40 protein-coding genes, 3 tRNA genes and 1 pseudogene are annotated in these 41,547 nt (G+C 70.7%); 20 read left to right on the top strand and 24 right to left on the bottom strand.

Features of this window, described 5'->3' with window-relative positions; genetic code table 11:
* Positions 1 to 285: 285 nt before the first annotated feature.
* The 5 genes from AC2CHE_RS18995 to amcA form a co-directional block, all read right to left on the bottom strand.
* Positions 286 to 738, bottom strand: a complete 453-nt coding sequence (locus AC2CHE_RS18995; RefSeq protein WP_484506238.1) for a SitI3 family protein — start codon at positions 736 to 738, stop codon at positions 286 to 288.
* A 10-nt stretch (positions 739 to 748) separates the two neighbouring features.
* Positions 749 to 1,147, bottom strand: coding sequence for a CdiA C-terminal domain-containing protein (locus tag AC2CHE_RS18990; RefSeq protein ID WP_484506237.1), 399 nt, complete (start codon positions 1,145 to 1,147; stop codon positions 749 to 751).
* A 158-nt stretch (positions 1,148 to 1,305) separates the two neighbouring features.
* Complete coding sequence (locus AC2CHE_RS18985; protein WP_484506236.1) at positions 1,306 to 1,824, bottom strand: DUF6244 family protein; 519 nt, start codon at positions 1,822 to 1,824, stop codon at positions 1,306 to 1,308.
* A gap of 158 nt (positions 1,825 to 1,982) precedes the next feature.
* Positions 1,983 to 2,294 carry a hypothetical protein gene (locus AC2CHE_RS18980; RefSeq protein WP_484506235.1) on the bottom strand — a complete coding sequence of 104 codons (312 nt, stop codon included), beginning with the start codon at positions 2,292 to 2,294 and terminating at the stop codon, positions 1,983 to 1,985.
* A complete protein-coding gene (gene amcA, locus AC2CHE_RS18975) occupies positions 2,291 to 2,455 on the bottom strand; it encodes a multiple cyclophane-containing RiPP AmcA (protein WP_484506234.1) in 165 nt (54 codons plus the stop codon). Before amcA ends, AC2CHE_RS18980 begins: the two co-directional genes overlap by 4 nt.
* A 426-nt stretch (positions 2,456 to 2,881) precedes the next feature.
* On the opposite strand from amcA, the gene AC2CHE_RS18970 reads away from it, so the two are divergent.
* The 3 genes from AC2CHE_RS18970 (at position 2,882) to AC2CHE_RS18960 (ending at position 5,036) form a co-directional block, all read left to right on the top strand.
* Complete coding sequence (locus tag AC2CHE_RS18970; RefSeq protein ID WP_484506233.1) at positions 2,882 to 4,219, top strand: hypothetical protein; 1,338 nt, start codon at positions 2,882 to 2,884, stop codon at positions 4,217 to 4,219.
* Positions 4,216 to 4,767 (top strand): flavoprotein, encoded by a 552-nt coding sequence (locus tag AC2CHE_RS18965; RefSeq protein WP_484506232.1) that lies wholly within the window; start codon positions 4,216 to 4,218, stop codon positions 4,765 to 4,767. Before AC2CHE_RS18970 ends, AC2CHE_RS18965 begins: the two co-directional genes overlap by 4 nt.
* An 89-nt stretch (positions 4,768 to 4,856) precedes the next feature.
* The gene (locus tag AC2CHE_RS18960) at positions 4,857 to 5,036 is read left to right on the top strand and encodes a hypothetical protein (RefSeq protein ID WP_484506231.1); all 180 of its coding nucleotides are present in this window, start codon (positions 4,857 to 4,859) and stop codon (positions 5,034 to 5,036) included.
* Positions 5,037 to 5,169: 133 nt separating this feature from the next.
* Here the strand turns inward: AC2CHE_RS18960 and AC2CHE_RS18955 are convergent.
* Positions 5,170 to 5,245, bottom strand: a tRNA-Lys gene (locus AC2CHE_RS18955).
* A 187-nt stretch (positions 5,246 to 5,432) separates the two neighbouring features.
* Here AC2CHE_RS18955 and AC2CHE_RS18950 point away from each other — a divergent pair.
* Both AC2CHE_RS18950 and AC2CHE_RS18945 read left to right on the top strand, forming a co-directional pair.
* A complete protein-coding gene (locus AC2CHE_RS18950; RefSeq protein ID WP_484506230.1) occupies positions 5,433 to 6,713 on the top strand; it encodes a L,D-transpeptidase in 1,281 nt (426 codons plus the stop codon).
* 125 nt (positions 6,714 to 6,838) lie between these two features.
* The gene (locus AC2CHE_RS18945) at positions 6,839 to 8,107 is read left to right on the top strand and encodes a L,D-transpeptidase (protein ID WP_484506229.1); all 1,269 of its coding nucleotides are present in this window, start codon (positions 6,839 to 6,841) and stop codon (positions 8,105 to 8,107) included.
* 106 nt (positions 8,108 to 8,213) lie between these two features.
* On the opposite strand, the gene AC2CHE_RS18940 is transcribed toward AC2CHE_RS18945, so the two are convergent.
* Both AC2CHE_RS18940 and orn read right to left on the bottom strand, forming a co-directional pair.
* A tRNA-His gene (locus AC2CHE_RS18940) sits at positions 8,214 to 8,289 on the bottom strand.
* Positions 8,290 to 8,426: 137 nt separating this feature from the next.
* On the bottom strand, positions 8,427 to 9,017 hold the full coding sequence (orn, locus tag AC2CHE_RS18935) for an oligoribonuclease (RefSeq protein ID WP_484506228.1): 591 nt from the start codon (positions 9,015 to 9,017) through the stop codon (positions 8,427 to 8,429).
* A 73-nt stretch (positions 9,018 to 9,090) separates the two neighbouring features.
* Here orn and AC2CHE_RS18930 point away from each other — a divergent pair, with 73 nt between their 5' ends.
* Positions 9,091 to 10,386, top strand: a complete 1,296-nt coding sequence (locus AC2CHE_RS18930) for a glycosyltransferase family 87 protein (RefSeq protein ID WP_484506227.1) — start codon at positions 9,091 to 9,093, stop codon at positions 10,384 to 10,386.
* 190 nt (positions 10,387 to 10,576) lie between these two features.
* Here AC2CHE_RS18930 and AC2CHE_RS18925 read toward each other — a convergent pair whose 3' ends face one another.
* The 3 genes from AC2CHE_RS18925 to AC2CHE_RS18915 form a co-directional block, all read right to left on the bottom strand.
* Positions 10,577 to 11,512, bottom strand: a complete 936-nt coding sequence (locus AC2CHE_RS18925) for a hypothetical protein (protein WP_484506226.1) — start codon at positions 11,510 to 11,512, stop codon at positions 10,577 to 10,579.
* 141 nt (positions 11,513 to 11,653) lie between these two features.
* Positions 11,654 to 12,424, bottom strand: a complete 771-nt coding sequence (locus tag AC2CHE_RS18920) for a YcnI family copper-binding membrane protein (RefSeq protein ID WP_484506225.1) — start codon at positions 12,422 to 12,424, stop codon at positions 11,654 to 11,656.
* 13 nt (positions 12,425 to 12,437) lie between these two features.
* Positions 12,438 to 14,102: a copper resistance CopC/CopD family protein gene (locus AC2CHE_RS18915; RefSeq protein ID WP_484506239.1), complete on the bottom strand. Its 1,665-nt coding sequence runs from the start codon at positions 14,100 to 14,102 to the stop codon at positions 12,438 to 12,440.
* 206 nt (positions 14,103 to 14,308) lie between these two features.
* Here AC2CHE_RS18915 and AC2CHE_RS18910 point away from each other — a divergent pair, with 206 nt between their 5' ends.
* From AC2CHE_RS18910 to AC2CHE_RS18895, 4 genes are read left to right on the top strand one after another with little or no spacing between them, the layout of a single operon-like run.
* Positions 14,309 to 14,950, top strand: a complete 642-nt coding sequence (locus AC2CHE_RS18910; protein WP_484506224.1) for a sigma-70 family RNA polymerase sigma factor — start codon at positions 14,309 to 14,311, stop codon at positions 14,948 to 14,950.
* The gene (locus AC2CHE_RS18905) at positions 14,947 to 15,444 is read left to right on the top strand and encodes a MauE/DoxX family redox-associated membrane protein (RefSeq protein ID WP_484506223.1); all 498 of its coding nucleotides are present in this window, start codon (positions 14,947 to 14,949) and stop codon (positions 15,442 to 15,444) included. Before AC2CHE_RS18910 ends, AC2CHE_RS18905 begins: the two co-directional genes overlap by 4 nt.
* Positions 15,437 to 16,153, top strand: a complete 717-nt coding sequence (locus AC2CHE_RS18900; protein ID WP_484506222.1) for a DsbA family protein — start codon at positions 15,437 to 15,439, stop codon at positions 16,151 to 16,153. The genes AC2CHE_RS18905 and AC2CHE_RS18900 overlap by 8 nt, the downstream gene beginning before the upstream one ends.
* On the top strand, positions 16,150 to 17,253 hold the full coding sequence (locus AC2CHE_RS18895) for a hypothetical protein (protein ID WP_484506221.1): 1,104 nt from the start codon (positions 16,150 to 16,152) through the stop codon (positions 17,251 to 17,253). The genes AC2CHE_RS18900 and AC2CHE_RS18895 overlap by 4 nt, the downstream gene beginning before the upstream one ends.
* On the opposite strand, the gene AC2CHE_RS18890 is transcribed toward AC2CHE_RS18895, so the two are convergent.
* From AC2CHE_RS18890 to AC2CHE_RS18875, 4 genes are read right to left on the bottom strand one after another with little or no spacing between them, the layout of a single operon-like run.
* On the bottom strand, positions 17,243 to 18,013 hold the full coding sequence (locus AC2CHE_RS18890; protein ID WP_484506220.1) for an energy-coupling factor ABC transporter ATP-binding protein: 771 nt from the start codon (positions 18,011 to 18,013) through the stop codon (positions 17,243 to 17,245). The genes AC2CHE_RS18895 and AC2CHE_RS18890 overlap by 11 nt on opposite strands.
* A 7-nt stretch (positions 18,014 to 18,020) precedes the next feature.
* Positions 18,021 to 18,791: a cobalt ECF transporter T component CbiQ gene (gene cbiQ, locus AC2CHE_RS18885; protein WP_484506219.1), complete on the bottom strand. Its 771-nt coding sequence runs from the start codon at positions 18,789 to 18,791 to the stop codon at positions 18,021 to 18,023.
* Positions 18,792 to 18,796: 5 nt separating this feature from the next.
* Entirely contained in the window at positions 18,797 to 19,183 is a 387-nt protein-coding gene (locus AC2CHE_RS18880; protein WP_484506218.1) for a PDGLE domain-containing protein, read from the bottom strand.
* Positions 19,180 to 19,896 (bottom strand): energy-coupling factor ABC transporter permease, encoded by a 717-nt coding sequence (locus AC2CHE_RS18875; protein ID WP_484506217.1) that lies wholly within the window; start codon positions 19,894 to 19,896, stop codon positions 19,180 to 19,182. Before AC2CHE_RS18875 ends, AC2CHE_RS18880 begins: the two co-directional genes overlap by 4 nt.
* A 152-nt stretch (positions 19,897 to 20,048) precedes the next feature.
* Here AC2CHE_RS18875 and bcp point away from each other — a divergent pair, with 152 nt between their 5' ends.
* Positions 20,049 to 20,525: a thioredoxin-dependent thiol peroxidase gene (gene bcp, locus AC2CHE_RS18870; protein ID WP_484506216.1), complete on the top strand. Its 477-nt coding sequence runs from the start codon at positions 20,049 to 20,051 to the stop codon at positions 20,523 to 20,525.
* A gap of 140 nt (positions 20,526 to 20,665) precedes the next feature.
* Positions 20,666 to 20,752 (top strand) — tRNA-Leu (locus AC2CHE_RS18865).
* Positions 20,753 to 21,011: 259 nt separating this feature from the next.
* Here the strand turns inward: AC2CHE_RS18865 and AC2CHE_RS18860 are convergent.
* Both AC2CHE_RS18860 and AC2CHE_RS18855 read right to left on the bottom strand, forming a co-directional pair.
* Positions 21,012 to 21,710: an expansin C-terminal domain-related protein gene (locus tag AC2CHE_RS18860; protein WP_484506215.1), complete on the bottom strand. Its 699-nt coding sequence runs from the start codon at positions 21,708 to 21,710 to the stop codon at positions 21,012 to 21,014.
* A gap of 127 nt (positions 21,711 to 21,837) precedes the next feature.
* Positions 21,838 to 22,656: an MOSC domain-containing protein gene (locus AC2CHE_RS18855; RefSeq protein ID WP_484506214.1), complete on the bottom strand. Its 819-nt coding sequence runs from the start codon at positions 22,654 to 22,656 to the stop codon at positions 21,838 to 21,840.
* Positions 22,657 to 22,736: 80 nt separating this feature from the next.
* On the opposite strand from AC2CHE_RS18855, the gene AC2CHE_RS18850 reads away from it, so the two are divergent.
* Entirely contained in the window at positions 22,737 to 23,810 is a 1,074-nt protein-coding gene (locus tag AC2CHE_RS18850; protein ID WP_484506213.1) for an LCP family protein, read from the top strand.
* 29 nt (positions 23,811 to 23,839) lie between these two features.
* Here AC2CHE_RS18850 and AC2CHE_RS18845 read toward each other — a convergent pair.
* The 6 genes and pseudogenes from AC2CHE_RS18845 to AC2CHE_RS18820 form a co-directional block, all read right to left on the bottom strand.
* Positions 23,840 to 24,341, bottom strand: a pseudogene (locus AC2CHE_RS18845) (sugar transferase); the annotation flags it as partial.
* The gene (locus AC2CHE_RS18840; protein ID WP_484506212.1) at positions 24,342 to 25,451 is read right to left on the bottom strand and encodes an endo-1,4-beta-xylanase; all 1,110 of its coding nucleotides are present in this window, start codon (positions 25,449 to 25,451) and stop codon (positions 24,342 to 24,344) included.
* A 104-nt stretch (positions 25,452 to 25,555) separates the two neighbouring features.
* Positions 25,556 to 26,722 (bottom strand): polysaccharide pyruvyl transferase family protein, encoded by a 1,167-nt coding sequence (locus AC2CHE_RS18835; RefSeq protein WP_484506211.1) that lies wholly within the window; start codon positions 26,720 to 26,722, stop codon positions 25,556 to 25,558.
* The gene (locus AC2CHE_RS18830; RefSeq protein ID WP_484506210.1) at positions 26,712 to 28,004 is read right to left on the bottom strand and encodes a lipopolysaccharide biosynthesis protein; all 1,293 of its coding nucleotides are present in this window, start codon (positions 28,002 to 28,004) and stop codon (positions 26,712 to 26,714) included. The genes AC2CHE_RS18835 and AC2CHE_RS18830 overlap by 11 nt, the downstream gene beginning before the upstream one ends.
* Before the next feature lie 73 nt (positions 28,005 to 28,077).
* Positions 28,078 to 28,974, bottom strand: coding sequence for a glycosyltransferase (locus AC2CHE_RS18825; protein ID WP_484506209.1), 897 nt, complete (start codon positions 28,972 to 28,974; stop codon positions 28,078 to 28,080).
* Positions 28,971 to 30,287: a hypothetical protein gene (locus AC2CHE_RS18820; protein ID WP_484506208.1), complete on the bottom strand. Its 1,317-nt coding sequence runs from the start codon at positions 30,285 to 30,287 to the stop codon at positions 28,971 to 28,973. Before AC2CHE_RS18820 ends, AC2CHE_RS18825 begins: the two co-directional genes overlap by 4 nt.
* A 507-nt stretch (positions 30,288 to 30,794) precedes the next feature.
* Between AC2CHE_RS18820 and AC2CHE_RS18815 the strand changes: the two genes are divergently transcribed.
* Entirely contained in the window at positions 30,795 to 31,616 is an 822-nt protein-coding gene (locus AC2CHE_RS18815; RefSeq protein WP_484506207.1) for a glycosyltransferase family 2 protein, read from the top strand.
* Between the two features lie 23 nt (positions 31,617 to 31,639).
* On the opposite strand, the gene AC2CHE_RS18810 is transcribed toward AC2CHE_RS18815, so the two are convergent.
* Complete coding sequence (locus AC2CHE_RS18810) at positions 31,640 to 33,040, bottom strand: trypsin-like peptidase domain-containing protein (RefSeq protein ID WP_484506206.1); 1,401 nt, start codon at positions 33,038 to 33,040, stop codon at positions 31,640 to 31,642.
* A gap of 771 nt (positions 33,041 to 33,811) precedes the next feature.
* Between AC2CHE_RS18810 and AC2CHE_RS18805 the strand changes: the two genes are divergently transcribed.
* The 6 genes from AC2CHE_RS18805 to hutH all read left to right on the top strand — a co-directional run.
* Positions 33,812 to 34,660, top strand: coding sequence for a MurR/RpiR family transcriptional regulator (locus AC2CHE_RS18805; protein WP_484506205.1), 849 nt, complete (start codon positions 33,812 to 33,814; stop codon positions 34,658 to 34,660).
* A gap of 13 nt (positions 34,661 to 34,673) precedes the next feature.
* Entirely contained in the window at positions 34,674 to 36,350 is a 1,677-nt protein-coding gene (gene hutU, locus AC2CHE_RS18800; protein ID WP_484506204.1) for a urocanate hydratase, read from the top strand.
* A gap of 9 nt (positions 36,351 to 36,359) precedes the next feature.
* On the top strand, positions 36,360 to 37,577 hold the full coding sequence (locus AC2CHE_RS18795; RefSeq protein ID WP_484506203.1) for an allantoate amidohydrolase: 1,218 nt from the start codon (positions 36,360 to 36,362) through the stop codon (positions 37,575 to 37,577).
* A complete protein-coding gene (locus AC2CHE_RS18790) occupies positions 37,574 to 38,935 on the top strand; it encodes a formimidoylglutamate deiminase (RefSeq protein WP_484506202.1) in 1,362 nt (453 codons plus the stop codon). The genes AC2CHE_RS18795 and AC2CHE_RS18790 overlap by 4 nt, the downstream gene beginning before the upstream one ends.
* Positions 38,928 to 40,133: an imidazolonepropionase gene (hutI, locus tag AC2CHE_RS18785; RefSeq protein ID WP_484506201.1), complete on the top strand. Its 1,206-nt coding sequence runs from the start codon at positions 38,928 to 38,930 to the stop codon at positions 40,131 to 40,133. Before AC2CHE_RS18790 ends, hutI begins: the two co-directional genes overlap by 8 nt.
* Positions 40,130 to 41,547, top strand: a 1,418-nt coding sequence (hutH, locus tag AC2CHE_RS18780) for a histidine ammonia-lyase (RefSeq protein WP_484506200.1), incomplete at its 3' end; no start/stop codon positions are given. The genes hutI and hutH, both read left to right, overlap by 4 nt.

The raw sequence follows: 41,547 nt of genomic DNA, 5'->3' as shown, positions 1-41,547 counted from the left end.
AACCCACCTCCATCGGGATACCTCATCACCCCGGCCTACAACGATCACCAACGAAGATCACGCCGACACGCCGACCCACAGTGGACGAACCTGGCCATTCAAGATCTGTATCGGCCGTGGCGGTGTCTACCTCGAGGATGGAGTCGCGACCTCGAACAGTTAGTCGTCAACACGGAGCCTCGGCCGCAGCCCGGTACCGGGACATAGAGGTCGCCCCCTGCACACGAAGCCGGTGAGGTGTCCTCACGCCAGCGGCGTCATCGCCGACGACCGGCTCCGAACCACTCACCGGTCGACAAGATCTTCCCCGCCGTGCACGCCCCACCAACTCGGTACGTGCCTGCGCAGCGTTCCCGAGAAGCGGGTCAGCAGCAGCCAGTCGGCGTCGAGGATCAGCGCGGCGTCCTCCGACCGCTCGCCCAGGACCCGGGCCACGGACGCCAGCATCTCCCGCGTCGCCCGCTCGGAGGACTCGTCCTTGCGCAGCCGGAAGCCGATGGTGACGTACCGCTCCGGTTCCCACTCCCACATCGAGCCGTCACCATCTTCGGCCTCGAAGTATCCGTGGGATCCGGCGTGGATGCTCACCGTGTAACCACATCGATCGCTGAGGTCCGCACTCAGCACCCGGGGCCTGCCATCTGCCGCCGACTCGTCAACACCGTCTGGGGCGACGACGCCGGCCAGCGCATCGAGAGGAATGTCGCCGGCCAGCGTCAAGCGGTACTCGGTCGCCATGGGTAGCCCCTCAGTCTCGTCGCAGGATCTGGATTATCTCGCCGCTGCGCGTCACCGCCACCAGTTCCTTCAACCCTGCGATCGGCCAGTCGTCGAACTGCCTCTGCAACGCCGGGAGATCGCCACGCCAGTCGTGGAGGTTGACCACCACCCGTTGGGTCTGCTCGCTGGTGATCTTGTCGGATACCCCGCTCCACACGCCTCGCACACTCTTGGCCGGCATCGGGGAGTAACAGTCGAAGACGTGTCCCTCGATCAGGTAGTCGGGATCCTTGCCCGGTTTCCCGGAATCACCGGTACCGAGACGGGCGTCAGCGACCTCCTGCCGGGTCGGGTTCTGGTGGAGCAGGTATCCCTCTGCAGCGACGGTATCGGCGCACTGGTTCTCCAGCTCCAGGGAGCGCCGCACGCGCGCGTCCTCCCTCGGAGGGATCCGGGTACGCCGGCCGGTGGGCGAGCCGCCGTGCTCTCCGGTCGGCTTGCGCGTCCACGGCGTCGTCACGCCCCTGCCGGGGGACGGTGTGGGAACCGAGGCAGGGCTGGTCGGTACGGCACCGCCAGCCCCGCTCAGTTTCCCAACTGGCGTGCCTCGCCGATCGCCGCGTCAACCGCCTGGCGGGTCGTGGCGGTGCGCTGAACCAGCAGGACAAGCACCTGCTTGACGCTCTCCAGAGCCTGCAGCAGCGGCCCCGGCTGCCCACCCTGCAAAACCCCGACGACAAGCTGCTGCGCCTCACCAACCTGGGTGATGGTCGCGGCCGTCTGGTCACGGATACCGTCAACCGCACTCTGCACCGGAGTCAGCCCGCTGATCGTCTCCCCCGGACTGGCCTGCTCCGGAACACCAGCGGCCACCTTCGCGGCATCACCGACAGCCCCGGCCAGACCACCCAGTCCACCCCGGATGGTGGCGACGGCTCCGCGCACCCGCGCCACACCGGCAGCAACCGCGGCGAACCCGGCACCCGCCGCGCGCAGCCCGATCTCCTGCGCCTGCTGATCAACAGCCGCAGCCAGACCCTGCGCGCGCTCGACCCCGGCGGACAGCGTACGTAGCTCCGTAGTGATCTTCTCGACGTGCGACACGCTGCCGGATCCCTCCACCTGGCCACGAGAGCTCTCAGGAGGGTTGAACCTACCGGCACGGCTCCAACGCCACCAGACGTCGCAGAGCAAGTACGCGGTCAGTGGTCGCGGTCGAGAAGGCGGTGGAAGGAGAGCGGTTAGACGGTGGGAGATCCCGGTCAGCGCGGCGATTCGGCCCCGCCGTGGCGGCGGGCGGGCCAGCCGAGGAACCGTTCGAACAGGTGCGTGACGTCGCCGCCGGTGCTCGGGGTGAGCTGGTGGAGATCGTCGATGGCCTCAGCGAGTAGGCCGGCTAGGTAGAGGAAGAGACCGACTGTGTTGTCGCGGTACTCGGCGACCAGTATGAGCCGCGCCCGTCCGCAGGGCCAGGGCTGCCCGCAGCGGCGACACAGCCAGAGCGGACGCAACGGCAGATGCTCCGCCGGCACGGGCCGGTGCTGCTCGGCCACACCGGTCCCGTCCGTACTCATCGGCGGCGGTGCTTCCGTGCCTGTTGCTCGAACAAGACCCACCAGACGTGCGTCAACAGCGGTGGGTCGGCCGAGCCCGGTCCCACCGCCGCCGGGACCACCGCTGCGCGGTCTGTCGCCAGCTCGCCGGTCACGGCGTACCGCGACACGTACACGGTCATAGCCGGCCCCCGGCCGATGCCGGCATCGGTTCGAGGTGGGGTTGGCCGCGTTCCCGCCACCCCACCACCGTCGGCCAGCGGTGGGGAGCAGACCGCCGGTCACCCGCCCACGCAGCCCTGCTGGCGGTACGCGGACGGGGAGTCACCCGTGCGCTCGACGGAGTGCCCGGCGCGAGCACTTGCCGGTGCGTCGGGTCGCGTTCCGACCTGTCGCCCATTGGCACGTCCATCTGGATCTCCTTGCCGTGAAGCTGCCGCTGGCCCACCGTCCCGCCGCTGGAGATCGGGCGCGCCGGCACATCCAGGCTCGCTTGGGCCGTGCACAGACGGAATGTCTCGCCGGTGCACCGGCGGTGCACCTGTGGTCACCGCGTGTGCGGCTACCATCACGTCCACCGGTGACTGTCCGTTCCGGAAGGACGTGCGATGGCTACGGTGACGACCTGGACCGGTCAGGACGCGAACGCGCTGCGCAAGGCGTTGCGGATGAGCGTGACCGCCTTCGCCGAGCACCTCGGCGCGGCGCGGCGGACCGTGGCCAAGTGGAGCAGCCAGGGCGACAAAGTGCTCCCCCGTGCGGACATGCAGGCCGCGCTGGACACCGTGCTGTCCCGCGCCACACCTGAGGTACGGGAACGCTTCGACGCGTTGCGCGTGGCCGGCACCGACGGTGCACTTGTGGGTGCGGGTCGGCCGGACACCGGCCGGGATGCGGATACTGGCGATAACGGAGACGGTGACTCAGGCTCGGATGGTGACGTGCGGCGCAGGCAGCTTCTACGCGGAGCGGCGATTGGTGTCGCCGCCGCGCCCAACGTGGCGTCGCTGCTCGACGCCCTCGTCGCGCCAGCGCACGCCGACGGTGGGGCACTGTCCTTACCGCAGCTGTCCCGGGCTGTCGCCGGTGCCAAAACCGACTATCAGGCATGCCGGTACGCGCACGTACTCGATCGGCTGGTGGCGTTACTGCCGTCCCTCGATGCGGTGCGGTCCGGCGTAGCGGGCGAACAGCGCTCGCAGGTCGAGGTGCTGGCCGCCGAGCTGCACCACGTCGCCGGCAGTGTCCTGCTCAAGGTTGGCGATCAGGGGATGGCCCTGGTAGCGGCCGAACGGAGCAACCGGGCCGCGGTCAAGAGCCAGGATCCGGTGGCGATCGCCGCGAGCGCCCGGATCATGACCCACGCGCTCATGGTCAACGGCCACGACGCCCAAGCGGTGACCCTCGCAGGCAACGCCGCCGACTCGCTCGACCGGGACACCCGCCTCGCGTCGTCCGATGCGGTGGCCGTCTACGGCGCCCTCGTCCTCCGAGGGGCCATTGCCGCCGCCCGCCGCGACGACCGGGGCACCGCGCACGCGATGCTCGATGAGGCAACCCGCGCCGCGACCCGACTCGGCTACGACGGCAACGATCGGTGGACCGGCTTCGGGGCCACCAATGTCCTACTGCACCGGGTCAACATCGCGCTGACCCTCGGCGACGCCGGAACGGCCATCGCGATCGCCCGCACCGTGCCGCTGGACAAGGTGACCCTGGCTGAGCGCCGGGCGTCTCTGTACGTCGACGTCGCACGCGCCTACACGCAGTGGGGACGCTACGAGCACGGCCTCAACGCGCTGCGCACCGCGTACGAGGTTGCACCCGAGGAGATCCGCTGCCGGCCGGCGGTCCAACGCATCGCTGGCGACCTCGCCATGCTCGCCACGGGGTCGGTCCGCACCGCCGCTGCCGGTTTCGCCCGCAACGCCGGGATCCGGCTATGACCGGCGGTCACCTGCAAATCGTCGTCTGCGGTGCCGGTCCGGCTGCCGATGTAGCCCAGCTCGTCAGGGCAGCACAGGACCGCTCCTGGACAGCGGCGGTCACGGCCACACCGAGTGGAATGGACTTCATCGACCCGCAGCCGCTCGAAAGCCTCACCGGTCATCCGGTGCGGTCGACCTACCAGTCGTCGCCCGGCGGCCGGAGGTCGCTTCCCGACACCGACGCCCTGGTCATCGCCCCCGCGACCTACAACTCGATCAACAAGATCGCCCTCGGCCTGGCAGACAACTACGCCATGACCTCGGTCGCCGAGCTGATCGGCAGGCAGGTGCCGATCGTCATCGTCCCGTTCGTCAACGGCGCCCTCGCCGCGCGAGCGCCCTTCCGGCGCGCCGTGGCCAGCCTCCGCGACGAAGGGGTACGCCTCCTGCTCGGCCCCGACGACCTATGGGAGCCGCACCCGCCCGGCAGCGGCAACGAGCGGCAGAAAGCCTTCCCCTGGACGGTGGCTCTCGAGACAGCGGCCCAGCTCGCCCACAAATCTTGACCGGCCGCTTCCGGCCACGGCTGACCGCAAACGAGCCAGCCACCGTGTCGCGCCAGGCCCGGCGCGTCTCGCCGCTAGCGTGGAAAGCCGTGGACCGAATCGCCATCATCGGCTGCGGTGGCAGCGGCAAATCCACCGTCGCCCGGCAACTCGCGCAGATCCTCGACGCGCCGCTCACCCACCTCGCACTCACCAGCCGGCGACACGCCAACCAGTTCATCGACCGAATCAGACGGGAGACAACTGGTGATCTGGCCGGGCGTCCATGAGGAGCCGACCGCGTCCAACCGACGCCGAGCAGATCCAACGGCCCCCGAGCACCCACCGAGCGACCAGCCACCACCCGCGTACGCGAAAAAGGCCCCGACTGGCAGAGTTCTACCAGGTCAGGGCCTTGCTCGTTGGTGCGCCGCCAGGGACTCGAACCCCGAACCCGCGGATTAAGAGTCCGCTGCTCTGCCAGTTGAGCTAGCGGCGCTCGCTGACAACGGGGGAAACATTAGCATGCACTCTGAACCGGGTTCCAATCAGATCCCTGGGTCCTCCCTTCGGTCGAGCTTTCCGGGCATTTGGCGAGAACCCCTTGCAAAGTGTGGGACCGGGGTGATGCCGGGCGGCAGCGATGCGGCACGATGTCCGCCAGGTGCGCAACGACAGGGGTGGGCATGGGCAGGTTCGCGCGGGCCGGGGCGTTGTTGAGCGCCCTGGGGCTGGTGGCGTCGCTGGCATTGTCGGGCTGCGGCGAGGATCGCGCACCGGCTGAGTTCGTGCCCGGTCAGACGCCAGGGGCATCCGGGACGGAGACGTCGGGGGCACCGGAGGCGCCGAAGGCGCCGGAGGTGCCGGAGGTGCCGAGTGGCCCGCCGCTGACGGTGAGCCCGGCCGACGGGGCGAAGAACCGACCGGTCAGCGTGGAGATTGGCGCGAAGCTGCCGGACGGCGGTGAGGTGTCGCAGGTCACCCTCAGGACCGAGGAAGGCAATACGGTCGAGGGCAAGCTGCGTACGGACGGGTCTTCGTGGGTTCCGTCGGCCCCGTTGAGGTGGTCGACCCGCTACACCGTCACGGTCGCCGCGAAGGGGCCGGACGGCGCGGTGAGCGAGGGCACCAGCACGTTCACCACGATGGCGAAGCCGGGCTCGATGATCACGTCTGGGCTGTACCTGTTCGACGACCGGACGTACGGGGTGGCGATGCCGGTGGTGGCGGAGTTCCATCCGGGCATCCCGGAGAAGGACCGGGCCAAGGTGCAGAAGCGGATGTTCGTACAGTCCGACCCGCCGCAGCCGGGCGCCTGGCACTGGGTGAGCAACGGTACGCAGGCGTACTACCGCGCGCCGGAGTACTGGAAGGCCGGCACCAAGCTGACCGTACGCATCGCCCTGGCCGGCATTCCGCTGAGCAACGGTCGGTTCGGTAACGTCGACCGCAACGCCACCGCGAAGATCGGCTCGGCCTTCGAGATGAAGGTGACCAACTCGGACAAGCGGATGCGGGTGTACGAGGACGGGCAGCTGATCAAGACGTTGCCGGTCAGCCTGGGCAAGAAGAAGACCCCCTCGTCCAGCGGCACCCTGGTGGTGATGGAGAAGAAGGAAGCGACAGTCTTCGACACGATGGACGACCCGGATCCGGAGAATCGGTACGTCACGGACATCGAGTTCGCCCAGCGACTCACCTGGGGCGGCGAGTACATCCATGCGGCACCCTGGTCGGAGCACGTCCAGGGGCGGCAGAATGTCTCCCACGGCTGCGTCAACGTCTCGATGGCGAACGCCCGCTGGCTCTTCCAACGTACGAAGATCGGCGATCCGATCACCATCACCGGCACCGAACGTAAGCTGGCGGCCGGCAATGGTTGGACCGCGTGGAACCTGAGCTGGTCGGAGTTCGTCAAGGGCAGTGCGCTGCCAGTTCCGGACGGTGGCGCCGGTCCGGCCGTCTGACCGGACTAAATATGTCACTATCCGGATATCCCGCTCCACGTGTTTCGGTTCACTTGTCGCAACGGGTACGTGAACTGGCGCGTCAGTGATGTGGACGGGAAGCGGACCACGACTGTGAGGACACCATGCGGATTCGCGACCAGCGCAACCGGAGGCGGGGGGTGCTCGTCGCGGGCCTGCTCGCCGTGACGTTGGCACTGACCTCCGCCTGCACCGGCGGTAAGGATGGCGGCAAGGGGCCGGGGTGGCAGGACGGGGCCGATCAGCCGGCCGCGAAGGCGTCGGTGAGCATCAGCGAGCCGGCCGCGGATGCCACGGACGTGCCGGCGTCGGCGGCGATCGCCTTCGCCGCCGAGCAGGCCGAGGACGTCACTGTCGAGTTGACCGACGCAGAGGGTGAGGCGATCGAGGGCGACCTCGCCACCGACGGCCGCAGTTGGCTGCCGTCGAAGGCGTTGACCTACGGCGCCTCGTACACCGCCACCGTCACCGCGACCGGCGACGACGACCTGCCGGCAACCGCGACCAGCGCCTTCACCGTGATGGAGGAGCCGGAGAAGCAGGTACGGATCAGTAGTTTCCTCGGCGACGACCAGACGGTCGGGGTGGCCATGCCACTGATCATGAAATTCGGTCGGGAGATTCCGGAGGAGTACCGCGCCGACCTGCAGCGCCGGATGACGGTGACCTCGGAGCCGGCCCAGGAGGGCAGCTGGCACTGGGTCAGCCCCACCGAGATCCGGTACCGGCCGAAGGAGTTCTGGCAGGCCGGCAGCAAGGTGTCGTACCGGGTGCAGGCCGGCGGGCTGCCGTTGGGCGACGGTTGGTACGGCCGGACCGACCTGACCGTCGACATCGCCATCGGCCCGAAGCTGCTGATGACGGTGGACAACCGCACCAAGCGGATGACCGTCACCAAGAACGGCAAGAAGATCAAGACGATCCCGGTGAGCCTGGGCAAGAAGAGCACCCCGTCCTCCAGCGGCACCATGGTGGTGATAGAGAAGCTGCGAAAGACGGTCTTCGACACGTACGACGAGCTGGGCCCCGATGAGGGGTACCGGACGAAGATCGACTACGCGCAGCGGCTCACCTGGGGTGGCGAGTTCATCCACGCGGCACCGTGGTCGGAGGGGCAGCAGGGGACGACGAACGTCTCGCACGGCTGCGTGAACGTCTCGATGGCCAACGGCGCGTGGCTGTTCAAGAACACCAAGGTCGGTGACCCGATCGTCGTCAAGGGCACGGAGCGCAAGCTCCAGCTCGGCAACGGCTGGACCGACTGGAACATGAGCTGGGAGGAGTACGTCAAGGGCAGCGCCCTGCCGTACGAGCCGACGGAGCCCGGAACGACCGACCCGGACGCCACGTCGAGCGAGGTCCCAACCGCCTGAGCACCCACGCGACGGCGGCCTCTGCGAGCTGGGTGGCCACTCCGCGGCTACCCCCAGCACTCCCCTACAAAGGATCGGGCCCCCTCCGTGGAGGGGGCCCGATCTATGGGGTGACTGATGGGAATTGAACCCACGACAACCGGGACCACAACCCGGTGCTCTGCCAACTGAGCTACAGCCACCATGCCGCCGCGCCCGGTCGATCGCCCGGGCGGGTGCGGTGAAATCATACCCCCACCCCGGCCGACCACGTCCAGCGGGTTGCCGCCGGGATGGGGCCAGTCCGCGACCGGCAAGCCGCAGGGCAGGCCGGGGGCGGTCAAAGTTCGCCAGCGATCGCCTTGGCGCTCTCCACGTCGGGTCCGGGCAGGGGTACGAAGATGGTGCGCCGGTAGTACTCCAGCTCGCGGATGCTCTCCCGGATGTCGGCCAGGGCCCGGTGCGCCAGGCCCTTCTGCGGCTGACCGAAGTACACCCGGGGGTACCAGCGGCGGCACAGCTCCTTGATCGAGGAGACGTCGATCATGCGGTAGTGCAGGTGGGCGTCGAGGCGGGGCATGTCCCGGGCGATGAAGCCCCGGTCGGTGGCGATCGAGTTGCCGCAGAGCGGGGCGGTACGCGGATCCTTGACGTGGCGGGTGACGTAGTCGAGCACCCGGTCCTCCGCCTCGGCCAGGGTGACGGTGGAGCGGCGTACCTCGTCGGTCAGGCCCGACTTGCCGTGCATCGTCCGGACGATCTCGGGCATAGCGTTCAGCGCGGCGTCGTCAGCGTGGATCACCACGTCGACGCCGTCACCGAGCACGTTGAGATCGGGATCGGTGACCAGCGCGGCGACTTCGATGAGTTTGTCACCGCCGAGGTCCAGCCCGGTCATCTCACAGTCGATCCAGACGAGAAGATCAGCCACCGGGACAGCCTACGCGCAGCCCAAGTCTCGTGGCTTCGCGCCGCCACAGTCACCGACCGCTAGGGTCTTCCCCGTGCCCGCCGAACCCGCCACACCACCCAGCGTCGATCTGGACGACCCGGGCAGCCGTACGGCCCGCCGGGTCGTGGGAGCGCTGGCGCTGGCGGCGGTGCTCCCGGCTCTCTACCTACCGGGACGCACCCACAACTTCTTCGACCTGAAGATCTACATGGCGGCCATGGACTGGTGGGCCGCCGGCAACCCACTCTACGACTACGTGCAGCCGGACCGGGTGCAGGGGGAGTTGTACTTCACCTATCCGCCCTTCGCCGCTCTGTTCCTGCTGCCGTTCTCCTGGTTGAAGCTGGGCGCCACGGTGGCGATCTTCACCGGGCTGACCCTGCTCGGCGTGGTGGTCACCACCAGGTGGCTGCTCGACCCGGTGATCCGTCGCCACCGCCTGCCCCACCTGTTCACCCTCGTGGTGGGCGTGCTGATCGTGCTCGGCGTGGAGAGCACCCGGGAGACGATCACCTTCGGGCAGATCAACATGCTGCTGGTGGTGCTGATCCTCGCCGACCTGCTGTTCGCCGTACCCCGCGACAGCCGCTGGGCCGGGGTGGGGGTCGGGTTGGCGGCGGCGCTCAAGCTGTTTCCGGCCATCTTCGTGATCTACCTGTTGGCCATCCGGCGATGGCGGGCGGCGGTGGTGGCCGGGGTGACCGCGTCCGGGGCGACCCTGCTCGCCGCGGCGGTCGCGCCCGGTGACTCGTGGCGGTTCTGGACGCACGAGCTGTGGGCGACCGACCGGGTCGGCCGCACCGACTACACCGGCAACCAGTCACTGTTCGGTGTGCTGAGCCGGCTCACCGCCCCGGAGGAGCCGAGCCGGCTGGTCTGGCTGCTTCTGGTCGCGGTGGTCTCCGGGTACGGGCTGTGGCGGGCGGTACGGGCGTCGCAGGCCGGAGACGCGCTGACCGGCCTGACGCTGACCGGCCTGGTGGCGGCGCTGGTCAGCCCGATCACCTGGACGCATCACATCTACTGGTTCATCCCGGCGATGGTGATCCTGGCCGACGCGGCGCTGGGCACCGATCCGCGCACCGTCGCCGGGGCACGCCGACGCCGCCGGCTGCTGAGTCTCGCCGTCGCCGTCACCGCGATCATCGTGTACGGGGTGGTGTCCTTCTACGACTGGGGTATCACGCCGTCGCCCACCGGCAGCCCGTGGGAGTTCCTGCTCCGCAACGGGTACGTGTGGCTCTGCCTCGTACTGCTGGTCGTCCTGCCGGTGCGTCCCGGTACCCGCGTCCCGGGCCGACAGCACGCAAAGTCGGACACTCTTCCCGAGGCACCCATTCATCGGTAATCTGGTCCCAGGGTTACCAAAACCCCACGGACACCGATATCCCCCGGTGAAGGGCGGCCCTCCGCGTCGGCAGCACGGAGGGCCGCCCACCCGCGTCTTCGCCGATCATGCAGTTAAGGTCGTTGATACGCCCTTTTCCTGCCCTCTTGTCCCTGCCACAACTGCATGATCCACGCGGCGGGTGGGTGGGTCAGGTGGGTGGGGTGGGTGGGGCGGGTGGGCGGAGGGGGCGGTGCGGGGTAGCCGGGTCGGGAAGTTCGGCGAGGGTGGCGGGGCGCGGGACGGGGCCGATCGCGGGACGGCTCGTGGTGGCGGGCACCGTGGCGGCGACCGGGACGAGTTGACGCTCGGGCAGCCTGCGGGGACCGGGCGGCACCGGAGCTCCCAGGCCGGCGAGCGAGCCGATCCCGAGTCGTCCGGCAAGCACCGGCACCTGGTCGGGCTCGACCACGATGACAACCTCGCGCGGGCGCACCGGCCGCAGCAGCACCAATCCGGCGAGGATCACCAGCAGCGTCCCACCGGTGAGTGAGCCCCAGGTGGCCGGGGCGATCCAGCCGGCCCGCAGTTCCGCACGCAGGTCGAGGGTCACCCCCGCCCCACCGTCGGGTCGCATCAGCACCAGACTCAGTCGCTGCCCGGCCAGGTCGTCGGGGTTCCATTCGAGCACGCCGTGGTCGGCGCGTACCCAGAAAGTCTGTGCGGCGGGTGCGGCCGGGACGGTGGGCGGCGTCCCCGCCGCCGGGGTCACCTGCGCCAGCCGGACCGGCAGCGGCCCCCGGGCCAGCGACATCCGGAGCACCGCGGCGTGCGGCGCGCCGGCCAGCCAACGCTGCGCCTCCTCGGCCGGGGCCAGACCGACGAACGCCGGCCCGTCGGGAGTACGCGCGTCCAGCCGCAGCCGGGCCTGCCCGCCCCGGGCGAACGGCACCTCCTGCCGGATGAGCGCGTCGAGATCGGTCACCACCACCGCGTGCCCCGGAGTCTGCACGGTCTCGAACCGGGCGGTGAATGCCCCGTCGGGGCCGGCGTGACCGGTCAGCAGACCAAGCGCGGCCGCGCCGAGCAGCGCGGCAGTGCCGACGGTCAGCAGCAGCATTCCGGTAAGCGTCCACACGAAACGCATGCGCCCTGTTCCCCTCTGTAGCCAGACACCCGGCCGACCTTACCTACGCCGACCCGCCAATCAGCGGATATCCACGGCACGGACGCCGAAAGCGCACAGGCCCGCCGGGATCACCCGGCGGGCCTGTGGCTGCGGTGACGCTCAGGAGGTCGGAGTGGCCGCCTCGTCGCCCGGCACCGCGCCGCTGGAACGCCGGGTACGGGCGAAGGCCAACCCGCCGAGCACCAGCCCACCGAGGCCGGCGAGCAGCCCGGCGACACCGAGGCCCACCGCCAGGCCGTTGCCGTCCTCGTCGTCGCTGCCGTCAGACGGTGCCGCAGCGGGCGCATCGGTCGGTGCGTCCGTCGGCGTGTCGGCGCCGGCAGCGGTGAGGGTGAGCACCGGCGCCGGGGCGGCCGGCTCCTCGCCACCGGGCTGCTGCGGCTCGTCGATCCAGCGCACCACCGCACCGTCGGAGTAGGTCTGCAACGCCTTGAACACCATCTGGTCGATCTCGGGCAGCGGGCCCATGGAGACCGGGAACTCCTGGAAGGTGCCCGGGGCGACGGCGGCTCCCTCGCCGGCCGTCCAGGTGATCTTCGACACCACCTCGGTGATCTCGCTGCCGTGCATCTGCACCGGCGGATCGACCTTCCGTTTCTCCACGGCCACCGTCCAGCCGGGCACCGGCATGGTCGACACCGAGCCGAGCGGCGCGTTCTCCGGCAGGAAGACCTCCAGCTTGGTGGTCGACGCGGTGTCGCTCTCGTTCGGTACCCGGAACGCCAGCCGGCCGTAGCCGCCCTGGGTTGCCTCGCGCGGGTCGACCGTGACATGCGCGGAGGCCGGGGCCACGAAACCGAACACGGCCGTGGCGACGGCGCCGAGCGTCAGGGTGGCAGCGGTGGCGGCGAAACGCCGGTGACGGAGCATCGATGGAACCTCTCTATCGGACGGGCACGGTGGCGGTCACCGTGGCCTGGTCGATCTCGGTGGTACGGGCGGTGACCAGCAGCTCCCACTCGCCTGCCGCCGGCAGGCTGATCTCGCCGGTGGCGTGGTTGTCGGTGAGCGGCAGCAGGGGCACCTGGATCGGCTCGATCCCGGCCGAAGGCAGGGCCACGGTGACCTGCCACTCGACGACCGGCAGGGGCTGGTTCTCCAGCGTGTACGCGTACAGGTGCACCGAGTTGTTGCCCCGGCGGGCCGGCGACACCTCGATCTGCATGGAGTAGAGCGAGCTGGTCGCCGTGGTGCTGAAGTATCCGCTGTCGGCGGCGGACACGTCCGTCGCCACGCTGCGGGCGGGGGTCGTCTGGACCAGGGTCGCCGACACCCCCAGCACGACCGCGGTGATCGTCAGCTCGGCCCAGATCGCCCGGCGTACCGGGGCCGGTCGGCTGGCCGCGACCCGGGTGCGCACCAGGTGCCGGGAGTAGGCGGCCACCGCGATGACGAGTACGAAGAGCCCGATCTTGGCCAGCACCAGGCGGCCGTACGTGGTGTTCACCAGGGCCGCCGGGGTGGCCACCTCGATCAGGGCCTGAACGGTGCCGGCGAGCAGCAGCGCGGAGACCGCCAGGGCCGCCCACCGTGACCAGATCGGCAGGATCGCCCCCAGTTCCCGCTCGTCGGCGCGGGGCAGCAGGAACACGGCGAGCATCACCAGCCCACCCAGCCAGACGGCCATGCCTCCCAGGTGCACCGCGTCCACGAGCACCGACACCGCCGGAGCGGGCGAGGCTGCCGGGTGTCCGGCCATCGGCCAGGTGAGCAGCGCGCCCACGGCGAGCACACCGAGGATCACCAGGTCCGTCCGGCCGACCGAACCGGCCAGCAACGGCCGGAGCAGCAGCGTCACCGCAGTCAGCAGACCGAGGCGGATCAGGTGGGCGGCGCCGAAGGCGCTGCCGAGCACCAGGCTCAGCCCGTCCGCGGTGATGTCGAACACTCCACCACCGTTGGTGTACGGCACCTGGAGCAGGACCGCCGCCACCGTGGCCGACGCCACCAGCCCGAGGCCGGTCCAGGCCAGCCGGGCCGGCCCGCCTCGGGACAGCCGGCGCGGCCAGAGCAGGGCGAGCACCAGCGCCGGCCCGATGGTCAGCAGCAGTCCCGCGTAGCCGATGAACTTGGCGACCTTCACGGCGGTGCCGACCACCGGGTTGGCCTGGCCGTCGTCGCCGCTGTCCACCGGCGGCTCGGAGGGTGCCCCCACGGAGTAGGTGAACGCGCCGGAGACCGGGTGGCTGTCCGCGGAGATGACCCGGTAGGTGACCAGGTAGGTGCCGTTACCGCGACCGGTGTCGACGGGGATGTTGACCACACTGCCGGCGAACGTGGGCTCGCCCTGATCGGCACGGGACCCGTCCGGCGCGATCACCCGGATCCGGTCCGGCACCTTGCGTACCGTCTCGCTGAAGGTGAGCACCACCTCGGCCGGCGCCGCGGGCACCACGGCCGAGGCGGCCGGGCTGCTGCTGGAGAGCACGGCGTGGGCACTGGCCGGGCTGGCGGGAACGAGCAGCAACGCCACGACGGCGGTCAACAGGCCGGCGGTGGCGGCCAGCCGGGCGAACCGGCGGCGATGGGCGGCAATCATGCCGCCCATGGTCGCCGACGACAACCGTTCCAGGCGAGCCCGACCCATCCATAGATCACGCTTTCCCATGACCGGGCGCGGGCGCGCGGGCACCGGACCGGACGTCATAGGCGCATAGTCGGTCACAACGCCGAAAAAGTTCCCGGAGTGGCGCATTCCATGGAAGGGCCGAAGGTCCCTGCCGTTCGCCGTGCCGCCGCGTAACCTGGATTGTCGTGATCCCCGCCCCGCGCGACACCCCCGCCACCGCCGTCACCGGCACCGCCGGCCCGGACCGCGCCGACGGGCGACCCCCGCGAACGTCGCAGCACGGGGAGCCGGACCCGACCGACGACCCGGCCACCCGGTGGGCGCTGGCCGCCCGGGACGGCGACCCGGTCGCCCAGGCCGCCTTCGTACGCGCCACCCAGGCCGAGGTGTGGCGCTTCGCCGCAGCGCTGATCGATCCGGACAGCGCCGACGATCTCACCCAGGAGACGTACCTGCGGGCGTTCCGCGCGCTGCCCGCCTTCGCCGGCCGGTCCAGCGCGCGCACCTGGCTGCTCGGCATCGCCCGCCGGACCTGCGCCGACCACCTGCGCACCGTGGTACGGCGGCGGCGACTCGATCAACGGCTCACCGCGCAGGCGCAGACCGACGTGCCGCACCCCGACCCGGCCGGTCAGCTCGGCGCGAGCGACCTGGTCCGCCGGCTGGCCGCCGAGCGGCGCGGGGCATTCGTGCTTACCCAGTTGCTCGGCCTGTCGTACGCCGAGGCCGCGGCGGTGGAGGGAGTGCCGGTCGGCACCATCCGCTCCCGGGTGGCCCGAGCCCGGGCCGAGCTGGTCGACGCGGTCGGCGAGGCGCTGGCCGGATGAACCGCAACCTGCGCACCTGGCGCCCCTGGCTCGGTCTCGCCGTCCGGCTCGGCCTGGCCATCGTGTGGCTGTGGGCAGGCTGGTCGAAGGTCGGCGACCTGGCCGCCTCCGGTCGCGCGGTGAACGCCTACCAGGTGCTGCCGTACGACGTGGCGATGGTGGTCGGCGCGACACTGCCCCTCGTCGAGCTGGCCTTGGCCCTGCTGCTGCTGATCGGGCTGGCCACCCGGCTGACCGCCGGAGTCTCCGCGGCCCTGCTGCTGGTCTTCATCGCGGGCATCGCCTCGGCCTGGTCGCGGGGACTCGCCATCGACTGCGGCTGTTTCGGGGTGGGCGGCGAGCTGCCGGCCGGGGAGAGCCCCAGCTACCTCCCGGAGATCCTCCGGGACATCGGCTTCCTGGCGTTGGCCGGGTTCCTGCTGATCTGGCCCCGTACCGCCGTCTCCGCTGACGGCGCGCTGACGGGCGAAACGGTGGAGGACGACAATGAGTAGTCGCAAGGGACGCAAGGACGCGGCCCGGGTGGTCCGGGAGCAGATGGCCCAGGAGCGACGCCGCAAGCGCACCCTGTGGATCTCCCTGAGCGCGGTGCTGGTGCTGGTCATCGCCGGCCTGATCGGCTGGGGCGTCTGGTCCAGTCAGGAGTCCGACGAGTTCACTGCGCCGCCGGGCGCCAACGACACGGGCACCGGCATCGTGGTCGGATCCGGGCCGGTGACCGTCGACATCTACGAGGACTACCTCTGCCCGGCCTGTAAGCAGTTCGAGCAGACCAGCGGCGCCACCATCAAGCAGTTGATCGCCGACAGCAAGGTGCGGGTGGTGTATCACCCGGTGGCCTACCTCAACCGTTACTCCAGCACCGAGTACTCGACCCGGTCCTCGGCCGCGTCCGGCTGCGCCGCCGAGGGCGGCAAGTTCACCGAGTTCAGCAAGGCGCTGTTCGAGCGGCAGCCCCCGGAGGGCGGCGCCGGCCTCAGCAACGACGAGTTGATCGACATCGGGGTCGAGGTGGGACTGGACCGCGACGCATTCGGCAGCTGCGTCCGGGACGGCAAGTACCAGCCGTGGACGGAGCACGTCACCGCCGAGGCCAGCCGGGCCGACGTCTCCGGCACGCCGACCATCCTGGTCGACGGGGAGCCGGTGCGGGAGTGGACGCCGGAGAACATCACCGCAGCGGTGGAGGCGGCCGGCCGGTGACCCTGCTCACCCGGGCCGGGCTGCTGCTCGCCGCCACGGTCACCGCGGTCCTCGCGACCGCCGCCCCCGCCCTGGCCCACGGGGCGGACGCGCCGAACGGGACGGACTACCGGGTGACCGTCACCGACGCGGGCCGCCCGGACCTGCGGGTACGGGTCATCGAGGCGGGTGCCCGGCTGGAACTGACCAACACCGGCGACACGCCGGTCGAGGTGATCGGCTACTCGGGTGAGCCGTACGTGCGGGTCGGTCCGGACGGCGTCTACGAGAACGCCCGCTCGCCCGCGACGTACCTGAACCGCACCATCGTCGGTGACACCGCCCTGCCAGCCGAGGCCGACCCGGCCGCCGAGCCGCGCTGGCATCGCGTCGACGGCGGGACCACGGCCCGCTGGCACGACCAGCGGGCCCTGTGGCGCGAGGCGGAACCGCCCGCCCAGGTCCGCGCCGCGCCCGACCGCGAGCACCGGGTACGCGACTGGGTGGTACCGCTGCGCGGCGCGGACGGACCGCTGGAGATCCGCGGCACCCTGGACTGGGTGCCGCCGCCGGACGCGTACACCTGGTGGGTGGTGGCCGTGGTCGGCGCGCTGGCGGTCGGCGCGCTCGGGGTGCTGCCGGCGGCCTCCCACCCCGGCCGGCGGGCGCTGATCGCTCTCGGCGGGCTGCTGATCGTCGGTGGGGCCGCGGCGGTCGCGCTCGCCCTCGGGCGGGCGCTGGACGCCGGGGCACAGGGGTTGGGTGGCGTGCTGGCCGGCCTGCTGACCGGTCCGGTGTGGACCCTGCTGACCGGCCTGGCGGCGATCGCCGCCGGGGCGCGGGCGATGACCGGCGGCGGCCACGCGACGGCCGGCCCCGGTGAGCCGACACCGCACTCGCACGTCGATTTCCTGATCGCGCTCACCGGGGCATGCCTGGCGTTGTTCGCCGGGGTGACGAACATCGCCGGGTTCGCCCGGGCGGTGCTGCCGGTGCCGTGGCCGCCCACTGTCGCCCGGGTGCTTGTCGTCCTCGTGCTGGCAGGGGGTGCCGGTGCGCTGACCGCCACGTTGCTGCGCCTGCACGCCGCCGGCCGCCACGCGACGGCCGCTACTCGCTGATCGGCGTGCGCCCCGGCGCGGGACGGAACGGGTAGGGCAGTTCGAGCCGGTGCCGGGCGAGCAGATCCTCGTCGTCCAGCAGGACGGAGGTCGGCCCGTCGGCCACGATCCGCCCACCGTCGAGGATGACCGAGCGGTCGCAGAGTTCGTACGCGTACGGCAGGTCGTGGGTGACCATCAGCAGGGTCACCGGCAGGGTGCGCAGGATGCCGGCCAGCTCCCGCCGCGCCGCCGGGTCGAGGTTGGACGACGGCTCGTCGAGCACCAGGATCTCCGGCCGCATCGCCAGCACCGTAGCCACCGCCACCCGACGGCGCTGCCCGAAGGAGAGATGGTGCGGGGTCCGGTCGCGGTGCTCGGACATGCCCACCGCGGCCAGCGCCTCCTCCACCCGGGAGGCCAGCTCCGGCCCACGCAGCCCGAGGTTGGCCGGCCCGAACGCCACGTCCTCGCCGACGGTGGGCAGAAAGAGCTGGTCGTCCGGGTCCTGGAAGACGATACCCACCCGGCGGCGGATCTCCGCCAGCGTCGCCCGGTCCGGCCCGATTGTCAGCCCACCGACCGCGATCTGGCCGTCGGTGGGCGTCAGGATGCCGTTGAGGTGCAGCACCAGCGTGGTCTTGCCGGCGCCGTTGGGGCCGAGCAGCGCGATCCGCTCACCGCGCGCCACCGTCAGGTCGACGCCGTCCAGCGCGACGTGGCCGTCGGGGTAGGCGTACCGGACACCACGGACGTCCAGGCTGGGCGGAGTGAGCTGCACGCTTCGATCATGTCAGGACGGCGGCCGTGGCGGCGACGGTGCCCGCCAGGACCGGTACGGTGGCCGCGATCAGCCACTGCCCGGTGGTCGCCGCTGCCGTGCCCTGCCACACCGCCGGCATCCGGCCGGTGTAGCCGCGCGACAGCATCGCCAGGTAGACCCGCTCGCCGCGCTCGAAGGCACGCAGGAACAGCGCCCCGATGCCGGCGGCGAAGCCGCGCAGCTGCCACACGAAGCGCGGGTCGTCGCCCCGGGAGATCCGGGCGACACGCATCCGCCGTGCCTCGCCGACCAGCACGTCGAGGTAGCGCAGCATGAAGGTGGCGATCTGGGTGAGGATCTGCGGGCAGCGCAGCCGGTCCAGCCCCACGATCAGGTCACGGGTGCTGGTGGTCGCCGCCAGCAGCAGCGACGCCCACACCCCGAGGGTGCCCTTGGCGATGATGTTCCACGCGCCGTAGAGACCGTCGACCGACAGGTGCAGCCCGGCCACGTCCACCCGCTCGCCCGCGCCGAGGAACGGCAGGGCGAAGGCGAAGAGCACGAACGGCAGCTCGATCGTCGAGCGCAGGAGCAGCCAGCGGGCGTTCACCCGGGCCAGCGCCGCGACGGTCGCGATCAGCAGGGCGTACGCGCCGAAGGCCCAGAGCGCCTCGCGGGGGGTGGCGACCACGGCGATGGTGAACGCCACCATCGCCGCGATCTTGACCTCCGGTGGTAGCCGGTGCACCGGCGAGTCGGACGCCCGGTACAGCACGTCGGCGTGCCCGGCCCCCACCTCTGCTACCCGCCGCTCGTGGTGGCCGGGTCGGTGCGCTCCGCCCCGGTCGCGTTCTCCGCCGCCGGCTCCCGGCGGCGGACCAGCCAGAAGGCGCCCCCGGCCACGGCGAAGGTGAGCAGTACGCCAAGCACGCCGGAGAGCCCGGTGGAGAGGAAGTCGTTGTCCAGGCCGGCGATGCCGTAGTCGGCAAGCGGCCCGCCGATCTCGTGCTCCCGCTCCTGCTGCGCCGGGCAACTGCCGCCGGCGATCTCGTCGTCGGCGTCGAAGGCGCAGCCCTCCCGCAGTGAGGAGTCCAGCCCGTCCGGATGCGACGAGGCGAAGTTGCTGACCACGCCGGCCAGCAGCAGGGCGACGATGAGCCCACCGACGAGGAAACTCCACTTTTTCACCGGACACCTCCGACGGTCGGGACGGTCACCGGCGCGGCCGGCTTCAGGGCGCGCAGCGCGTACACCAGGTCGGGGCGGACCTTCGCCACGGTGACCACGGTGGTCGCCGTGATCAGCCCCTCGCCGATGCCGATGAACAGGTGGGACACGGCCATGGTGCCGGCCAGGCCGGCCAGGTTGCCGCCGAGGTCGGTGGTGCCGCCGAGCTGGTACTGCAACACGAAGCCCATCGCCGCGACGACCACGCTGGCCAGCGCGGAGACGAAGGCGGTGACCGCCAACCCGGCCGGGGTGCGCGGCAGCACCCGGAGCAGCAGCGCGATCAGCAGATACGCCACGGCGATGCCGACGACGGCCATGTTGGTGATGTTGAGCCCGAGCATGGCCACGCCGCCGTCACCGAAGACGAGAGCCTGCACCACCAGCACCACCGCCACGCAGAGCGCGCCGACCCAGGGCCCGACCAGCATGGCGGCGAGCGCACCGCCGAGCAGGTGGCCACTGACCCCGGCGGAGAAAATCGGGAAGTTGAGCATCTGCACGGCGAAGATGAACGCGGCGACCAGGCCGGCCATCGGCGCCAGCCGGTCGTCCAGGTCCTGCCGGCCACGCATGACGCAGTACGCCATCGCCGCCACCGCGATCACCGCGAAGACCGCGGCGACCGGACCGTTGATGATGCCGTTGGAGATGTGCATCGCCAGGATTTCCACGTGACCTCCCACCTGCCGGCAGACCCCTGTCCACCGGCCGAGATGAGCGTATTTCCCGCACCGCACTGTTGCCAATAGCTGGCAACAGTGCGGTACGCCTCGCTTCGTGGCGTGCCGGCCGGGCCGGGGCCACGCGACGGTAGGGTCGTGCCATGACCGCACCCACCCGCCTCTCCCCCGGCGACCCCGCGCCCGGGTTCAGCCTGCCCACCGACACCGGTGGGCAGCTCGCCCTGGCCGACCTGCGCGGTCGCAAGGTCATCCTGTACGCCTACCCCGCCGCGATGACGCCCGGCTGCACCAAGCAGGCCTGCGACTTCCGCGACTCGTTGGCCTCGTTGCAGGCCGCCGGATACGAGGTGGTGGGCATCTCACCGGACAAGCCGGAAAAGCTGGCGAAGTTCCGCGAGCACGACGCGATCACCTTTCCGCTGGTCGCGGACACCGACAAGACAGTGCTGACCGCCTACGGCGCGTACGGCGAGAAGCAGCTGTACGGCCGCACCGTCACCGGCGTGATCCGCTCCACCTTCGTCCTCGATGAGGAGGGCCGTATCGAACGGGCGCTCTACAACGTCAAGGCCACCGGCCACGTCGCCAAGCTGCGCCGCGACCTCGGCCTGGACTGAATTGGCGTACCGGTCGGCGCGACTCACGTCGGGCCGGTGGTGACACAGGAGCGACGGACGGACCGGATACCGTTCTGCTCCTCCCCGAGGGAGGGCCGGGCTCGACACGGCCAGGTGTCGCTCTAGAATCACTCAGGCCGGCGGGAGTGGCGGAATCGGCAGACGCGATAGGTTTAGGTCCTATTGTCCGAAAGGATGTGGGGGTTCAAGTCCCCCCTCCCGCACCACTGGACGCTCCCCACAAGAGGGATCGAAGGCGCTGTCGGGCTCGTCACCATCGGGGGCGGTTCGGACGACCGGCGGGTCAGGATGAGCGGCGTGAGCCTGGCCGACCGGCAGGATCAACACACCAGCGGCTGCTCGGCCTCCGGCGGGGCCGGGGCGGGCTGTGGGGCGTCTTCGTCGCCGGTCCACTCACCGCCGGCGACTTCGGCGGGCCAGCCGGTTGAAGCTGCGGCAGCCGGCGCAGGCCCGCCGGTCGCAGCGTCAGCCGCAGGCGGGCGAGGGCGCGACGAGCGGCGCGGCAGCGAACGCGTCAATCGCGGTCGGCCCGACCGACGCGGTCGCGTCGATCGTCACCGCGACCGACGGAGTCGGCCGGGCCGAGGCACGCGTCGACGCGCTGGCGGACGGTTTCAGCCGCGCCGACGGCGTTGCGGTGGCCGCGACCGACCCGCGTGAGCTGCCTCCGTACATCCGGACGGAGCTGCGCTGCACCTTCCCCGGCGCCAGCCGGATGCCCGTGGCGGTGACCCGGTGCCCCCGGGTGTCGGTGACCCGGATCTGGTACGGCCCGGGCCCGGCACCGGAGTCGATCAGCCAGTAGTTGTAGCTCTCCCGAGCGGCCGCCCGCCACTGGCCCGAGCTGCCCTGCCGCACCTCGACCGAGCGCAGCGGGTTGCCGTGGCCAGCCACCAGCACCGCGAACCACCACTGCGACGCGAAGGTGGCCTTTCCCTTGTAGACGGTGCCGGCGGCGGGCGGGGCGAGCAGCGCGCCAACGGCCGGGAGCGCGGCAACCGGACGGGCCGGTGCGGCGCAGGCCGGCGCGGCGCCGGAACGCAGGGCGAGGCTGAGCCCGACGACAGTGGCGAGAGTGGCCACCGCCCCGCCGGCCAGCCAACGACGCAGCGCGGGACGCTGGGTCGTCGACTGGTCGACGGGGCCGTCGATTCCGTCGGTCACGTGCAGACATGCTGCCGGAGATTCGACCGCACGGACAAGCGAGCTAAGCGAAAGCTAAGGCGAGATCCATCTCGGCTGGGCGGTGGCCCAGCGGCAAGAGCTGTCCGTCGGTCGTCGCCGAGCCTGGTCAGTCGGCCAGTTCCACCGGGTCGCCGAGCTGCACCCGACCCGTCTCCAGCGGCACCAGGTTGAGTCCGAACAGGAGCTTCCGATCGACGTTGCGGTGTCGGGCGAGGGTCCGCAACGGCTCCCGCCCGCGTACCCCGGTCTCCTGGTCGGTGGTGACGACCAGGCAGCGGGCCGACAGCTCGGCGGCACGGAAGCGGACGGACCCGATTCGCAGCCCGCGCCCGACCCACTCGTCCTCCGCCCACGCGGGGGCACCGTCGACCACCAGGTTCGGCCGGAAGCGGGTCATCGGCACCGGCTGCGCACCACCCGCGACGAGCCAGTCGCCGAGCGCCGCCAGCGACGCCGTGCTGGTCAGCAGCACCGGGTACGCGTCGGCGAAGCTGACCTGGTCACCGGGGTCGTACTTCCGGTCGCCGCGGGGTATGTGCCGGGTCGGTCGGGCCAGTCGGACCAGCCGGACCGGCCGGTCGAGCACCGCACCGAACCAGGCGTCGGCGGCCGGGCCGGCGGGCAGGGCGTCGACCCGGAGCACCCGCCGCCGGAACGTGCGCACCGGCACCGGCGAGACGTCGGCCGGGTCGGGCACCACCAGGTCCGGATGGCCGTCGGCGCGCAGCAGCAGCCCGTCGGGGCCGGGGCTGGCGTGCACCCGGACCAGCGACGTGGCCTCGCGCTGGGTGACGCCGACCCCCTCGGCGTCGACAAGCATCCAGCGTCGGTCGCCGTCCAGCCCCCACGGTCGTACGTCGGCCGCATCGTGGACGACGCCACGGCAACCCTTGACCGGATAGGTGGTGATCCCGCTCAGCCGCACCTGGTTACCATGCCACTGGTGCTCGCCTCGACGGGAACAGGGGCCCACGGCCGAAACACGAATTCAGTAGCATCTCCGCCATGTCGAGTGGAGAGCAGGCGGGGACCATCTCCCCGGAGCAGAACCTGCCGACGGGGGACAACGACGGTTCGGAGAAGACCGGCGGGCCGGCAGGAAAGCGGCGCCGCCGGTGGCTGCTCGTCACGCTGATCGTGCTGCTGGTGGTGTCGCTGCTCGGCGTGGGTGCCGTGGTGGCGAGCGGCATCTATCTCAAGTCCGTCGAGGCCGACATCGAGCGGGTCGAGGCGTTCGACGACGTACCGGAGGAGACCCGCCCCGAGGTCGTGGCGACCGACGCGGTGAACATCCTGGTGCTGGGCAGCGATTCCCGCGACCCGGAGAACACCGGTGGCTCCCGAGCTGACACGATCATCCTGGCGCATCTACCCAAGGATCGATCCAGCGCGCAGCTCATCTCCATTCCCCGGGACACTTGGGTCGCCGTGCCCCGGTCGAAGGAGGGCCGCGGTGGTCGCGATGCGAAGATCAACGCCGCCTACGCCTGGGGTGGCGTGCCGTTGATGGTGCAGACCGTGGAGCAGTTCACCAGGGTCCGCGTCGACCACGTGGCGATGGTCGACTTCGCCGGATTCAAGGAGATCATCGACGCTCTCGGCGGTATCGAGATCGACTCGGAGAAGCAGTTCAGCTCCATCCACCCGCCGTTCCGCACCTTCCGGAAGGGGACGCAGCGGATGGATGGCGCGACGGCTCTCGACTACGCGCGCCAGCGCAAGCAATTTCCGGACGGCGACTTCGCTCGTATCCGGCATCAGCAGCAGGCGATCAGAGCCATCATGGAGAAGGCGACCTCAGGTGGCATCCTCACCAACCCGGTGAAGCTCAACTCGTTCATCCAAGCCACCTCGGACAGCCTGTCTGTCGACCGAGAACTGTCCCTGTTAGACATGGCAACCGAGAACCGCAACCTCCGCAACGGGAACCTGTTCTTCCTGACCACCCCGACGAAGGGCACCGGCCGGGTCGGCTCAGAAAGCGTTGTCTTCCCCGACGCAGAGAGGTCCCGCGCCCTTTACGAGGCGGTCCGTGACGACTCGGCCCAGGACATCATCGCCCGCGCCGATCGGAAGTGACCGTCGCCCGGCACCCTGTGGTCGCTGGCTCAGTAGGCGCCCCGCCAGGCAAGGACCACCCTGATGGTCCGCCACAGGATGCCCAGATCGTAGACGAGAGACGAGTTGTCGACCTAGTGCAGGTCGAGGCGTACGGCGTCGTGCCAGCTCAGGTCCGAGCGCCCAGAGATCTGCCAGAGCCCGTGATGCCCTGGCGGACCAGCAGCCGCCGTCCCACATCACCGCGATAGTCGTCGTCCTCAGTGAGCAACAACCGCGGACCGACCAGAGACATCTGTCCCATCAGCACGTTCACCAACTGGGGCAACTCGTCAAGGGACAGCCCGCGCAGGTGCCGACCGATCGGGCTTACTCGGGGATCATCCCCTGGTGACCGATGCGGGTCTGGCGGAACAGCACCGGACCTCGATCGGTCAGCTTGATAGCCAATGCGATGCCGACCACCAGATCGATGCCGGTTCCTTCCAACTGCCAGGCCAGCTTCCGCAACTCGTACGACTCCAGGCTGGCCGGCCGGCAGACGGCGATGGATCAATCCGGCTTGGGGCCGGCCCTGGTAGTGCCGGCGTGCCGGCTGAGTTCATCGACGAGCGCCAGGTAGGCGAGTTTCGGCGAGAGGTCTGCGTCGAAGAGGCAGGCCGCCCCGTACCCGCGGTGGTAGCCGGGGATCCAGCTACGCGAGTCGGTGAAGCCCCACACGGTGAAGGAGACACAGACGGGTACCGCAAGGCAGGATCTGAGCACCTGCCGATAGACGGCCGCCTGACGCTTGAGTTGCTCCGGTGCCGCCGGAAGTTCGACCCGGACGTCGAGTTCGGTAATCGCTACCGAGACTCCCACCTCCGCGAAGCGGCGCAGGTTCGGGGTCAAATCGCGAGGCGGTTCGTCCCAGGCGAGATGGCTCTGGAAGCCAACCCCGTCCACCGGTACCCCGTCACGGCGCAGATCTCGGACAAGAGTCAGTAGAGCGTCAGCCTTCCTGGTACGTCCTTCGATGCCGTAATCGTTGATGAACAGCCGGGCTCCGGGATCGGCGGCGTGCGCCCAGCGAAAGGCGTCGGCGATATAGCCGGGACCCAGCTTGCTCAGCCACAGCGTCTCCCGCAGCGAGCCGTCCTCGTCCAGCACCTCGTTGACGACATCCCAGGCCCACACTCGTCCCCGGTACCGCGAGACGACCTCGGTCACGTGGTCCCGCAGTTCCGTCCGGATCCGCCCTGCCGGCCACTCCGGCGACACCCACTTCGGCATGTCGCTATGCCACACCAGGGTGTGCCCGTACACCTCCTGACCGTGCCGCTCGGCGAACTCGACAAGTTGGTCCGCGCCGGGCCAGGCGTACACTCCGGGCAGCGGCTCGAGGTTGCGCCACTTCATGGCGTTCTCGGTGGTCACGGCATTGAACTCGGTGCCGAGCAGAGTGCTGTAGGCCGGATCCAGGCTGAGGCCGCGACCATCGGCAGCCGAGCCGATACGCATTCTCGGGGGTGTCAGTTCCCTGAGCGTCTTTCGTCCGGGCGCTGCGGGCTCCGACGCAACGGGCAATGATCCGGCCACTTCAACCGACTCGCCGCCGCGCGCCTTGACCACCATAACCAGACCCGTCGCGAAGAACGCGGCGATCACCAGCACCAGCGACACCAGCAGGATCGGCAGGCGGAAAGACCGAGACCGGCCAGTCGGGGGCCGGACCGGATCCGCGGGTGGTGGCCGGGACACGTCGCGCCGGGCGGAGAGTTGGTCGATCACGAGGGGACCGATCCGGGTAGCGCCCACGGCGCCCGAGTGAAGTTCCACCGGGCTCGCTCGGCGAACTCCTCCCGAGCCAGTCGCGGGGCCGCCTGGTCGGTGAGCATGCCGGCCAGCACCTTCGTCACCTCGACCGAGTTCTCCGGCACCCGAGTAAGTCGCCGCGATACCGGCTGGCCGATCTCATCCAGAAAGTCGTCGCACTTCTGTTGATAGGGCACGAGAGCGAACGGAACGTCTGCCAGGTAGGCGAAGACAGCCCCATGCATCCGCATGTGCAGACCGAGGTCGCAACGCTTCATCTCGTCCCAGCACGCTCGCACACCGTCGCGGGCGGTCACCACACGGACATCACAACGCCCGTCGAGGGCACGGCGAAGTCGTTCGCTGACCCGTTCGTCTCCATGGACGGAGTGAGTGTTGAAGACGAACACCGTGACGTCCACCGGCTCCCGGCGCACCAGCTCACTGACCCCGTCGATCAGCGCATCCTCGCGCCGCCGCGCCTGCGGGACGGCGGCTTCGTAGTCAACACCGAGCAGTGTCACGCCGAGCCGCGCCCGGGTGACCTGTACCCGTTCGTACTGCTGCCCGAGGCGCTCCCCGAGCGCCTCGGGCAGCAATCCCGCGAGGTCTCCGGCGGCAACCAGGTTTCCGGGATGTCCGGCACGCCGGAGGAGTTCAGCGGAGGCATGGTCACGTACCCCGATGAAGTTGATCCGGCGAAGCACCTCCAGCAGACGCCGCTCGGCCGAGGCTGAGAGGAACGGTCCGACGGAGACGCCTACCGCCGCCATCGGATGCCCGGAGAAACGGGAGAAGAGAGAGAACAGTCGCTTCTCGCTAAGCGGCCCCATGTCCCTGAAAACCGAACCACCGCCGAAAACGAGCATCGAGGAGCCACGCAGCAGCATCGCCTTGTTCAGCACACAGCCCATCCGGTCCGGGACGCTGCGGGACCGGTACCAGCGGGGGCTCATTCCGGTGCTCTCCGGCGGCAGGTCGACCATGGGCGGGGCCGCGAACACGGGTCGCTCGCTGCCCCAGTACGTCCGACTAGCCCAGTCGGTCACCAGGCAGAAGGCGTTGTCGCCGACATTCTCCATGCCGTAGTAGCCGACGACGAGCGGCCGGCGAGCGGCAGGATCGGCTTCAGGACGCACTCGGACTCTCCCTCGTCAGACGCCGACGCAAATCGTGCCACGACGGCAGATCGGCCCCACGCACCACGCGACGCCGGACCGTGACCCAGAACAGCACACAAAGCACGGCTTCGGCCACCACGGTGGCGGAAGCCGTGCCGCGTACCCCCCATGTGGGCGTGGCGACCGCGAGGGCGGCCAGTAGCACCAGGGCACCCACTCCCTGGTGAACCACCTTGCGGCGGAGTAGCCCGCCACTGGTCAGCAGAGCGGCAACGGCGGCTCCGCCGAACCGGAAGGGTACGGCCATGGCCAGCACGGCCAGTACCTCCGCCGTCTCGCCGTATCCGGGGCCGAGCAGAACCGGCAGTAGTTGCCCGCCGAGCGCGACCAGCCCCGCGACGAGGATCCCGAGCGCGACCATTCCCGAGGTGCCGAACCGGTACGCCAATAGCACCGCGTCCCGGTCGCCGTGGGCCCACCGGTGCAGTTTGGCCAGAAAGTACTGCTGGTAGACGACTCGCGGGACGAGGTACGCCGCAGTGATCACCGCCATTGGAACGGCCAGCAGAGCTGCGGCCTCGGGACCCAGCACCTCGGCTGCGACGATTGTACCGAGATAGATGCCCATCAGGTAGAACACGTTGCCCAGGACAAACGGGACGGCGGCCGCGACCACCCGGCTCACCGGCACGTCAATGGCCGAAGCAGATGCGGTGCTCCGATGCCCCTCCAGCGGCACCGTGCCGGCCACGAACGGCCGCAGCACCATGATGCAGGCGACCACGGTGAGCAGCGCGACGATGGCGTAACCAGCGGCGACGGCCACCACGGACAGCCCGACGGCCCAACTCGCGAGCACCACCAACACTCGTCCGACGTGCGGTGCGACCTGGAGCATCGACAGCCCCCGGTAGTCGCCGCGCAACTGTTGTGCCGAGGCCACCAGGGTCAGCCCGACCTGGGCGACGATCACGCTGGTGAGCAGCGCGCGTACCGGCATCGCGCCGGTACCGAAGTCCCCGGCGAGACTCCACCCGAGCGCCGCGGCGAGCACCCCGACACAGATGCCCGCGACGAGCCGCAGGGAGGGTCGTACCCAGCGCCTAGCTGCGTGACCTTCCAGGCCGAACCGTTGCAACCACAGTTCAGAGACGCCGAAGACCACCAGCGGAGCGGCCAACGCCGTGACTGCAAGGGCCGCGCTGAACGTACCGAAGTCGCTCTGCGGGACGGTGCGGGCCAGCAGGATCTGCGCGCAGAAGGCGGCAACGGTGACGCCGACCTGACTCAGACTCAGCATGCCCAGGTGTACGAGGATCCGGACGAGCCGGTTCGGTGTGGTACCCGGCTGCGTCGGGTCGTCGGTCAGTCGATCAACGGCCGATGGTGACAAGCCACTTGCCCATTTCGCTCAACGTGCGAAGCGCCTTGATGGCCAGCGCCACACCGGGCCACCGCACCGGCCGGTACATCTCGATCAGGCGGAACCAGAAGACCAGACCGGCGAGCCTACCCCTGGTCGCGTTGCCGTCGTGCCGGTAGAAACGGACGATGGGATGGGCCACGTGACAGGGGTGTACCCCGGAGTTCAACGCTCGCAACATCAGCTCGATGTCCTCGAATAGCCGGAAACTCTCGTCGTACCCACCGATCCGGTTCAATAGGTGGCGATCGATAGTGGTGCCGGAGTGCTTGAAGGGCAGCCGAGGCCGCGTGAGAACTCCGACCAGCATCCGCCGCGCCGAGGCGTATTCGGGGAGCCGGATCAGCCGGTCCGAGCCGCGGCTGACCTCGGTGTAGTCGGCATACACCCAGTTCCCGCCCGTTGCGGCGAGCAGCCGGTGCAACTGGGCCAGCGCGTCGGGGGTCAACTCGTCATCGGAGTCGAGGACGGTCAGGTACCGGCCGGTGGCGGTGCGCAGGCCAAGGTTGCGTGCCTCGGCGATGCCGGTGGGAGGCTGCGTCACCACCCGCACCCTACGGTCCCCGGCGAGTTTCGCCTCCGCCAGCACCGTCGTCACCGGCGTCTGCGAGCCATCATCGACGACCACCAACTCGAAGTCCTCGAAGGTGTTGGCTAGTACGCTGCGCACCGCGTTGACGAGCAACACGGCACGGTCGCGCACCACAATGCAGACCGTGAAGGTGGGTTGCACCAAAGCTGCGCCTAGACTGTCGGGGTTGTCGCGCTCGGCCGGATCGTGGGCGAGGTCGCGGCGCTGCTGGTTCTGGTTGTACCCGCGCACCTGGGCGGGCGAAGGCGGCCTCACGTCGCCGTCGACTCGGTGATGGGCGAGGCCTCTACAGCATCGTCCTGCTCTACGGGGGCGAGTGCGACTATCACCATCTGTCCGAAGAAGAAGAGCCACAGGAAGTACGGATAAGCCAGCGGTTTCTGGGTCAAGCCGAAGATGACCAGGGCGCCGAAGAGCACCATCAGCGCCACCCGGTGCGAGTGGTCCGAGCGGGCTCGGACGATGCGGTAAACCGCCACGAGGATCGCTAGGGTCACGATCACACCGACGAGTCCCCAGATCACCATCAGTCGCAAAAGGTCGTTGTGCATGTCCCAGGGCTCGTAGCCGAACCCGAACAGCCACACGTCGACCGGGGCGCGCCCGAGAATTTCCGCCACGTCGTTCCAGATCGCTCCGCGACCATGCATGAAGGTGTCGGATCGCACGTTCATGGAACCGACCTCGGTGACGACGACCTCGGTCCTCCGCCAGATCGCGTCTCCCCAGAGCACGCCGGCCAGCGCGGCGACGGCGGCGAGTCCACCGCCGGCAAGCAGCACGCCCCGCTGATTCATTTCGCCGCGGCGACGCGCCTTGACCATCGAGCGAACGCGTTGCAACTCGAACGCCGCGACGATCAGCACCAGACACAGGATGGTGAAGCGGTGCAGCGAAACGACGCCGGTGGCGAGGAAGAGCCCGATCAGCCCGTATCGCACCGCGGTCGGAACACCCATCCGTTCGCCCAAGACATAGACGAGGAAGACCGAGAACATCAGCAGCCGGCCGAGCGACATCGGGTGGAAGTAGCCACCGGAGGCTCGGCCGATCTTCTGCCATCCAGCCAGCTCGAAGTGGAAGGAGTAGGGAATTACCCCGGCGACCTGCAACCACGCCAGAACGGAGTGAACGATCGCACCGAGCACCACGACTCCCGCGACGATCGCGAGGCGGCGTACCGGAAACCAGTCCCGCCGCAGCAACATCAGGCCGATCAGAGCGAGCGGCGCGAACCCGACCAGAAGTCGAACCGCCTCGGCGGGTATCGCACTCGTCGGCTCCTGGTGCGGCCCATAGATCGAGTATCGCCGGACGTCGAAGGCCGCCAACAGATCAGCCCGAGCCTCGACGGCCAGGTAGCTCACTGCCGATAGGACGAGCAGCAGCCCGATCGCCGCAGCCATGAACAACAGCGATCGGGGCGGCATCCGCCGGGCGCCGAGCGCGAATACACTGAGAGCGGCCACCATCAGCACCGCTCCCAGGGCGGTGAGCAGCACACCGAGATCGACACCGTCCCCCCGGCCCTCTCCGATGTCGAAGAAGGGCTTGACTGCGACGAGCACCAGCGCGGCGGTCGCCAGGTTACGGGCCAGCCGCAGATGCGCGGGAACCGAACCGTTCTGTCCAGGCTGCCGGTACCAGGGTCTACGGGGCGGAACGGTCAAGCTTCCCATGCGGGTGCGTCTCCCATCAGTATCCGCCGCGGTGACGACGGGGACTGTGGAACATCTACGCCCACTGTGGTCAGCCCCCGCCCGGCCCCGGAGAAACACGAGGACGATACCAGCGGGTTGGCCGTCCAGGGTGCCCCGCAGATTCGTCCCGACCGCTGTGATTGGCAGCATAGTCAGGCGACGGATTAGGCAAGACGGATACACACGGGCAAATGGCGGTGCGAGCCGACCGTGCAGGCATCTGCTTGCGACCGGCCGGCCGGCTCCGGCAAGCTTGACGGCCGTGCGTGCCGGCAGATGATCGGGCGCGCTACCACCAAAGTGATCCGCCGACCACTGTGGCCGGCGGCCCGCGCATCGATGGATGGGGCTGCTGTGACAAGCCATGAGCGACCGATGATCAGCGTGGTGATCGCCGCGCACAACGAGGCCGCGGTGATCGGTGGTTGCCTGGACTCGCTGCTGGCCGATGCCGTGCCCGACGAGCTGGACATCGTGGTGGTGGCCAACGGCTGCACCGACGACACCGCCGAGGTGGCGGCGGCGCGCCCGGGCGTAAGGCTGATCGAAGTCGCAAAATCCGGCAAGGCCAACGCCCTCAACGTGGGTGATGCCGCAGCCCGCGGGTTTCCCCGGGTGTACCTCGACGCGGACGTGGTCCTCTCCCCCGGCGCACTCCGCGCAATGGCGGCGGAGCTCTCCGCCGGTGAGCTGCCACCGATGGCCGTGACGCCCCGCCGGGCCATGGTTACCGAGGATCGACCGCTCGCGGTGCGGGCCTATTACGCGATCAACACCCGCCTCCCGATCTTCGCCGACGCGCTGTTCGGCAGGGGCGCGATGGCGGTCTCAGCCGTCGGCCGGGAACGCTTCGAACGCTTTCCGGAGCAGATCGCGGACGACCTGTTTCTCGACTCGCAGTTCAGCTCGGTGGAGAAACGGGAGGTGACAGCCGCGACGAGTTTCGTGCAGGCACCCCGGCGCACGAGCAACCTGGTCCGAACTCTCGCGCGGGTTCGTGCCGGCAACACCATGCTGCGCGCCAGCCATGACGGGATCCGATCATCCGTACCGTCGTCGTGGCTGCGGGATGTCGTGCTTCCTCGGCCGTGGCTTGCACCCGCGTCGATGGTGTACGTGACGATCACTCTGCTGGCCGCGCTAAGCGCCCGTCGGCACCCGCGTGACGCCTGGGGACGGGACAACTCCACCCGCTGACAACCCCTGGCTGCGAGTGCCGCTCAGTACGTGGATCGACGGCGCATCATCAGTACCGCCGCGCCGGCCAGTCCGACCACCGAGGCACCGCCGAGGCCGGCCAACAGGATTGGCAACAGGTCGGACGACTCGGACGAATCCCGCTCCAGCCGGCTCCGGTCGATAGCGTTCTGCCGGTACGCCTGTGCGACCAGATTCGCCGGTGATGCCTCGGCCACCGCGTCGAACTGCGCGATCGCCTCGGCACTCCGGCCGGCGAAGAAGGCGTCGAGCCCGCTCCGGTACGCCCGGTCCGCATCGGCGATCTCATTCCGGACGTCCGCCTCGTTGAGCAGACCGGCAACGGCGGACACCGGTACTAGGGCTCGGTTGGCGCCACCGTTGGCCGCTCGGTCATTGTCGATGACTCCGACAACCTGCCCTCGGGTGTCGATGGCGATGCCCCCGTTCGAGTAGATGCCGAGATCGTCGTTGACCCTTGCCACCTCGACGGTGCCTTGCTTCCCGGTGCTTGACACCTGGACCTGCTTGGCCTCCACCGTGTAGGTCGCCGCCCGAAAGTCGCTGTCCCCCGTCTGGTAACCGATCAGCAGCAGAGCCGTGCCCGGGCCGGGCCGGGCCGACGGGTCAAGCTCCGCGGTGGGCAGGTCGGACTGCGCGAGCTTGAGGAGCGCCAGATCGCCGTCGTCCGCCGTGAGGACGTGCACCAACTGCGCGGGCACCGCAGGGTTCGCGGTCAGATCGCCGCGCGCAATGTTGAACTGGGCGAACACTTGCGTGGCCGGGGCGGCGTCTGGCTGGCTCCCCGTGAAGGTGGTGGTCCTCATCTTGCTGCGAACATAGTCATCCAACTCGGTGGCGGAGAGCTTGTCCTGCTCGATGAGGATGCGCCCGAGCGTGTACAGGGCCCGTTCACGGGCGACCTCGGCGCTCGGTTGGGCGCACTGACCATTGGTCACCACGTGGCCGTCCGGGTTGGCCACGAACCCGCTGCACCGACGCTTGAATGTCACGGGCGTCGCGCTCAGCGGCACGTTGGACTTGGCCTCGCGCACGAATCCGGTGAACACCGCCTCCACGAAAACGAGCGAGGGTGCGGCTATCGCCAGCGCACGCTCCTCCGGACTGTACGGCGCGACCTGCGCCCACGGCTTCATGCCCGGGTTGACCTGGGCGGGAGTGGGAAAGCTGTCGGAACCCTCGACCCCGCTCGGCGCCGTCTGCGGTGGCTCGGGGTCACCGTCGCCGGTGAGCGCCCAGACGGCGGCACCGGTACCGAGGGCCGCTACCAGTGCGAGCGCGGCGACGGCGATCCAGAGGCCGGTGCGCCGCTTGGGCCGCGCCGAGGGCTGGATGCGTCGCACCTGCGCGGTGAACGGGTCGAACCCGAACTCGTCACTAGCTGTGCCGGTGCCAGGCGACATCGGCGCACCAGAGCTCGGGCCCGAGATGTGGGGCTGGATCGGGGTCGGGCTCGCGGGCGCGTTCCTTGGCGGCTGCGGTGTCGCGGACACCAGCCAATGCTGGCCAGGAGCGGGAGCACCCGAGACCGACTGGGGCCCGCCCGACACTGGCTGGGGCGGGCCGGAGATGGACATTGGCGGAACCGAGGTTGGCGCAGACGGACCGGGGCTCGGCACAGGCGGACCGGTCACGGACTGCGGGGGACCCGAGATGGGCTGGGGCCCTGGCACCGGGGCGCCAGCGGCGGGTACCGGCCGATAATCGACGCCGAGGGCGCGGAACAGCTCTTCCGCCGCCGGCCCGGCCTCCGCCTCGTACGCGACCCAGGGCGCGGCGGCCGAGAAGTCCGCGTACGTGAAAGGGGCGCCGCCGGGAGCCTGGGCGAGATTGTTGGCAGTGCCTACGAACGCCTCACGCCAGCCCGGAGCGGCGGCGACCGTGGCGTCAAGGACGGCCACGGTGACGAATCGGCCCTGACCATCGACGGCGGCCCACGCCTTCCCGACCGGTGACCCGCCCAGCAGGTGGGTGTATCGGTAGGGGCCGTCCGGCTGCATGGCAACTCCTCTACTCGACCGCGGTGCGGATCCTATCCACCTGCCGCACCCCTATCTGCCCGCCGGTCACCCCAACCTCCGTGGACCGGTCCGGAACCGCAGACCAGCAGCTGTCCACTGTAGAAGAACACGATAAGCTTGCCGAATGAAAGTTTTCATGCATAGAGTCGCAGGGTGAATGAGGGAGTTGCCAGGGCGTCGACGGAGCGGGTCGTCGGCCTGTTCGACGGCGTCCGGCTCACCCCGACGCAGCGGCGCATCGCGCACTGTCTGGTGCAGCACGCCCCCGCCGTCGGCTACCTCTCCGCAGCCGAGGTCGCCGAGCTGGCCGGGGTCAGCCAGCCCTCGGTCACCCGGTTCGCGGTGGCGCTGGGCCACGACGGTTACCCCGCCCTGCGTCGCCGGCTGCGCGAGCTGACCGCCGCCGCGCCCGGTCCGGCCCCCGCCGGCAACGAACTTCAGCAGGCGGTACGCGCCGAGATCGGCAACCTGGACCGGCTGGCCGGTCAGTTGGCCGACCGGGAGCGGATCGCCGAGACCGGACGCCTGCTGGCGACGAGTCGGCCGCTGCCGGTGCTCGGCCTGCGCTCCGCCGCGCCGCTGGCCGCGTACTTCGCGTACTTCGCCGCCAAGGTGCATCCCGACGTACGGGTGCTCGACGACGGCGGCAGCCTGCTCACCGACCGTCTCGAACAGGCCGCCGAGGCGGGTGCGCGGGCCCTGCTGGCGTTCGTGCTGCCGCGCTATCCCCGGGAGACCCTGGAGGCGCTGCGCGAGGCCCGCGCGGCGCGGCTGACGGTCGTGGCGATCACCGACTCACCGGTGAGCCCGGCTACCGAGCACGCCGACGTGGTGCTGCCCGCCGCGGTCGGCGCGCAACTGGTGTTCGACCTGCACACCGCTCCGATGACCCTGGCCATGGTGCTGCTCCAGGCGATCTGCGACGCCGCCCCGGCCGAGACCCAGCGGCGGCTGGAGGCGTTCGAAGCCTCGGCGGCCCGTCGACAGTTGTTCCTCGGTTAGGAGGAGTCCCACCATGACGCGATCCGACCAGGCCACGCCCGGCCCGGGAACCAGCATCCACGCCGCACGCGGCACCGAACGCACCGCCCGAGGGTGGCCGCAGGAGGCCGCCCTGCGGATGTTGATGAACAACCTCGACCCCGAGGTCGCCGAGCGCCCCGAGGACCTGGTCGTGTACGGCGGCACCGGCCGGGCGGCCCGGGACTGGCCGTCGTACCACGCCCTGGTGCGGACGCTCACCGAGCTACGCGACGACGAGACGATGCTGGTGCAGTCGGGTCGCCCGGTCGGTGTGCTGCGGACGCACGAGTGGGCACCCCGGGTGCTGCTGGCCAACTCGAACCTGGTCGGCGACTGGGCGACCTGGCCGGAGTTCCGCCGCCTGGAGCAGCTCGGCCTGACCATGTACGGGCAGATGACCGCCGGCTCGTGGATCTACATCGGCACCCAGGGCATCCTCCAGGGTACCTACGAGACCTTCGCCGCCGTGGCGGCGAAACGATTCGGTGGCACGCTGGCCGGCACCCTGACGTTGACCGCCGGCTGCGGTGGCATGGGCGGGGCCCAGCCGCTCGCGGTCACCATGAACGGTGGCGTCTGCCTGATCGTGGACGTGGACCGCAGCCGGCTGGCCCGCCGGGCGCACGACCGCTACCTGGACGAGATCGCCGACGACCTGGACGACGCGGTGCAGCGGGCGCTCACCGCCAAACGTGACCGGCGGGCGCTCAGCCTCGGTGTCGTCGGCAACGCGGCCACCGTCTTCCCGGAACTGCTGCGCCGGGGCGTGCCGGTAGACATCGTCACCGACCAGACCAGCGCGCACGATCCGCTGTCGTACCTTCCGGAGGGGGTCGAGCTGGGCGACGCCCGGGAGTACGCGACGGCCAAGCCGGCCGAGTTCACCGACCGGGCCCGGGCGTCGATGGCCAGGCACGTCGAGGCGATGGTGGGGTTCCTCGACGGAGGCGCGGAGGTCTTCGACTACGGCAACTCGATCCGGGGCGAGGCCCGGCTCGGCGGGTACCAGCGCGCCTTCGACTTCCCCGGCTTCGTGCCGGCGTACATCCGGCCGTTGTTCTGCGAGGGCAAGGGGCCGTTCCGGTGGGCGGCGCTCTCCGGCGATCCCGCCGACATCGCCGCCACCGACCGGGCCATCCTGGACCTGTTCCCGGAGAACGAGTCCCTGGCGCGGTGGATCCGGCTGGCCGGCGAGCGGGTCGCCTTCCAGGGGTTGCCCGCGCGCATCTGCTGGCTCGGTTACGGCGAGCGGGACCGCGCGGGCGTACGGTTCAACGAGATGGTCGCCTCGGGTGAGCTGAGCGCGCCGGTGGTGATCGGCCGCGACCACCTGGACTGCGGCAGCGTGGCCAGCCCGTACCGGGAGACCGAGGCGATGGCCGACGGCTCGGACGCGATCGCCGACTGGCCGCTGCTCAACGCGCTGGTCAACACCGCCAGCGGGGCCTCCTGGGTGTCCATCCACCACGGCGGCGGGGTCGGCATCGGCCGGTCCATCCACGCCGGCCAGGTCTGCGTGGCCGACGGCAGCGCGCTGGCCGGGCAGAAGATCGAGCGGGTGCTGACCAACGACCCGGCGATGGGCGTCATCCGGCACGTCGACGCCGGCTACGAAGACGCGCGCGAGGTGGCCACCCGCACCGGCGTCCGCGTCCCGATGGCGGAGTGAGGAAGGCCCTTGTTGACACACACGGTGCAGGACGGACCCCTGCTCGACAGGTTCCGCGAGCTGTGGGGACAGATCGCCCCGATCGGGCGGGACGAGCGCAGCGGCGGCTACCTGCGGTACGCGCTGACCGAGCCGGAGTTGCGGCTGCGGGAGTGGTTCCGGGCGCGGGCCGACGAGCGGTCCATGCCGGTGACCGACGACGGCAACGGCAACCTGTTCGCCTGGTGGGGCGACCCGGGGGCCGGGGAGGCGGTGCTGACCGGCAGCCACTTCGACTCGGTGCCGCACGGTGGGGCGTACGACGGTCCGCTGGGCATCGTGAGCGCCTTCCTCGCGGTCGACGAGTTGCGTGCCGCCGGTGTCACGCCGGCCCGGCCGGTGGCGGTGGCGGCGTTCGTGGAGGAGGAGGGCGCCCGGTTCGGCGTACCGTGCCTGGGGTCTCGGCTGCTCACCGGCGCGCTGGACGTCGAGCGCGCGGCCGGGTTGCGCGACGCCCACGGGGTGAGCTTCGCCGAGGCGCTGGGTGACCGGCCGGCGGGCGCCCGCCCGGAGCTGCTCGGGCGCTTCGCGGCCTTCGTGGAGTTGCACGTCGAGCAGGGCCGCGCGCTGGTCGAGCAAGACGCGCCGGTCGCCGTCGCGAGCGCCATCTGGCCGCACGGCCGCTGGCGCTTCGACTTCACCGGCGAGGGCAACCACGCCGGTACGACGCGGATGGCCGACCGCCGGGACCCCATGCTCACGTACGCGTTCACCGTGCTCGCCGCGAACAAGGAGGCCCGGCTGCGCGGCGCCCACGCCACCGTCGGTCGGGTGGCGGTGGAGCCGAACGCCACGAACGCGATCCCGTCGCGGGTGACCGGCTGGCTGGACGCCCGGGCGGCCGAGCCGGAGACCCTGACCGGGATGGTCGACGCCGTGCACGGCAAGGCCGCCGAGCGGGCCCGGCGCGACGGTACGCAGGTGACGCTGACCGAGGAGTCGGCGAGCCCGGTGGTGGCCTTCGACGGCGGGCTGGCCGACCGGTTGGCCGGGCTGCTGGCCGCGCCGGTGCTGCCCACCGGGGCGGGGCACGACGCCGGGGTGCTCGCCGCCCACGTACCCACAGCGATGCTGTTCGTCCGCAACCCGACCGGGGTGTCGCACTCCCCCGCCGAATCAGCCACCGACGCCGACTGCGCCACCGGGGTGACCGCGCTGGCCAGGGTGTTGGCGGAGTTGCTCCGATGACCGCCACCCGCTGGCTCGCGGAATACGCCTGGCTGCCCGAGGAGGCCGAGCCGACCCCGGACGTGCTGATCGAGACGGTGCACGACCGGATCACCGGCGTGACGCCGCTCGCGCCGGACGGTGTACCCGACGCCGGTGTCGAGGTGCTGGCCGACGCGGTACGGCTGCCGGGGTTGACCCTGCCGGGGCTGGCCAATGCGCACTCCCACGCGTTCCATCGGGCGTTGCGCGGGCGCACCCACGCCGGGCGGGGCGACTTCTGGAGCTGGCGCGACCAGATGTACGCGGTCGCCACCCACCTCGACCCCGACTCCTACCTGGCGCTGGCCCGGGCGGTCTACGCCGAGATGGCGCTGACCGGGGTCAGCTGCGTGGGCGAGTTCCACTACCTGCACCACGGGCCGGGCGGCAGCCCGTACGCCGACCCGAACGCGATGGGCGCGGCGCTGGTCGAGGCGGCGGCCCAGGCCGGGATCCGGCTGACCCTGCTGGACACCTGCTATCTGACCGCCTCGGTGGACGGTCGGCCGTTGACCGGGCCGCAGCAGCGGTTCGGCGACGGCGACGCGTTGCGCTGGGCGGAACGGGTCGACGGGTTCAACCCGGACGGCGGACACGTGCGTCTCGGTGCCGCGATCCACTCGGTACGCGCGGTGCCGGCAGAGCAGCTCGCCACCGTCGCCGGTTGGGCGCACCGCCGCGACGCGCCACTGCACGTGCACCTGTCGGAGCAGCCCGCCGAGAACGACGCCTGCCGGGCGGTGCACGGGCGCACGCCGACGCGCCTGCTCGCCGATCACGGGGTGCTCGGCCGGGCCACCACGGCGGTGCACGCCACCCATCCGACCAGCGCCGACGTGAGTCTGCTCGGCGACAGCCGCACCGGGGTCTGCCTCTGCCCCACCACGGAACGGGATCTCGCCGACGGTATCGGTCCGGCCCGCCGGATGGCCGACGCCGGCATCCCGCTCAGCCTGGGTAGTGACAGCCACGCCGTGATCGACCTGTTCGAGGAGGCGCGCGCGGTCGAGCTGGACGAGCGGTTGCGCACCCGCAGGCGGGGCCACTTCAGCCCGGTGGAGCTGTTGACCGCGGCGAGCAGCGCCGGGCATGCCACGCTGGGCTGGACCGACGCCGGCCGGATCGCGGTCGGTGACCGCGCCGACCTGGTCACGGTGCGGCTGGACAGCGTCCGCACGGCCGGGGTGACCCCGGCGGCCGTCTGGTTCGCGGCGAGCGCGGCCGACGTCGTACAGGTGGTGGTGGACGGTCGGGTGCTGGTCCGCGACGGCCGGCACGTGCGCGTGGATGTACCGCAGGAACTGGCCAACGCGATCACGGAGGTGACCCGTGCCTAGTCTGCTGGTTGACGGCATCGGTGAGCTGGTGACGAATGTGGCCGGTGCGGGCGAGGGCGGGCCGCTGGGGATCCGGCGACGGGCTGCGGTGCTGGTCGAGGACGGCGAGGTGGCCTGGGTCGGCACGGCGGCCGACGCACCGGCAGCGGACCGGCGAATCGACGCTGCCGGTGCGGCGGTGCTGCCCGGTTTCGTGGACAGCCACGCGCACCTCGTCTTCGCCGGGGACCGGGCCGCCGAGTTCGCCGCCCGGATGGCCGGCGAGCCGTACACCGGCGGCGGTATCCGCACCACGGTCGGCGCCACCCGCGCGGCCTCCGACGGCGAGCTGCGGGCCACCGTGCGCCGGCTGCACGCGGAGGCGCTACGCCAGGGCACCACCACCATCGAGATCAAGAGTGGGTACGGCCTCACCGTCGCCGACGAGGCCCGCTCGTTGCGGATCGCCACCGAGGTCAGCGCGGAGACCACGTTCCTCGGCGCGCACATGGTCCCGGCCGAGTACGCCACTCGCCCGGACGACTACGTGTCGCTGGTCTGCGGGCCGATGCTGGCCGCCGCCGCGCCGCACGCCCGCTGGATCGACGTGTTCTGCGAGCGGGGCGCGTTCGACGCCGACCATGCCCGGGCGATCCTCGCCTGTGGTCAGGCCGTGGGCCTCGGGGTGCGGGTGCACGCCAACCAGCTCGGCCCCGGCCCGGGTGTGCGACTCGGGGTGGAGCTGGGGGCGGCCAGCGTGGATCACTGCACCCACCTGAGCGACGCCGACGTCGACGCGCTGGCGTCGGCCCGGTTCGACTGCATGTGCCACGAAGGCGGGCACACCACGACCGTCGCCACCCTGCTGCCCGGCGCAGAGTTCTCCACCCGCTCGCCCTATCCGGACGCGCGTCGGCTGATCGACGCCGGGGTCACCGTGGCGCTGGCGACCGACTGCAACCCCGGCTCGTCGTACACCTCGTCGATGCCGTTCTGCGTCGCGCTGGCCGTACGCGAGATGGGGATGACCCCGTCGGAGGCGGTCTGGGCCGCGACCGCCGGTGGCGCGCGGGCGCTGCGCCGCGACGACATCGGTGTGCTGCGGCCCGGCGCCCGGGCCGACCTGATCATCCTCGACGCACCGTCTCACCTGCACCTGGCCTACCGGCCCGGGGTGCCTCTCGTCCGCCAGGTTCTGCACAACGGAGTACCGCGATGACCGTCACCGTCCAACCCACCGGAATCACCCCCGCCGACGTGCTCGCCGTGGCGCGGGACGGCGTCAAGGTGGTCCTCGACCCGGCGACCGTCGAGGCGATGGCCACCAGCCGGTCCATCGTGGATGGTATCGAGGCCGCGGGCCGTCCCGTGTACGGCGTGTCGACCGGTTTCGGGGCCCTGGCCAACACCTTCGTCGCCCCCGAGCGCCGCGCCGAGTTGCAGCACGCGCTGATCCGGTCGCACGCCGCCGGCGTCGGCGCGCCGATGCCCCGGGAGGTGGTACGGGCGATGATGCTGCTGCGGGTCCGCTCGCTGGCGCTCGGCCACTCCGGGGTACGGCCGCTGGTCGCCGAGGCGCTGGTGGACCTGCTCAACCACGAGGTCACCCCCTGGGTGCCCGAGCACGGCTCGTTGGGTGCCTCCGGCGACCTGGCCCCGCTGGCGCACTGCGCGCTGGTGCTGCTCGGCGAGGGCTGGGTGCTCGGCCCGGACGGTGGGCGGATGCCCGCCGCCGACGCGTTGCGCCGGGCCGGCCTCGCCCCGGTGGAGCTGGCCGCCAAGGAAGGGCTGGCGTTGATCAACGGCACCGACGGCATGCTCGGCATGCTGCTGCTCGCCGTCGACGACGCCGCCCACCTGTTCACCATGGCCGACGTGACCGCCGCGCTGGCGATCGAGGCGATGCTCGGCTCGGAACGGCCGTTCCTGCCGGAACTGCACGCGATCCGTCCGCATCCCGGGCAGAGCGTCTCGGCGGCCAACATCCACCGGTTGTTGCAGGAGTCGGCGGTGATGGACTCGCACCGCGACGACCTGGCGCACGCGGTGCAGGACGCCTACTCGATGCGCTGTGCGCCGCAGGTGGCCGGCGCGGCCCGGGACACCCTGGAGTTCGTCCGCACGACCGCGGCCCGGGAGCTGGTCTCGGTGGTGGACAACCCGGTGGTGCTGCCCGACGGTCGGGTCGAGTCGACCGGGAACTTCCACGGCGCGCCGCTGGGCTTCGCAGCTGATTTCCTGGCCATCGCCGCCGCCGAGGTGGGCGCGATCGCCGAGCGTCGGGTGGACCGGCTGCTCGACGTCACCCGCTCCCGGGACCTGCCGGCGTTCCTCTCCCCCGACGCCGGAGTCAACTCCGGGCTGATGATCGCGCAGTACACGGCCGCCGGGATCGTCGCGGAGAACCGCCGGCTGGCCGCGCCGGCCTCGGTGGACTCGCTGCCCACCAGTGGCATGCAGGAGGACCACGTCTCGATGGGTTGGGCGGCGACCAAGAAGCTGCGTACCGTGCTGGACAACCTGACCAGCCTGCTCGCGGTGGAACTGCTCGCCGCCGTACGCGGACTGCAGTTGCGGGCGCCGCTGGCCCCGTCGCCGGCCGGGGGGGGGGCGATCGCCGCGCTCGGCGAGGC

It is taken from the genome of Micromonospora sp. ATLC16 (assembly GCF_057196645.1).
Note: the sequence above shows the minus strand (reverse complement) of the source record. Positions and strands in the feature narration are given on the sequence as shown.

Coding starts and splice junctions, on each gene's coding strand:
- AC2CHE_RS18995 (WP_484506238.1), bottom strand. CDS start 738: ATGGCGACCGAGTACCGCTTGACGCTGGCCGGCGACATTCCTCTCGAT.
- AC2CHE_RS18980 (WP_484506235.1), bottom strand. CDS start 2,294: ATGAGTACGGACGGGACCGGTGTGGCCGAGCAGCACCGGCCCGTGCCG.
- amcA (WP_484506234.1), bottom strand. CDS start 2,455: ATGACCGTGTACGTGTCGCGGTACGCCGTGACCGGCGAGCTGGCGACA.
- AC2CHE_RS18970 (WP_484506233.1), top strand. CDS start 2,882: ATGGCTACGGTGACGACCTGGACCGGTCAGGACGCGAACGCGCTGCGC.
- AC2CHE_RS18965 (WP_484506232.1), top strand. CDS start 4,216: ATGACCGGCGGTCACCTGCAAATCGTCGTCTGCGGTGCCGGTCCGGCT.
- AC2CHE_RS18950 (WP_484506230.1), top strand. CDS start 5,433: ATGGGCAGGTTCGCGCGGGCCGGGGCGTTGTTGAGCGCCCTGGGGCTG.
- AC2CHE_RS18945 (WP_484506229.1), top strand. CDS start 6,839: ATGCGGATTCGCGACCAGCGCAACCGGAGGCGGGGGGTGCTCGTCGCG.
- AC2CHE_RS18925 (WP_484506226.1), bottom strand. CDS start 11,512: ATGCGTTTCGTGTGGACGCTTACCGGAATGCTGCTGCTGACCGTCGGC.
- AC2CHE_RS18920 (WP_484506225.1), bottom strand. CDS start 12,424: ATGCTCCGTCACCGGCGTTTCGCCGCCACCGCTGCCACCCTGACGCTC.
- AC2CHE_RS18915 (WP_484506239.1), bottom strand. CDS start 14,102: ATGGGCGGCATGATTGCCGCCCATCGCCGCCGGTTCGCCCGGCTGGCC.
- AC2CHE_RS18905 (WP_484506223.1), top strand. CDS start 14,947: ATGAACCGCAACCTGCGCACCTGGCGCCCCTGGCTCGGTCTCGCCGTC.
- AC2CHE_RS18900 (WP_484506222.1), top strand. CDS start 15,437: ATGAGTAGTCGCAAGGGACGCAAGGACGCGGCCCGGGTGGTCCGGGAG.
- bcp (WP_484506216.1), top strand. CDS start 20,049: ATGACCGCACCCACCCGCCTCTCCCCCGGCGACCCCGCGCCCGGGTTC.
- AC2CHE_RS18850 (WP_484506213.1), top strand. CDS start 22,737: ATGTCGAGTGGAGAGCAGGCGGGGACCATCTCCCCGGAGCAGAACCTG.
- AC2CHE_RS18830 (WP_484506210.1), bottom strand. CDS start 28,004: ATGCTGAGTCTGAGTCAGGTCGGCGTCACCGTTGCCGCCTTCTGCGCG.
- AC2CHE_RS18815 (WP_484506207.1), top strand. CDS start 30,795: ATGATCAGCGTGGTGATCGCCGCGCACAACGAGGCCGCGGTGATCGGT.
- AC2CHE_RS18810 (WP_484506206.1), bottom strand. CDS start 33,040: ATGTCGCCTGGCACCGGCACAGCTAGTGACGAGTTCGGGTTCGACCCG.
- hutU (WP_484506204.1), top strand. CDS start 34,674: ATGACGCGATCCGACCAGGCCACGCCCGGCCCGGGAACCAGCATCCAC.
- AC2CHE_RS18790 (WP_484506202.1), top strand. CDS start 37,574: ATGACCGCCACCCGCTGGCTCGCGGAATACGCCTGGCTGCCCGAGGAG.